This is a genomic window from Mesorhizobium sp. P160927 (genome assembly GCF_057766385.1).
On sequence record NZ_JBYMDW010000001.1, the window covers coordinates 5862330 to 5918346 of the forward strand.

Below are 56017 nucleotides of genomic sequence, written 5' to 3' on the forward strand. Positions count from 1 at the left end.
AGGGCAACGCCCTTGCCGGTGTCCTTGACGCCGGTCCAGACCAGCGCCGGATCAAGATAGTCGCAGCGGTTCATGAACACCGTGCCGGTCTCGACGCGGTCGCCGATCGCCACCGCATGCTCGGTGTCGCGCGTCCAGATCGAGGCCGTCAGCCCGTAGGGGCTGTCGTTCATCAAAGCGATCGCCTCTTCATCGTTGCGCACCTTCATGATGCCGACGATCGGGCCAAAGCTTTCCTCACGCATGACGCTCATCTGGTGGTCGACTTGCGTCAGCACCTCCGGCGCCAGATAGGGCGAGCCGGTCTTGTCGTTAGCCAGCTTCATGTCGATGTGCGCCTTGGCGCCCTTACGCAGCGCTTCGGCCTTCTGCTCGCGGATCAGATCGGCAAAGCGCGCCTGCGCCATCGGTCCCATCGTCGTCGCCTGCTCCAGCGGATTGCCGACGACATAATTCCTGGTCTCGGCGATGAAGCCTTCGACGAACTCGTCATAGACCTTCTCGTGCACATAGACGCGTTCGATGCCACAGCAGCACTGGCCGGAATTGAAGAAGGCGCCGTCGACCAGATTGGCCACGGCATGGTCCATCTTGGCGTCGGGCAGCACATAGGCCGGATCCTTGCCACCAAGTTCGAGCCCAAGCGTCATGAAGGTGCCTGCCGCCGCCTTTTCGATAGCACGGCCGCCAGCGACCGATCCGGTGAAATTGACATGGTCGATCTTGCCGGAACCCAGCAGTTTTTCGGTCTGTGCATGGTTGAGCACGACATTCTGGAACACGCCCTTTGGCAGGCCAGCCTTGTCGAACGCCTGTTGGAAGCGCTCGCCGACCAGCAACGTTTGCGCGGCATGTTTGAGGATGACGGCGTTGCCGGCCATCAGCGCCGGCACGATGGTGTTGACCGCTGTCAGATAGGGATAGTTCCATGGCGCGATCACCATGACCACCCCAAGTGGATCCTTCTTCACATAGCGCCGGAAGCCGTCCTTCGGGTTGGAGGCCGGCACGGACTTGAGCGCCGCTTCCGCGATCTCGACCATATGGTTGGTACGCTCCTTGACGCCGCCGAACTCGCCGCCATAACGAACGGGACGCCCCATCTGCCAGGCGATCTCCGGCACGATCTCGTCTGATATCGCGACCAGTGCTTCCAGCATCGCCAGCATGTACTTGCCGCGCTCGACGATCGGCGTCCGCGCCCACTTCTCCTGCGCCGCCCTGGCGAGCTCGACCGCGGCGTTGATCGCCTGGTCGGTAGCGACCGGCCGCTCGGCATAGATCGAGCCGTCGATAGGGGATTTTAGTTTGACCGTTTCGGTCATCGTTTAAGTCCTCGCACTTCTGTACAATCGAAATCACATGGCTTGACGCTGCTCCTCACACCTTTCTTCACGGGAGAGGGTAAGGGTGAGGGGCGGCGTCAGCCTAGTACCGCTCGAAACCCCTGTGCAGTTCCCAATCCGTGATACGCCGATCGTATTCGAACTGCTCCCACTTCGCGGTGTGCACATAATGTTCGAGCACATCCTCGCCGAGCGCCTGTTTCAGCATCTTCGACTTCGCCAGCGTCTCGGTCGCATCGCGCAGCGTCTTTGGAATCTCCGGCAAACGAGAAGCCTGGTAAGCGTCGCCGACGAAAGGCTTCTGCAATTCCAGCTTCTCGTCGATACCGGCGAGGCCGGCCGCGATCAGCGCCGCGAAGGCGAGATAAGGGTTGAGGTCGGCGCCGCCGATGCGGCATTCCATGCGGATGCCCTTGGTGCCCTCGCCGCACAGGCGGAAGCCGGCGGTGCGGTTGTCTTCGCTCCACATGATCTTGGTCGGCGCGAAAGTGCCGGCTTGGAAGCGCTTGTAGGAATTGACGTAGGGCGCCAGGAACCAGGTGAATTCCTTGGCGTATTTCAACTGCCCGGCCGCCCATTGCTGGCCAAGGGTCGACAAGGTCCAGTCGGCTTGTCTGTCGAAGAACAGGGGCGTCTTGCCGTCCGCGCTCCACAGCGAATTATGGATGTGGCTGGAATTGCCGGCGAGACCGTAATTATACTTGGACATGAAGGAAATCGCCTTGCCTTCGGACTCGGCAATCTCCTTTGCGCCGTTTTTCAGGATGACGTGGCGGTCGGCCATGTCGAGCGCTTCTGCGTAGCGCACATTGATCTCTTCCTGGCCCGGACCCCACTCCCCTTTGGAGTTCTCGATCGGAATGCCGGCGGCTTCCATTTCGTTGCGAAGCCGGCGCATGACGCCTTCTTCCTTGGTGGTGATGCCGATCTGGTAGTCGCCGATATAGGGCGAGGCTGTATCGAGCCCCTGCCAATGCTTCTTGCGGGCGGAATCGTAGGTCTCGTTGAACAGGTAGAATTCGAGCTCGGAAGCGAAATAGCCGATATAGCCCCGCTCGCTCAGCCGCTTGACCTGCTTCTTCAGGATGGCGCGCGGCGAATGCGGCAGGTCGTCGTGGGTGTGGTGGTCAAGCACGTCGCAAATGACGAGCGCCGTCTTTTCCAGCCAGGGAATGCGCCGCAGCGTCGCCAGGTCCGGCTTCATGACGAAGTCGCCATAGCCCTTCGACCAGCTTGCCGCCTTGTAGCCCGGCACCGGCTCCATATCGATGTCGGCCGCCAGCAGGTAGTTGCAGCCATGCGTCTCGTCATGCGCGGAATCGACGAAGTATTGCGCCAGGAACCGCTTTCCCGCCAATCGGCCCTGCATGTCGACAATGCATGCCAGCACCGTGTCGATCTCGCCGCTTGAGACCGCTTTCTTCAACTGATCGAACGAGAAATTTCCGGCCATTTCCTTTGGCACTCCAGTGCTTGGTCGTTGAAAGGGAGGAACAAAACCATGGCCGGCGCGATGCCGGCCATGGTTGGTGATGCTCGAAGTCAGTGGCCGGTTTCGCCGACCGCCTGTTCGGCTGCCTTGATCGCCGCCTGGCGCGCGGCGATGATGTCGCCGAGTGGCGGACCCTGGAAGCGGTTGCGCTCGAAGGCGAACCAGACGATCGCCGTCAGGATGAAGAAGCCGACGGTGATGTAGAGCGCCCAGTCGTTCGGCGGCTGGATGCCGATGATGAAGATCAGGATCATCGACACGATCGACAGGACGGCAAACAGCATGAACACGCCGCGCCCCATGTTCCATGGACCCATCTTGTCCCACTTCGGCGTGCCCCAGGCCAGCATGCCGAGCACGATCGGCACGGTGAAGGACAGGAACAGGAAGATGACGGTGCACGACACGACGATGGTGTAGGCCGAGGTGCCGGCGACCGAAACCAGCGTCGACCCCCAGACGAACAGCACCGACAGGACCGACGCCGTCCAGATCGCCGCCACCGGCGTGCGATAGGTCGGGCTGACCTTGGCGAGTGCCGCCGAGCCCGGCAGGCCGCCGTCACGCGAGAAGGCGAAGATCATGCGCGACGCCGACGTGACGGTGGCGAGACCGCACAGAAGCTGCGCGATGAACACGACGAGATAGACGAACTCCTTGAGGCCGGGACTGACGCGCTGGTCGAAGGCCCAGAAGAACACGTTCCAGCCCTGCTTGGCGGCGTCGTCCATGTTGGGGATCATCAGCACGAAAGCGGCCAGGAACAGATAGCCGAAGACGGCCGACCAGATCACCGACATGACCATGGCGCGCGGCACCGAGGAAGCCGCCTTGATGGTTTCCTCGGAAGTATGGGCCGAAGCGTCATAGCCGGTGATCGTGTAGATCGGCAGCAAGAGGCCTAGTGCGAACACCCACGCATTCGAGACCGACGGCCAGACGCCGGCGCCGGCGTCACCCGAATAGTTGTGGAAGGTGAACAGGCGGCTGAAATCCCACGTCTCGGCGGAGAACAGACAGACGACCGCGATCAGGATCGAGCCGAAGAAGATCAAATAGCCGGAGAAGTCCGTCAGCTTGGCCGTCAGCTTGATGCCGAGATGGTTGATCAACGCCTGGGCGCCGGTGATGACGACCAGGAAGATCATCTGGTTGGTCAGCGTGCCCTCGATGCCCAGCGCCGGTCCGAAGGCGCCGACGAAGAACGTCCAGGTGCCGACATTGATGGCGCCGAGCACGGTGATCAGGCCGAGCAGGTTGAGCCACGCCGTCACCCAGCCGGTGCCGCGATTGCCGAGGATCGAGCCCCAGTGATAGAGGCCGCCTGCGGTCGGATAGGCCGAGCTGATCTGCGACATGGCGACCGCGAAGGTCAACGAAATGAAGCAGCCGACCAGCCAACCGATACCGATGCCGATGCCGCCGGCGCCCGACGTCGCTTGGGCCAGCGAATTGATGCCGCCCGACAGGATGCAGATGATGGAGAAGGAAACGGCGAAGTTTGAAAAGCGGCTGAGACGCCGCTCCAGTTCCTGGGCGTAGCCCATGCTGTGGAGGGCCTTTACGTCCTCCGCCTTGTCAACGTCTGTATAACCCGGTGCTGCCATTGGAAGTCCCCTGTTTGTTTCTCAGCTGGCCGATTGGACTGACTTTCTGACTGAATGCGATCTGGGCCGCGTGGCCTCCTCTGGTTCCAGATCCGAAAAAATGCCGGTGAGCAGATCCGCCCATTTCCGCTGCCCGGTTTCGCCGGATATCTCATCGTTGCGGATTTCGATCATTGCACAGGGCAGCCCACGCGAGCGCGCATGCCGTTCCAGCGTGAAATAGACGCGATCGGCAGGCGAATAGGGTTCGTTGACGCCGACGGTGATGCCGGCAAGCCGCTGTAACGCCGCTATCAGCGGTGCCGCCAGCCGGCGATCTTCGTCATGGATGATGCCGATATGCCAGGGCCGGTTGCGGCCCTTGTAGACCGGCGTGAAGGAATGGACGGAAACCAGGCGGGTCTCCTGCCCGCGCGCCAGCCTGTCTTCGGCAATGCGCTCGATGGTGCTGTGAAATGGCTGCCATGACAGGGCGACCCGCGCCGCGCGCTGTTTTTCGGACAGGCCGGTATTACCCGGTATGGCAGTGGTTTCGCTGACCGGCGGCACCAGGTCAGGCGCGTCGAGCGGCCGGTTGCAATCGATCACCAATCGCGAAATGCGGGTTTCGATCAGCGTGGCATCGAGCGCCTGCGCCATCCGCAGCGCAACCGGCAACGCACCGGGATCCCAGGCGATGTGACGCGACAGGTCCTCGGTGGCGAGCCCGAGCGTGCCGAATTCAGCCGGCATGAAATTGGAAGCGTGGTCGCAGGTCAGTACGAAAGGGCTCGATCCGCCAGGGTTCGTCACCCCCACGGTATCAGACGATGCAAGGCTGGCGGGCCGCGCTGTCTCCATAGTCCTGCCGTCCCCTGGGAGCGCTGTATCGTATGTTACGTATTTTGTTTCATTGCGTCCCGGTGGATGATTTCATACAGTTTGTTTGGCTTTGTCAAATGCGATCTGGGGAAAAGACCGTCGGCCGGCCAAGGGTGGGGAAAAGATGATTTCCAACATTGCCGAATTGATTGCCGACCGTATCGGCGCGATGCCCGCCAGCGAACGGCGCGCAGCGCAGACGCTGATCGCGAGCTATCCGATGATCGGACTGAAGACGGTCGCCGAATTCTCATCCGCGGCCGGCGTATCCTCGCCGACGATCCTGCGTTTCGTCGCCCGGCTGGGTTTCCAGAATTATCCCGAGTTCCAGTCGAGCCTCCAGGATGAACTGGCGGCGCAATTGCAATCGCCGGCGATACGAACGCTCAACCCGCCCACGCCTAGTGGCGGCATGGTGTCGCCCATGCTGGAAGCGACGCTCGACAATATGCGCGAGACCTTCAGGCATCTGTCCGACAAGCAGCTTGCCGACATTGCCGCCAGGCTGGCCGAGCGGCGTGGCAAGACATTTCTGATCGGCGGCCGCTTCACCGACCCGCTGGCGCGCTACATGGCCGCCCACCTCGCCGTCATCCAGCCCGATGTCTTTCACCTCGCCGGCCAGGAGAGCATGTGGCGCGACCGGCTGATCGACATGGGCAAGCGCGACGTGCTGGTGATCTTCGACATCAGGCGCTACCAGGACAGCCTCGTCCGCTTCGCCGAAAAGGCGCATCAGCGCGGCGTTCAGATCGTACTGTTCACCGACCAGTGGCTGTCGCCGATCGCCCGCTTTGCTCGCCATGTCATCGCCGGACGAACCGCCGTGCCTTCCGCCTGGGATTCCTCGGCGGCACTTTTCGTCGTCGCCGAAACGCTGATCGGCGCCGTCACCAGGCAACTCGAGGCCGACGGGGCCCGGCGCATCCGCGAGATGGAAGGCCTGCGATAGGTCGAATCCACCGGATAATTGCATCGGCTTCGCGGCCGTCTCGGTCTCACGTTACCGAGATTTAATGTGCACGATTGCGTGATAATTGCCATAAACCGCTGATATTGGGGGGTGGCGTGGCCGAATTTTGCCTCCCGCCCGCATCGTCGCTGTGCCGTTCCTTCGGGAAGGGCTGACAATTCGTGAAACCGGAGTGTCGATGCGGACCTGGAAGCAAATTGCCGTTGCGCTTGTGATCGTGCTCGCCGCCGCGGCCGCCTGGGCACGCTTCTATCCAGGCGCGCCGGAACTGCTGGCGCGCTGGGGGATGGATTGGGCCTACGCGGCAACGCCTCCCGCCAGAAACGGTGCGGACGGCGCGAAACAGGCTGGCAATCGCAATGGAGTCCGGCAGGTCAACGTCGTCGCCTTGCCTGCCGGTACGGCCACCATAAACGACCGCCTGCAGGCGATCGGCACCGGCCGTGCCAACGCCTCGGTGACCGTCAATCCCTACAGTTCCGGCCGCCTTGCCGAGTTGCTGGCCGAATCCGGCACTCATGTCGACAAGGGACAGATCATCGCAACGCTCGATTCCGAGACGGAGATCATCGCACAGGACCGCGCCAAGCTCGCCTTGCAGGATGCTCAGTCCAAGCTCGACCGCGTCAAGTCGCTGCGCGCCTCAAACGCGGCGACACCGGTCGCGGTCGCCGATGCCGAAGTGGTTCTGGCCGGCGCCAAGCTGGCGCTTCAGGATGCCGAGCTTGCACTGCAGCGCCGCTCGATACTGGCGCCGATCACCGGCACGGTCGGCATCCTGCCGATCTCGGCCGGCAATTACGTCACCAACCAGTCGGCGATCGCCACGCTTGACGACCGGTCCTCTATCCTGGTCGATTTCCAGGTGCCCGAGCGCTTCGCCGCCGCCGTCAACGTCGGCGCGCAATTGACGGCGACGCCGATCGCCAATCCGAGCAACGCCTACACCGGCACGGTTTCAGCGATCGACAATCACATCGACGAAAAGAGCCGCACACTTCTGGTAAAGGCCACCATCGCCAATCCGGCCAATTCGCTGCGCGCCGGCATGTCGTTCTCCATCACCATGAAATTCCCCGGCGAGACCTATCCGGCCGTCAGCCCTCTGGCGATCCTGTGGGGTTCGGACGGCGCCTATGTCTGGCAGGTCGAGGACGGCAAGGCCAGGCGCGTGCCGGTGCGCATCATCCAGCGCAACACCGAGACCGTATTGATCGACGCTGAGATCGACAGCGGCGACATGGTGGTCACCGAAGGCACCCAAAGTGTCAGCGAAGGCGGCGAGGTTCGCATCGCGGACCAGGAGCAGCGCGCCACCAAGGCCGCGGAAGGCTCATGACCGGCTCCGTCAACGCCGCCAGCGATACCGGCTTCACCGCACTGTTCATCCGCAGGCCGGTCATGGCGTTCGTGCTGAACACCCTTATAGCCGTTGCCGGCCTCGCTGCCTTCTACGGTGTCGAGATCCGCGAACTGCCCGACGTCGACCGCGCTGTTGTCACGGTCTCCACGACCTTCGAAGGCGCGGCCGCCGAAACCGTTGACCGCGAACTGACCGACACGATCGAGGGCGCCGTCGCCCGCGTCTCTGGCGTCAAATCGATCTCGTCTTCCTCCTCATTCGGCTCGAGCCGCGTCACCATCGAGTTCAACGACGGTGTCGATCTGAACGTCGCCGCCTCGGATGTGCGTGATGCCGTCGGCCGGGTCGCCAACCAGATGCCCGATACCGCCGATCCGCCGCGCATCGTCAAGGCCGATGCCAATTCCGACGCTGTGATGCGGCTGGCGGTGACTTCGGACACCATGTCGATCCAGGACATGACGGTGGTGGTCCAGGACCAGATCGAGGACGAACTGGCAGCCGTACCCGGCGTCGCCGACGTCCAGGTCTATGGCGACCGCGACAAGATCTTTCGCATCGACGTCGACCAGAACAAGCTCGCCAGCCTCGGCTTCACCGTCGCCGACCTTCGGACGGCGCTTGCCTCCGTCGCCTTCGATTCCCCGGCCGGGTCGATCACAACGACCAACCAGGACCTGATCGTGCGCACCACGGCCGACGTGACGACGCCCGAGGAATTCGAAAACATCATCATCGGCGGCACAACGCGCATCCGCGATGTCGCGACCGTCACGCTCGGCCCCGATGTAGGCCAGACGACGCTGCGTTCGGACGGTAAGACCGGAATCGGCCTAGGCATTATCCGCCAGGCGGAATCGAACACGCTGGACATTTCGACGGGCGTGCAGGCCGCCGTCGCCAAGCTGCAGGAGAACTTGCCCAAGGGCATGTCGATCAAGATCACCAGCGACGACGCTGTCTTCGTCAAGGGTGCGGTGCACGAGGTCGAGATCGCGCTTGGTCTGTCGGTTACCATGGTGCTGATCGTCATCTACATCTTCCTGCTCGACTGGCGCGCCACGCTCATCCCCGGCCTGTCGATGCCGGTCGCCATGATCGGCACCATCGCCGCCATCTATCTGGCCGGCTTCTCCGTCAACATCCTGACGCTGCTCGCTTTGGTGCTGGCCACCGGCCTTGTCGTCGACGACGCCATCGTCGTCTTGGAAAACATCGTGCGACGGCGCAACGAAGGCATGGGGCCGCGTGCGGCGGCCGTGCTCGGCGCGCAGGAAGTGTTCTTCGCCGTCGTCGCCACGACACTGACGCTTGTCGCCGTCTTCGTACCGATCTCGTTCCTGCCCGGCCAGACCGGCGGCCTGTTCCGCGAATTCGGCTTCGTGCTTGCGATGTCGGTGCTTCTGTCCTGCGTGGTCGCGCTGACGCTTTGCCCGATGCTTGCCTCGCGCATGCTGACCAGCCCGCCGCTTCACCGAGAGGCCGGCCAGGGCATTGGCGCTCGCATCGGCGGCGTCCTGAATGCCGGCTACAAGCGCGCGCTGCACGCTTGCCTCGACGCGCCCTGGATCGTGATTCTGGTAGCGGTGCTGTTTGCCGGCGTCGCCTTCGCGCTGTTCGGCACCATCCGCCAGGAACTGACGCCGACCGAGGACCGCGCCGCGGTGCTGTTGCGCATCAACGCCCCGCAAGGCGTCAGCCTCGACTATACGACACAGCAGATGCAGAAGATCGAGCGGCTGATCCAGCCGATGCGCGATTCCGGCGAGATTCGCTCGACCTTCGAAAACGCCGGCCAGAACGGCTCCTACAATTCTGGCTTCATGGTGATGACGCTGGCGCCGTGGGACGAGCGCAGCCGCGGCCAGCAGGAGATCATGGCCGAGATCAGTCGATTGACCAGGCAGGTGCCCAGCGTGCGGATCTTCCCGGTCCAACCCAACAGTCTCGGCATCCGCGGCGCCGGCAACGGCCTGCAATTCGCTCTGGTTGGCAACGACCGCAAGGCGCTTGGCGATGCGGCGGTCAAGATCATCGCCGAAATGCAGAAGGATCAGCGCTTTCAGACGCCGCGCCTGTCGATCGACCCGACGCAGCCGCAACTGGCCGTAGCGATAGACCGTGAGCGCGCGTCCGATCTCGGCATCGACATCACCGGGCTCGCCAACACCATGCAAGCCATGCTCGACGGCAATGACGTCGTCGATGTCTACATCGCCGACCGCAGCTACGGCGTGAAGCTGGTCTCGACCACCAACCCGATCAACGACCCGACCGATCTGGAAAATGTCTTCCTCAAGACGGCGGATGGCCGCTTCGTGCCGATGTCGACCATCGCCACGCTGACCGAGCGCGCCGTACCACCGTCGCTGTCGCGCGAACAGCAGCAGCCTTCGGTGGCGATCACCTCGAACCTCTCGGGCAATTTCGCGCTTGGCGATGCGCTGACACGCGCCGAGCAGATCGCCACGCCGCTCCTGCCGCCTGGAAGCCGAATCCTGCCCCTGGCCGAGGCAGCGACTTTGGGTGAAACCAACAGCGCGATGGTCACCATCTTCGGCTTTGCCCTGGTCATCATCCTCCTGGTGCTGGCCGCCCAGTTCGAGAGTTTCGTCAGCGCCGTCATCATCATGGCGACGGTGCCGCTCGGCCTCGCCTGCGCCATTTTCGCGCTGCTGCTTTCGGGCACCAGCCTCAACGCCTACAGCCAGATCGGCCTGGTGCTTCTGGTCGGCGTCATGGCCAAGAACGGCATCCTGATCGTCGAATTCGCCAACCAGCTGCGAGATCGGGGCTGGGGGGTGCGCGAAGCGATCGAGCAGGCTTCCACCATCCGTCTGCGGCCGGTGATGATGACGATGATCTGCACCATACTTGGCGGTGTCCCGCTCGTGCTGGCCGCCGGTGCGGGCGCCGAGGCACGCGTGGCGCTCGGCTGGGTCATTGTCGGCGGGCTTGGCCTGGCCACCATCTCGACGTTGTTCCTGACCCCGGTCGCCTATCTCCTGCTTGGCCGCTTCGTCACGCCGAAGACCCATGAGGAAGCACGGCTGAAGCGCGAACTCGAGGAAGCCGCCTCCACCAATTTGGAACCGGCGGAATAGAGATACCTATTTCAGCAGCCGGCCCTCGATCGACCAACGCGCGGCAAGGAAGTTCAGCACGGCCGCCACGATGACCCCGCCGATCTTTGCCGGCCACACACCGCCGACGCCGGCGAAGAGTGCGATCGACAGGCTGGACACGCCGAGCGAAATCAACGCCCCAGCCGAGACGAAGCGCAGGAAGGCATCATGCAGCCGAATGGCGTGATTGCGTTCGAACGACCAGAAGCCATTCGCCACGAAAGAGAAGACGACGGCAATCGACCACGAGATGACATTGGCGGACAGCGGCGGGGCGTGCAGCTTGAGAAGCAGGAAAAAACCGGCAAGGTCGATGGCCGTATTTGCCAGTCCGACTAGCGCAAAACGGACGATCTTGCTGCCCGTCGAACGCCGGGGCTGAACGCCGCTCATTCCCTGCCGTCCATGATCTCGATACCGGCTCGGGCCAGGTTCGCGCCGAACGCATCCGAAGCCAGAACGCCGAATTCCACTTCGCGCACGCCTTGCATCGGGTCACGCGCGCACAGCGTTTGGTCGACATGGCCGGGGTGGCACATGAACAGCCCTCGGTCCGACAGCGCTTCGACGGCAGCCTCCAGCAAGGGGGCGAACTTTTCGGGTTGCCGCCAGTCATAGATGCCGGCGAGCGGCTTCAAAACGGCAAAGCCGGCGCGCTGCATCGATTGGTCGAAGCCGGCGGCCACGGCAGCGATTGCCGCGATTTTCGGCGCGGCGACGGCATCGCTCAGCGCTGGAGCGCCGCGCAGCACCGGCCTGCCGGCAGCGTCGGGAAAACGTGTCCGCAGCCAGCCGCGCGCGACAGGCAGGAAATGCACGTGCTGATGACCGTCGATGAAGTCGGGCTTGCGGCCCAGCGCCTCGACGAAACGGCTATATTGCGCGTCGAGTTCGGCATGGACGTCGCGCTCGTCGATCCGCCCGCGCAGGATCGGCAGGGCCAGCGAACGAAGCGGCGGCAACCGGCTCTCGGGCGCCAGGCTCGATTTGCCTGTGACCGCTGGCTGGTCCGTAAGGGTCAGGTGCAGCCCGATCGCCGCGCGGCCGCGCAGCGGCTTTATGCGCGCCGCCGCCTCGGCCCATTCCGGAAAACCGGTCATGCAGCTGGTGCCGGTCAGGCGCCCGCGATCGAGCAGGTCGAGAATGCCTGCGCAAACCCCTGGTGCCAGCCCGTAGTCGTCGGCGATCAGGCGAATGCGCCGCGTCATCCGCGGGACGCGCCCGGCGCATTGTCGGGGGCGGTCTCGCTGAGCACCACATCGCGCACCAGATAGACCGGCCGGTCCTTGCTCTCCGACAGCGTGACCCAGACATATTCGCCGATCAGGCCGAGCAAGGTGAGGTTGAGGCCGCCGAGCAGCACGACGGCGACCATCAGGCTGGGGTAACCAGGCACGGCAACGCCGTAGAACATCACCTCGAAGAACACTTTGGCGCCGTAAACGACGCCCGCCAGCGCCGCAAGCATCCCGCTCAAGCTGATGATGCGCAGCGGGATGACGGAAAACGATGTAAACCCTTCCAGTGAAAAGGCGATCAGGTTGAGCCGACTCCATTTCGACGTGCCGATGGCGCGGTTTTCCGGCGAATAGGGTATGGCTTTCTGACGGAAACCGGCCCAGGCGAACAGACCCTTGTTGAAGCGCCGTTTGTCGCGCAGGCTGGTCAGCGCACGCACCACGGGACCGCGCATGACGCGAAAATCACCGGCATTCTCCGGAATATCGAAACGCTGGCTGCTGTTGATCAGGCTGTAGAAAATCCGCGCCAGCTGGCTGCGCCGCCAGCTCGCCTCGCGGCGGTCGTTCTGCGCGTACACGACGTCGACGTCTTGGCTTTCCACCAGCTCGGCGATCATCTTCAAGCTGATATCCATGGAATGCTGCAGATCGGAATCCATGATCAGCACCATGTCGCCCCGCGACCGGTCGAGGCCGGCGAGCACCGCCACCTCCTTGCCGAAATTGCGGCTGAGGCGAACGATCTCCCACGATCCCGACAGGGCCTGTGAAAATCGCCTGGCACCATCGTCGAGGCTGCCGTCGTCGACCAGGATCTTGTGGACGCCCATACCAAAACGGCTTGATACCGCTTCCTCGAGCCTGTCGAGCAGTGCGGCAAAGGCCGGCGCCGATTGCGCCTCGTTGAAGAAGGGCGCCACGATGTCGAGTTTTTGACGCGGATCAGCCATGTGCAACGGGTCCGACACTCACGATCTTTTCGCGCCCCTTGGCCCAGAACCACCAGATCAGGGAACAGGCGATGAAGCTGACCGCGATCGGCCGGAACCAAGGGTAGAAGAAATCATGCATGTGGCGCTCGACGCTGGTCAAACCTGTGAGGAACAATACCGTCGACAGCACCGAGGCCAGGACGCCGCCACGCTCCTCCCGCCACAGTGTGGCGATAGCGAGGCCGGCGGGCACGGCGATCATGGCATAGGTATTTGGCTCGACACGCGGATTGAAAACGCACATGTAGAAGGCAGCCGCCAGGAAGATCGCCAGTCCGGCAATTCCAGGCTGGAGCTTGCGGTCGAACCAGAGGACGATCGACAGCGTAAGCAGTGCCACGACGATGCGCACGACCGTGGCGGCGAATTCAGGCATCGGCAGCCCGGCCGAGGTGAAGGGCGCCGTGAAGTCGGTAGGCACAAAGTGGCCGGACTTGTCAACGGCCATGGAGGTCAACATGCGGGCGAAATCGCCGTACTGTTCGTTCAGGTAGCCGGCAGGCGCGAACGCGTACGGTATGGCCAGTACCAACAGCACTGCCAGCACCAGCACGGGTATCAGCCGCAGACGCAGCGCCGACACCAGCAAAAGCATGATGATCGCGGTAGGTTTGGCAATGATGGCGACCGAAGCCCAGAAGAAGGTTTCGGCGGGCCGCCCTTCGAGCGCCGATAGGGTCAGAAGCCAGCAGGCCGCGGTCAGAAGGATCGTTGCCTGGCCGTTGCGGATCGCACCCAGCGCCATCGGCAGGGCAAGGAAGAGGCCGAAGGAAAGCAGCCATGGCAATTCCTCACCGCCGATTTTGCGCACTTGCCGCATCGCCGCGAAGGTGAGCGCCGCGAAGCCCAGCGCATGCCACACCACGCCGCCCAGATACGGTCCGAGCTTCAGCACTGGCAGGTAAAACGCGGCGAAGGCTGGCGCATACAGGTACCCCATCTCGGATTGAAGATTGTACAGCGGCCGCCCGGTCAGGAATGCTTCGCTGCCATATCCGTAGGCCTGCGTCACCGTGCGCGTGCCGGGCGACCATAGCACCAGGCCGAGAACGATCAGGAATGCCCCGATCCACATGGCCAGCCCCAAACGATCGAAAACCGGCTTGGAAATCGTCATCAATTCACCCCGCACGCCATCGGGGAAGACGCCTCAGCCCGGCGCCGTCCCGGCATTCGATGGCGGCGACATATCACGGACAAAGCGACGAGGCATAGGGGCCGAGAGACGCGGCGATGAATTTCGGGACCGCCAGGGATGGTCGACCGAACTGGGAAAAGCGTCCAGAAATCCTGCGACTAGGCCCTTCCGGCTCCGCATAAGGCGGCATCAGGGCCGGATGAACACTTTGCCGTTGGGCTTGGCCAGTTCCGCCGGCGTTCGCGCCATTGCCTCGGCCAGCGGAATGACCGCCGTCACGTCGGTCGACCAGCGTCCGTCGGAAAAACGCTTCTGTGCCTCGAGGACCGCCGGACCTCGCCGATCCCTAAATTGCCGCATCCACTCGCTCAGCCAGAAGCCTTCGATGTGCTTGTGCTGGAAGATCAGCTGGCCGGGCTCGCGGATGATCGTTGCCTCGGGATCGAGCCGGCCATAGATGATCCAGCGCGCCCGTTTCGGCATCGCGTTGAAGATGGCTGACGCCAGCGGCCCGGTGACCGCATCGAGGAAGATGCGCGGCTGTTCGGCCTTCATCACCTCGCGCAGCGTGGCCTCGAATTCCGGCGCCTTCTCATTGAGGACGTGCGCCGCGCCAAGCTCATTCAGCATCGCGATCTGTTCGTCACGGCGCACCGTGACAACAGGCCGAAACCCTTCCTCCCTCGCCAGCCCGATGATCAGCTTGCAGAGCTGGCTGGCACCAGCGGTCATGACGAAGGCCTTTTCGCCTTCCTGTTTGACGATGTCGAACATGGCGATCGCGGTCAGCGGATTGACGATCATCGCGGCGCCATCCTCGTCTCGAACCGTATCGAGAAGCGGAATGCAGGCCGCCGCCTCGGCGACGGCATATTCAGCCCACGAACCCCAATTGCTCAGACCGGTGGCGAAAGCGACGCGCTTGCCGACAAGGCTCTTGGGATGGGGCTCCTCACCGCCCGCGACGACCGTGCCGACACCCTCGAAGCCGGCCGGCCGGCCCTTGGCGCGCGGCTGGCCGTACTGGCCCTTGATGAAGGCGACATCCGATGGATTGATCGAAGCGAGGCTGACCTTGATCAGCACTTGGCCCGGTCCGGGCGCAGGCACGGCGATGCTGCCCGGCTCGAGATACGGCTCCATCGCCTGGAGCGCACTGCCGCTCGGCGTCCTTGTATAGCCGTCACCGACCAAGAGCAGCGCCTTCATTTCGGAGGGGATCGTCATTGACGGTATTCCTTGTTTGTCGGCGGCGACGCGGCCGGGCAGCGCTCAGACCTTTTCCTGCGTGTATTTCTTCAGCTCCATGCGCGCCACCTGCCGCCGATGCACTGCATCCGGCCCATCGGCGAGGCGGAGCGTTCTGAGATGCGTCCACGAGCGGGCGAGAGGCGTATCCTGGCTGATGCCTTGCGCGCCGAACATCTGCACCGCCTCGTCGGTGACCTTGAGCGCCACGCGCGGCGCGATAACCTTGATCTGGCTGATCCAGGGAGCCGCGGCCCGCGCGTCGCCCTGATCGATCATCCATGCCGCCTTGAGGCAGAGCAGCCGGGCCATCTCGATCTCCATGCGGCATTCGGCGATGATATCGAAATTGGCGCCGAGTTTCGCCAGCTTCTGGCCGAAGGCCTCGCGGCGCACGGAACGCTGGCACAGCATCTCCAGCGCCATCTCGGCCTGGCCGATGGCGCGCATGCAGTGATGGATGCGGCCGGGGCCGAGCCGGCCTTGCGCGATTTCGAAGCCCCTGCCCTCACCGAGGATCAGGTTCGACGTCGATATCCGCACATTGTCGAAGCGAAGATGCATGTGGCCATGCGGCGCGTCATCGTCGCCATAGACCTGCATTGCCCGGACCTTGGTCACGCCCTTCGCGCCCGAGGGGACCAGAATCATCGAATGGCGGCGGTGCTGTGGCTCTTCATCGCCGGCGGTCCGCACCATGACGATGTAAATGGCGCAGCGCGGGTCACCGGCACCCGACGCCCACCATTTCTCGCCGTTGAGCACATAGTCGCCGCCCTGCCGCTCGCAGCGCATGGAAATGTTGGTGGCGTCGGAAGAGGCGACATCCGGCTCCGTCATGAGATAGGCCGAGCGGATCTTTCCGTCCAGCAGCGGCTCGAGCCATTCCCGCTTGTGCTCTGCCGAGCCGTAGCGTTCCAGAACCTCCATATTGCCGGTGTCGGGTGCCGAGCAGTTGAAGGTTTCGGCGCCCAGATGCGCCTTGCCCATCTCCTCGGCCAAATAGGCGTATTCGACGGTGGACAGGCCGTAGCCGCGTTCCGAGCCGGTCAGCCAGAAGTTCCAAAGGCCGCGCTCCCGTGCGGTCTTCTTCAGCCCCTCAAGGATCTCCTTCTGGCGCTCGCTGTAGGCCCAACGGTCGCCGGCCTTGCCGACCTCGCTCAGGAATTCCTTGTCGAGCGGCATGATCTCGTCGCGCACCATGGCCGTGACGCGGGCGTGGATCGGCTTCAACCGCTCGGTCATGCCGAGATTCATCTCCGTCATCGGTCGCTAACCCTTCATGCAGGCCGGGCATTTGTCAGTGGCAAGGATGACCGTACTTCGGATAGCCTTGTCAACGCGAACTGTTTGCCCGCGGGCCGTGCGGAGGATTGTGATGAGCTATCTGGACGAGCTGTTTTCGGTGACCGGCAAGACCGCGCTGGTGACGGGAGCGGCGACCGGCATCGGCCGCATGGCGGCCACCGCATTGGTGAGGGCCGGCGCCAGCGTGATGATCGCCTCGCGCAAGGGCGACGACTGCATCGAGGTGGCCAGTGAATTGAACGGGCTTGGCGCTCCGGGCCAAGCGGAAGGCTTTGCCGGCGACGTCTCCAGCGAAGCCGGCATCGCCGCCTTGGTCGGCGAGGTCAAGGCGCGCACCGGCAAACTCGATATCCTCATCAACAATGCCGGCGTGTCCTGGGGCGCGCCGCTGGAGAGCTTCCCTTATTCGGCATGGGCCAAGGTGTTCGGCGTCAATGTCACCGCGGTCTTCCATCTGACGCGCGAATTGCTGCCGCTGCTCGACGCCGCCGCCAGCGACGAAGATCCTGCCCGCGTGATCAATCTGGGATCGGTGATGGGAACGCAGCCGCTGGCCGACGACGCCTATTCCTACACCGCCTCCAAGGCGGCCGTTCATCACCTGACACGCACGCTGGCGCTCGAATTCGCCGGCCGCCGCATCACCGTCAACGCCTTTGCCCCCGGTCCCTTCCAGAGCCGCATGACCGCTTTCGCCACCGGCACGGACGAACAGGCCAGGCATGTCGGCGGCCATGTCCCGATCGGCCGTATCGGCACAGCGGATGACATTGCCGGCGCAACGCTCTATTTGTGCAGCCGTGCAGGCAGCTATGTCACCGGCGCCATCCTTCCGATCGACGGCGGGCAGTCGGTGCAGCATGGGTTGACCTTGTTCAAGGAATGACATTTTCCGGCCGCAGAAGCCGGAGGTGAACTGGAGGACATGAGCGTGGAACCAATCAGTCTCGATGTGCTTCTGGCCAGTGTCGGCAAGGAGGTCGGCGTTTCGCCCTGGCGGGTGGTCACGCAACGCATGATCGACCAGTTCGCCGACGCCACCGACGACCACCAGTTCATCCACTGCGACCCAGAGCGGGCCAAGCGCGAAACGCCGTTCGGCGGCACCATCGCGCATGGCTTCCTGTCGCTGTCGCTGTTGTCGGCGATGACGTTCGAGACCATGCCGCCGCTGGAAAACGGCAAGATGGGCGTCAATCACGGTTTCGATTCGCTGCGCTTCCTCGCCCCGGTGAAGACCGGCGCGCGCATCCGGACCCGTTTCGTGCTGGCCGACGTCAAGGTCAGGCCGTCGGGCTGGGTGCAGACGGCGCACGACGTGACCATCGAGATCGAAGGCTCCAAAAAACCGGCGCTCACCGCCCGCTGGCTGACGCTGACCTTGCTTGAACGCCAGCCCGAGACAGCATGAGCGACGCCAACGCGCTCGACCGGGCGACGCTCGCGCCTTACCTCGACGCGCATATCCCGGGTTTTTCCCGACTCGCGGCCATCGAAAAATTCAAATCCGGCCAATCCAACCCGACCTATCTCCTGACGGCGGCAAGCGGCCGTTACGTGCTGCGCGCCAAGCCGCCAGGCCAACTCCTGAAATCGGCTCACCAGGTAGACCGCGAATTCCGTGTGATGAAGGCGCTTTCCGGCACCGCCGTACCAGTGCCCGAAATGCTGCACCTGTCGACCGAGGATTCGCCCATCGGCCGCATGTTCTACGTCATGGATTTCCTCGACGGCCGCATCTTCTGGGATCCGGCACTGCCGGAGGCACACGGCAACGAGGAACGCGCCGCGATCTACGACGCCATGAACGCCACGCTCGCCGCCCTGCACGATGTCGATGTCGAGGGCATAGGTCTTGGCGACTTCGGCCGCCCCGGCAATTACTTCGAGCGGCAGCTGGCGCGCTGGACCAGCCAGTACCGTGCCTCCGAAACCGCTACCATTGCCGACATGGACCGGCTGATCGCCTGGCTGGAAACCCGCCTGCCGGTCGATGACGGCCTGATATCGCTCGTGCATGGCGACTATCGGCTGGACAATCTGATCTTTGCGCCGGACCAGCCGAGGGTACTGGCGGTGCTCGACTGGGAATTGTCGACCTCGGGCCACCCCTTCGCCGATATCGCCTATCAATGCATGCAATGGCGCCTGCCGCATGCCTCCGGCTTTCGCGGCCTTGGCGGCATCGATCGCTCGGCATTCGGCCTGCCCTTGGAAGAAGACTATGTCGCTGCCTATTGCCGGCGGCGCGGTCTCGCCGGCATCGGCAACTGGACGTTCTTCCTCGCCTTCTCCTTCTTCCGCCTGGCTGCAATCTGCCAGGGTGTCTACAAGCGGGCGCTGGACGGCAATGCTTCCAATCCGGAAAAAGCCAGGACCTATGGCGAGGCGGTGAAGCTGCTGTCGCACCTTGCCGCCGAGCTGATCGACAAGGAGGACTAAGCAATGGGCCGCTTTTGATGGGGCCACCGTGCTGATCACGGGCGCGACCGGCGGCCTCGGCCGCGGCGCCGCCAAGGGCTTTGCCGCAGAAGGCGCCCGGCTGGTTCTCTCGGACCTGGATGAAACGGCCCTGATGAGTTTCGCCGAGACGCTCGATACCGAGACGGCGATTCTGGCCGGCAGCAGTGCCGACGAAGCGCTGTCGGAAGCACTGGTGGCGCTGGCGGTGGAAAAACTTGGCCGCCTGGACGTCGCCGTCAACATTGCCGGTGTCATTCAGAGTTTCGTGCGCCTGCCGCAGGTTCCATCGGACGAAGCCCGCCGGGTGCTCGAGGTCGACCTGCTCGGCGTCTTCTCCGCCATGAAGCACCAGATCCCGCAAATGGAGCGGCAGTTCAAGGCCACCGGCAAGGGCGGCGCCATCGTCAACATTGCCTCGGCCGCCGGCCTTTCGGGTGCGCCGAAGCTTTCGGTCTATGCAGCCGCCGAGCATGGCGTGGTCCGCCTGACCCGCTCGGCGGCGGTCGAATGTGCAAGCAAGGGTCTGCGCATCGATGCCATCTGCCCCGCCCACACCAGAACGGGGATGGTAGACAGTTTCGTGCGCGTCTCCGGGGCGCCGGGGACGGAGGCATTGGCCGAGCTGACCCGTGGCATACCGATGAAGCGCGTGGCGGAAGTCGACGAAAACACCATGGCCATCTTGTTTGCCTCCGACCCGGCCAATTCCTTCATGACCGGCCATGCGTTGGCCATCGATGGCGCTGTCGGCGCGATCTGACCCCCACGATCCTGACTCCCGTGCCGCGTGGGAACTTCCCGTGCTCTTGTCCGTTTCCGTACAGCGTATATAATTTACCCGCGCACCACCGACCCAGACACCACCGAAAGGCATCAGACTTGCCGCCGAGCGTCCAGAAACGCCGCGAAAAACAAAAGGCCGAACTGCGCTCCGAGCTGGTCGAGGCCGCACACAAGCTCGTCCAGGAAGAAGGCTATGATGGGCTGACCATCCGCAAACTGGCCAAGCGGGTCGGCTACGCGCCGATGTCGGTCTATTCCTATTTCGCCGACAAGCAGGATATCCTTTTTGCACTGGCCGAAGATGCGTTCGAGACGCTGGCACGCCGCATCGAGGAGCACTCGTCAGATGATCCGATCGAAGCCTTGCGGGCGGTGATGACCGAATATGCCGCTTTCGGGCTCGGCAACCCCAATGAATATCGCACTGTCTTCATGACCGAGAAGACTAGGGCCCCGGAAGGCCGGAGTTTTCAAGAGATGCACGAGGCCAACCCGGCGATGAAGGCGCTGATCACCCGGGTCGAAGCCTGTGTCGCCGCCGGCAAACTGCAGGGCGACCCGCGTGCCATCGCCACCATGCTGTGGGCGGTGGGCCACGGCACGATCTCGCTGCTGATCACCTTCCCTTTCTATCCCTTCGGTGACCCGTATGCCTTCGTGAAGCGGATGTGCGATTTCCAAATGGCCGCACTTAGCACGCAGAACGTGCCGCCACTGACCGAGGCACCGGTCAACGGCTGAACGACATCTCCTTCGTTTCTATATTTTCTCGCAACCTTGCCCAGCCAGACCGGGGCCCAGCCAGACCGGGGCCCAGCCAGACCGGGGGTAAATTCTTGGTTAGCAAAAAGTTATCGTACGCGTACGATTGCGACTTGAACTTCGCGATCGGCGGTCGTATTTGTACGGCATATCGTACACGTACGACAGAATTCAGCCGTCGAAACGGAGACCTGACAGTGGAAAAGACCCTCCTCACCCTCGCCGCCGTTCTGGCCTTTTCGGGCTCGGCCGTTGCCGCCAGCACCACCCACCCTGTCAAGCATGTGCCCGCCGCGACTTGCGTCGACACCAAGACCAATGTGAAGCTCGATTGCGCCTCGACCGGCTCGGTCGAGAAAAAGGGCGCCACCGAAAACACCGCTGAAGGCAAGGGCCCGCGGCTTGGCATCAGCATCAATCCGTGGATCGTGCCGAGCACGTTCTGATTTTCTTCGGCAAGTCGGTTCTGGCCGGCTGAGCCGGCCGGATGGTGATTTCAGCCGATCGGGACCGGCAGCTTGGTCGCTGAACTTTCGAACGCCGCGTCGATCAGCTTTTGCATGTCGGCGGCCCGCCGGAACGACGGATCGCCGTTCTGTCCCGTGTCCAGCGCATCGACAAAGCGCCGGGCGTTGTGCTTGACGGCAGGGGGCGTCAGCGTCCGCCAACGGTGCTGGTCGACGTCGTCACCCAGGCAAGCGGACAGTTTCGACACCTTGCCGTCGGTCTCGACCTTGATCGCGCCCTTGGTACCATGCAGGGCCAGCGACAAATCATTGCCGTGGCCTGTCGTGTAGCGGCTGGCCATGATCGTGGCCAGCGCGCCTGACCTGAGCCGCGCCGTTATCGCCAAGCTGTCATTAACGTCGAGCACATAGTCGCCGATGCGGTCGCCCTCCGCCTTCGGAAACGTCACCAGATCGGCACGCAGGCTGACGATATCCTCGGCCGCCCCATAGGTCGCGAAGTCGAGGATATGGATGCCGACATCGCCCAAAACACCTGTCGAACCGTGCCGGCCCGACAGACGCCACAGCCATTTGTCGTCGACCCGCCAATCGCCCCAAAACTTGCTGACCAGCCAGCTTTGCCGGTAGCTCGCCTCGACATGGCGCAACTCGCCGATCTCGCCGGCCTCCACCATGCGCCGCGCCTCCTGGATGACCGGAGTGTTGCGATAGGTCAGGTTCACCATGTTGACGAGCCCAGCCGCCTCGGCTGCATCGCTCATCGCAAGCGCATCGGCGTGGTTCGGCGCCAGCGGCTTTTCGCAGAACACATGTTTCCCGGCGGCCAGCAGGGCCAGCGTCGTCGCCTTGTGAACCTGGTCAGGCGTGGCGTTGATGGCGGCATCGAACTCGCCCCAAGCGATCGCCGCATCGAGGCTTTGAAAGAAAGTGCCTATTTTGTTGGCGGCTGCGAACGCCGCCGCGCGGCCCGGCAGGTGGTCGACGCAAGCGACGATGGCGCAGCCCGGGACCTGACCGAACTCCTCGATATGATGCGCCGCGATCCAACCGGTGCCGAGCAAAAGCAGGCGGTGCATCAGCTCAGCCCCTTATCACCGTCCGCATGCAGACGCAGGCCTTTCTGCACGATCTTCTCCTTGGCCTTGTCCGTCGGCACGTTTGGCGCATTGGTGATGCCGGACCAGGCCGGGGCCGGGTTCTGCGCCCAATGCACAGCGTTGCGCAGCACCTGCTGAACGCCTTTATTGTGATAGATCGGATAGGTCTCATGGCCCGGCGAGAAGTAGAAGATTTTTCCCGCCCCGCGCTGATAGGTCAGCCCCGATCGGAACACCTCGCCCCCTTCGTACCAGGAGATAAATACCGTCTCCAGCGGCTCCGGCACGGCGAACGGCTCACCATACATTTCCGTCTCGCCGATCTCCAGGCATTCGCCGATGCCTTGCGCGATCGGGTGGCCGCGGTTAATCGCCCAGACACGCTCGCGCTCGCCCGCCTCGCGCCATTTCAGCGAACAGGGCGTGCCCATCAGCCGCTTGAAGATCTTCGAGTAGTGGCCTGAATGGAGCACGATCAACCCCATCCCTTCCCAGACCCGCTTCTGCACGCGCTCGACGATCTCGTCCTTGACCTCGCCATGGGCGGCATGGCCCCACCATAAAAGCACGTCGGTGGCGGCCAGGCGCGTCTCGCTCAGGCCATGCTCGGGTTCCTGCAAGGTGGCGGTGGTCGCTTTGACACCCTTGTCCTGATTGAGTGCGGCGGCAATGGTGCCATGCATACCCAGCGGATAGAGGTCGCGTACGGCGGCATTGGTCTGTTCATGGACGTTTTCACCCCAGACAACGGCTCTAACAGGCATTGTTCCTCTCCAAAGCGCTTTGAATATCGCGTCCACGGACGTCTTGGGAAGAGGCCTTCAACCAAAAATTCTGAAATCAGGGCTTGCGGGCCTTGCGGCCGGGGACGATCTTGGCCTTGCCGGGTTTCGCCGGTGCACCCGGAATGGCGGAACTGGTAATCGATACAGGATCGCTGGCCGGGAACGTGTCCTCGAGGCCTTCCTCAAGTTCCTCCTCGGCGTCGGTCTCGTGATGCCGCTCGTGTTCGAGCGAACGGACCGCCGCGGTTTTCGGCGATTTCGGCGCGGACTTCGACGGCATCGGCATCTCTCCCTCGACTGTCGCCGCTCAACGGACGCGGGCGGCAAACGTTCCTGGGTCAGCCGGCGGCGTCGCGGGCTCCCTCGGACAGGAAAGTAAAGACATAATCGGAGAAGGAACGCCAGCACTCGACCCGGAAGGCCTCGTCGGCTGTGCGCAGCAGCACGATCTCGGCCTTGCCGAGAATGGTGCGCGAAGCGGCGCCCACCGGGAATGCGTCGAGCGACAGGTCCTGCGGGCAGCCCGAATTGATCGCGGCTTCCGCCGCCGGACCGGAGACTGAAATCGCGATGTTGCGATGCGAGATACCGACCGACGAATGCAAGGCGGAAACTCCTGCGCAATCGGCGAGCGGATCCTTGCCGGCTTCGTCGATGACCAGCCATTCATCCGGGCCAAGCCACAGCGACGTACGCCCCGCTTTGGACGCCGAGGTTTTCGGCTTCTTCGGCAAGGTCACACCGAGCGCCTTCGACAGAGCACCGACTGAAGCCTCCGGCGCGCGCAGCGAGATACGCTCGGCCGGCGGCAGCACCTCGACCTTGACACCCGTTGCGGAGACTGTGCGCCCGGCCAATGCCGGACGCCGCTCTGCCGATGGCGAAGCCGTCGTGGCCGTCTTTGCGGCAGCCTTAGCCATTGAGGCGCCCTCCCGTCTCGTCGAAGAACACCATGCCGGTAACCTCCACTTCGATGATCCCGTCCGGCATCGGCACATAGAGCGTGTCGCCCATCCGGTCACGCCCGCCGGCGACAAGCCCCAGCGCGATGGAACGGCCGCAATTTTGCGACCAATAGCTCGAGGTGACATGGCCGATCATCTTCATCGGGACCGCCTGCTTGGGATCCTCGACGATCTGCGCGCCCTCTTCCAGCACCACCTTTGGGTCCTTGGTCTTCAGGCCGACCAGTTGTTTGCGGCCCTTGGCGACGAGATCAGGCCGCGTCAGGCCGCGAATGCCGACGAAATCGGCCTTCTTCTTGCCAACCGCCCAGTCGAGACCGGCGTCGTTTGGCGTCACCGTACCGTCGGTATCCTGGCCTACGATGATGTAGCCCTTCTCGGCGCGAAGCACGTGCATCGCCTCGGTGCCGTAGGCCGTAGCGCCATGCTTCTGGCCCTCGGCCCACAACGCTTCCCAGACCGCCTGGCCATGGTCGGCCGGCACATTGACTTCGAAACCGCGCTCGCCGGTGAACGACATGCGGAACAGCCTCGTCGGCACGCCGCGGATCTTGCCCTCGCGCACCGACATGTGCGGCAGCGCCTCGTCGGACATATCGATGCCTTCGACCAGCGGCGCGATGATGTCGCGCGACTTCGGCCCCTGAACGGCAATGACCGCCCACTGCTCGGTGATCGAGGTCAGCCAGACATTAAGGTGCGGGAACTCGGTCTGGAGATAATCTTCCATGTGGTTCATGACGCGCGGCGCGCCGCCTGTCGTCGTCGTCACATGGAAGCGGTCCGGCGCCAGCCTGCCGACGACGCCGTCGTCATAGATGAAGCCGTCCTCGCGCAGCATGATGCCATAGCGGCAGCGACCGGGCTCCAGCTTCTCCCACGGATTGGTGTAGAGCAGTTCCATGAACTTCGCCGCGTCGGGGCCGACCACTTCGATCTTGCCCAGCGTCGAGGCATCGAACAGGCCGGCCTGGTTGCGGACGACGACGCATTCGCGGTCGACCGCCGCATGCATGTCCTCGCCTGCCTTGGGGAAGTACCAGGCGCGCTTCCACTGGCCGACGTCCTCGAACACCGCGCCTTGCGCCTCGGCCCAGGGATGGATCGCGGTTCTGCGTGTCGGGTCGAACAGGGGTCCACGCGCGTGGCTGACGATCGCGCCGAAGGTGACAGGCGTGTAGGGCGCGCGGAACGTGGTCAGGCCGACTTCCGGGATCGGCTTGCCCAGCGTTTCGGCGGCAATCGCCAGTCCGTGCATGTTAGAGGTCTTGCCCTGGTCGGTCGCCATGCCGTTGGTGGTGAAGCGCTTGACATGCTCGATCGAGCGCATGCCTTCATGCACCGCCTGGCGGATGTCCTTGGCGGTCACGTCATTCTGGAAATCGACGAAGGCTTTCACCGTCGTGTCCGGCCCGGCGCCAGGGCCAGCACCCAGCATGCCGCGCGACCAGCTTTCCGAGGCTTCGACCTTCGGCTTGGTGCCCTTGGACACCTTGCCGCCTGTTTCTTTCGCCGCCTTGGCGCCCGCCGCATAGGCCTCGTCCACGGTCGCCGTCAGGCCGTCGCTGCCGTTGCAGGCGCCGACCGACACGCAGTCCTGCGCGTAGGTGCCGGGCACGAATTGCTTGGTCTCGTCGTTGAAGGCGACCTTGCCGCGCGATTGCGAGAACAGATGCACCGACGGCGTCCAGCCGGCGGACATCAGGATCGCATCGACGGGAATAGTGCGTTCGCCGCCGCCATTCTTCGGCTGCACCGTCATCGACGACACGCGTAGCTTGCCGCCCGCGCGGATCACGGCACGGCCGAAATTGATCTCGATGCCGAGGGCCCTGGCCTCATCGATCACCGTGCCGGTCGGGTTGTCACGCAAATCGACGATCGCCGCCACGTTGATGCCGGCCTTCTTCAGGTCGATCGCGGCGCCGTAAGCCGAATCATTGGCGGTGTAGACGCCGACATTCCGGCCGACCGCGACACCATAGTGGTTGAGGAAGGTGCGTGCCGCTCCCGCCAGCATGATGCCGGGCCGGTCATTGTTGGCAAACACCATGTGGCGTTCGATGGCGCCGGAGGCCAGCACCACGCGCTTGGCGCGGACCTGCCAGAGCCGTTCGCGCGGCAGATCATGGCCGGGGGCCTTCAGGTGATCGCTGACGCGCTCGACCAGACCCACGAAATTCTGCGCGTAATAGCCGAACGCCGTGGTACGCGGCAGCACCCGGACATTGTCCATCGCGCTCAGTCTGGCGATCGCCGCTTGTGCCCAGGCAAAGCCGTCCTGGCCGTCGATCTTCGCACCAGATTCGAAGCGCAGGCTGCCGCCGAACTCGGCCTGCTCGTCGGCCAGGATGACGCGCACGCCGGTCTCCGCCGCGGCAAGGGCCGCCGCGATGCCGGCCGCACCGCCGCCCAGCACCAGCACGTCGCAATGCGCGTAGCGCGAGGAATAATGGTCGGGATCCGGTCGGTCCGGCGAAACGCCGAGGCCGGCGGCTTCGCGGATCTTAGGCTCGTAAAGGCTCTTCCAAGCCGCCTTCGGCCACATGAAGGTCTTATAATAGAAGCCGGCCGAAAATAGCGGCGACGCCAGGTCGTTGACGGCGCTGACATCGAAGGACAGCGACGGCCAGCGGTTCTGCGAATTGGCGGCGAGCCCGTCATAGAGTTCCTGCACGGTGGCGCGCACGTTCGGCGTCTTGCGCGCGTCATCGCGCACGATCTGCACCAGCGCGTTGGGCTCTTCCGCGCCGGCCGACAGGATGCCGCGCGGGCGGTGGTACTTGAACGAGCGACCGACCAGATGCACGCCATTGGCGAGCAGCGCCGAGGCCAGCGTGTCGCCCTCTATACCGGCATAGGACCGTCCGTCGAAGCTGAACCGCGCGGTCTTGGCCTGGCTGAGGCGTCCGGCGCCGGGAATGCGCAACGCGCCGCTCATTTCGCTACTCCGGGCAGCTTGGAGGGTTTCGGTTCGCCGGCCTTGTAGGTCATGACGAACTTGTCGGTGACGGTGTCGCGCACCGCGTTGAAGAAGCGCGCGCAGCCATGCATGTGGCGCCAGCGCTCATAGATGATGCCCTTGGGGTTCGAGCGGATGAAGAAGAACTTCTCGAAGTCGTCGTCGCTCTCGCCTGACATGTTGGCCGAGCGGGCGATGTGCGCCTCGCCGGCGTTGCGGAATTCGAGTTCCGGGCGCTCTTCCTCGCAATAGGGGCAGCGGATGAGAAGCATCGTGTTTGTTCCTACAATTCGCCGTGGCCGACGCGCGCGCCGGCCGGTTGATCGCAAAGCTTCTGGCCCATGGTCATGAAGGGAGCGACGAGCCGCAGCCGCTCCTCGACGCTGGTCGCCGCGCTGAAGAGATCGCGGTTGGCAATGTTGCCGAGCGTCAGCTGCATCGGATCTGTCGTAACGATGACGCCACGCGGCTGGAAATCCTCGTCTTCATCCAGCCCATGCGGCCTGCCTTCGAAGAACATCACCAGTTTCTGGCCGACACTCCAGACGCAGGCGAGCATTCCCTCGTCGACCGAAAACGGCCAGCCGGTCTCGTTTCCCGCACGGCTGATCGGCTGCAGCCGCACTTCCTGCGCCGTCGGAACATGGAACATGCCCTGTTCCCCCGCCAGTATCAGCGGCACCGCGACTGCCACCTCGGCCATCATCATCAGTGCGCCACCGCCGCCGCCGCCGCCTCGTCGATGAGGCGGCCGGTGCGGAAGCGCTCGATGGTGAAGGGCGCGTTGATCGGGTGCGGATCGTCCTTGGCGATGGTGTGGGCAAAGACATGCCCGGACCCCGGCGTCGCCTTGAAGCCGCCCGTGCCCCAGCCGCAATTGACGTAGAGGCCGGGCACCGGCGTCTTGGCCAGGATCGGCGAGCGGTCGGGCGTGACGTCGACGATGCCGCCCCACGAGCGCAGCATCTTCATGCGCGTGAAGATCGGGAACATTTCGCAGATGGCGTCGAGTGTGTGCTGAAGAATGTGCAGCCCACCGGTCTGCGAATAGGAGACATACTGGTCGGTGCCGGCGCCGATCACCAGTTCGCCCTTGTCGGACTGCGAGATGTAGGCGTGCACCGTGTTCGACATCACAACGCAAGGCACGACCGGCTTGATCGGCTCCGACACCAGCGCCTGCAGCGGATAGCTTTCCAGCGGCATGCGCACGCCGGCCATATTCATGATGACGGAGGAGTGGCCGGCGGCGACGACGCCAACCTTCTTGGCGCCGATGAAGCCACGCGTCGTGTCGACGCCCGTCACCGTGCCATTGGCAGCCCGCTTGACGCCCGTCACCTCGCAATTCTGGATGATGTGCACGCCGCGCGCCGAGGCGCCGCGCGCATAGCCCCAGGCGACCGCGTCATGGCGCGCCGTGCCGCCGCGACGCTGCAAGGCAGCCCCGACGACCGGATAGCGTGCGTCCTTGGAGGTGTTGAGCGGCGGGCAGAATTCTTTCGCCTGCTCGGGTGTCAGCCATTCATTGTCGATGCCGTTGAGGCGGTTGGCGTGCACGTGGCGCTTCAGCACCTGGATGTCGTGCACATTGTGGGCCAGCATCATGACGCCGCGCGCCGAATACATGACGTTGTAATTGAGCTCCTGAGAGAGCCCGTCCCACAGCTTCAGCGCATGGTCGTAAATCCCGGCGCTCTCGTCATAGAGATAGTTGGAACGGATGATGGTGGTGTTGCGGCCGGTGTTGCCGCCGCCCAGCCAGCCCTTTTCCAGCACCGCGACATTGGTGATGCCGTGCACGGTCGCGAGATAGTAAGCGGTGGCCAGCCCATGGCCGCCGGCGCCGACGATGATGACGTCGTATTCCTTCTTCGGCTCCGGCGAGGACCATTGTTCCTCCCAGCCCTTGTGGCCGCGCATGGCCTCGCGGGCGATGGCGAATACCGAATATTTCTTCACGTTCCAGCCTCGCAAATGGCAGCCGGGCGTTCATCATCAAGCCCCGGCGCGCGAGGTGTATCACTAGCGAAACAGCGCTGCCACCCTTGCGCTGTTTGCGACGGCGCTTGCCGTTTTGCGCCGCGCTGAAAAAGAGCTATCCGGCCTGGCCCCCATGATTGCCTTCAGTCACACTTCTCGGCGCTGGGATTCGGAGGATGATGATGGGCAACGCCTGGTGGAACCTCACATTGCGCTTCCTGCTGGAGCTTGCCGCCTTGCTTGGCCTTGCCATGGCAGGCTGGAGTCTTTCGGACGGAGCGTGGCGTTGGGTCCTCGCCGTTGCCTTGCCGCTCGCCGCAGCCGGGGCATGGGGTACCTTCGCGGTCCTCAACGATCCAAGCCGGTCTGGCCGGGCACCGGTGCCTGTGCCGGGCGCTGTCAGGCTGGCGCTGGAATTCGTCGTCCTGTCCGGCGGCGCGGCGGGTTTCCATCTGGCAGGCCATACCATTCCGGCCATCATCATGGCCCTGCTGATCGTCATCAGCTACGCGTTCTCGCTGGATCGTCTGGCATGGCTGCTGCGGCAGTAGTGGCGCGAATCTCCGCGGCTTTCGGGTGGCTGCTGTCCTGCCGATTTGCGACCAAGCATCCGATCGCCGGCGAAGCTGGCGCGAAGGACAAGGATGCCAAACATGCTCGCACTCGCCAACAAGATCGCCATCGTTACCGGCGCCAGTTCCGGCATCGGCCGCGCCGCCGCCAAACTGTTCGCCGAGGAAGGCGCCAGGCTCGTCATTTCCGCTCGCCGCCAAACGGAGCTTGATGCACTGGCAGTCGAAATCGAGGACGCCGGCGGCACGGCCGTCGCTCTCGCGGGAGATGTCACGGACGAGACCTATGCGAAAGCCCTCGTCGAGTTGGCGGTGGGCAGCTTCGGTGGTCTCGACATCGCGTTGAACAATGCCGGCTCCGTCGGACTGATGGGGCCAGTCCCCGACATGCCGGCACAGACATGGCACGGGACGATGGACACCAACCTGACCAGTGCCTTTCTCGGCGCGAAGTATCAGATACCGGCCATGCTGGAGCGCGGCGGCGGCTCGCTGATCTTCACATCGAGCTTTGTCGGTTACACCGCGGGCATGCCGGGCATGGCCGCCTACGCCGCCGCCAAGGCAGGCCTGATCGGTTTGACGCAGGTGTTGGCCACCGAATACGGACCGAAGGGACTGCGCGTCAACGCGCTGCTGCCGGGTGGCACCGACACACCCGGCGCGACGACGACAACACCCGAGGCCCGCGCCTTCGTCGAGAGCCTCCATGCCCTGAAACGCATGGCGCAGCCGCAAGAGATCGCCCGCTCGGCGCTTTACCTTGCCTCTGACGCCTCGAGCTTCACCACGGGTACCGCGCTGTTTGCCGATGGCGGCGTGTCGATCAACCGGACGTGAGGGATTTTTGCGGTGAACGGGCCTGTTCGTCGTTGTGACGCAGGCGGCCGCTCTTGCTTTTTCGGCCTGATTTGGCGATTCCGTTTGCTGTCGAACGGGTCTTCTTGCCAAGACGGGTTGTGAAACCATGATGCTGGTCCGAACCTATGTTGCCCAGAGCGCGATCGAAGGCGTGGGCATGTTCGCCGCCGAACCGATCCGGAAAGGCGCCTCGATCTGGCGCCTGGATCCGGATTTCGACCGGCTGATCCCGGTGGACACGTACGAGACGGCACCCCAGCCCCTGAAGGAATTACTCGACCGCTACGCCTATCCGAGCCCGGATAAGCCCGGTTTCATGGTCTACGAGGTCGACAATGGCCGTTTCATGAACCATTCGGCGACCCCGAACACCGACTTTTCGCAATATGGAGGGGCGACCGCGACCCGCGATATCGCCGTCGGCGAGGAGATCACCTGCGACTACGGTGAGTTCTTCGAGGATTTCGAGCGGCTGCACCTGGCGACGGCGTAACGGGCACACTATCTCCAGCCGACGTGGCAATTTGGCCGTCGTCTCTCATTTCGACTGTGGACAGCGAGGCTTGATTCTGCTATCAGCCGCCACAATTCGTGGTGTCGAGCGCCGCGGAGGCTTGCGGCTATGGCTGCTTGCCTGTTGATATCAAACCCGAAAGACAGGATTGCCCGTGCAGGTACTCGTCCGCGACAATAACGTTGATCAGGCGCTTCGCGCGCTCAAGAAGAAGATGCAGCGCGAAGGCATTTTCCGCGAAATGAAGATGCGCGGCCACTACGAGAAGCCTTCCGAGAAGCGCGCCCGTGAAAAGGCCGAAGCCGTTCGCCGCGCCCGCAAGCTGGCCCGCAAGCGCGCACAGCGCGAAGGCCTGCTGCCGATGACCCCGCGTCCGGTTGCTGCTGGCGGTGCCGCCGGTGCAGCGCGTCCGCCGCGCTGATTATCGCCAATATTTCGTCCTTTTCGAAGGATACCTGGGTGGCGCGATGCGGAATCGCCGCCACCCTTTTATTTTGAATGTGACCCGGCCCGGAGGGGGGAACCGGACCTGAACGACGGCGCAAGTGAGGACAGGGCAGACATGAACGCAACGAGCGTGGAGCGCGGGACCGCATTGCGTGGTTTCGCCCTGACAGCGGCCCTGCTTTCCGGACTGGTGCTTGCCGGCTGCCAGACATCGGGCCCGGCCGGTGAATTCAACAACATCGACAAGGCGCAAGGGTCGACCGAGAACATCTCCTCGCTGTCGGCGGTCATCCAGCGCAATCCCCAGGATCCGGAAGGCTATAATGTCCGCGGCTCGGCCTATGGCCGCGGCGGCCAGTACCAGGCGGCGCTCAAGGATTTCAACCAGGCCATCCAGCTCAATCCGAATTTCTACCAGGCCTATTCGAACCGGGCCCTTATCCAGCGCTTCCTCGGCAACCAGGAAGCCGCCCTTGCCGACTACAACCGCTCGATCCAGATTAACGGCAATTATGATGCCGCCTATATCGGCCGCGGCAATCTCTATCGCAAGGCGGGTCGCACCCAGGATGCCTTCACCGACTTCCAGAAGGCGATCCAACTCGATACGACGGATGCCCGCGCCTACCACAATCGCGGCCTGATCTATCAGAGCCAGGGCCAGCACAAATTCGCCATCGAGGATTTCTCGACCGCCATCTCGCTGGCTCCCGACGCCGCCGAACCCTACAACGGCCGTGGCCTCTCGTATCTGGCGACCGGTGACGAGGACAACGCCTTCTCCGATTTCAACATGGCCATCAAGCTCGACGGCCAGAACGCCGAGGCCTGGGCCAACCAGGCGCTGATCTATGAACGGCGCGGTGACAAGGCAAAGGCGGCGAAGGCCTATCACGAAGCCGTGCGCCTCAACCCCAGCTACCAGCCTGCCAAGGACGGCCTCGCTCGCGTCAGCTGACGTCGGCTTCATCAGGCCCGCGCCAGGCGCCCACTGCATCCTGCGTGTCCGAAAGGGCACGCGGCGTTGAAGATCGCCGCAATCCGGCAACCCTGTGTTAACCCCCGCGACAAGCCGTTAACCCTCGCCTTGTTCGCGCCAAGTTTTCGGCGGAACGGTCGCGGCGCTCGAGACGTTACTGAAGACTGATTGCGAAAGGACCCCCCATGATCAAGAAACTCGTCTGCGCCGCCGCCCTTGCAACGACCATGTTCGCTGCCGCTCCGGCCAGCGCCGGCAGGTTGCAACTCGGCACGCTCGACTGCACCATCGATGGCGGCACCGGCTATCTCGTGACGTCCAACAAGGGCGTGTCCTGTGTGTTCCGGCCCTATCATCACGGGCCGTCTGAAATTTACACCGGCGTCATCTCGAAGCTCGGCGTCGATCTCGGCAAGACGCACCAGGGCCAGTTGGTCTGGGCGGTGTTTGCCGCGACCCGCGACCGTGACGCGGGCGACCTTGCCGGCAGCTACTACGGCGTCAACGCCGAGGCGAGCGTCGTCACCGGTGGCGGCGCCAACCTGCTGGTCGGCGGCTTCGACAGCGCCTTCATGCTGGAGCCGCTCAGCGTCCAGGCCCAGACCGGCGTCAACCTGGCGGTCGCCGTCACCTCGCTGGAGCTGATCCACTCGCTCAAGTGATTGCATGGAGCCACGCGCTCGACGCCCCTCACCCTACGGCGCGGAACCAGATAGTATGGTTCCGCGCCGTTTGATTTCGAGGGGACCCTCATGCTCAGGACAGCCATCGCCGCTGCCGCGACCACGATCGTGCTTGCGGGAGCCGCACGAGCGCAGGACCAGGGCATCGAACTCGGCGCCCTTGAATGCGCTATATCGGGCGGCACCGGCTTCATCTTCGGCTCGAGCAAGGATTTGAGCTGCACCTTCACCCCGGCCGACAGGACCTTCGCGCCGGAAGCCTATTTCGGCGCCGTCAACAAGTACGGTCTCGACATCGGCACGACCAAGCAGACGGTGATGCGCTGGCTGGTGCTGACGCCGCTGAAGAACATCTATGCGCCGGGTGCATTGGCGGGTGACTATATCGGCGCCAGCGCCGAGTTACCGCCGCCGTTGGCGCCGGCGCCAATCTCCTGGTCGGCGGCTCCTCGCGGGCCTTCGCCCTGCAGCCGCTCAGCCTGCAGACGCAGACCGGCATCAATCTCGCCATCGGCGTCAGCCAATTCCAGTTGCGCAGCACCGAGAATTGATCGCAAGCGGTCCGGCCAGGACGACGCTGGCCCAAACATATTTCGAGAAAATCGCTTGAGCTCAACCGAGGTTGAGGTTCTACAAACCCGCCCCGAGCAAGGCCGCGTCTCGAGGCAGCGGGCATGGTCCTGCCGGAAGCCTCGTGCTGGCTTCTGGTGCCATGCGGCTGCATCGAGATATGCAAGGCAGGGATGGACATGACTGAAATCACCAGCAACAAGGTCGACTGGCGCGCATTGTGGGCAAGCGGCGACCTCGCCCGCTTCTGCTTCATCAGCCTCGGCATCCTGCTGCACGCCACCAATGAGACGATGGTGGCGACGGTCATGCCGGCCATGGTCGGCGAACTGGCCGGCGTACAGCTCGTCGGCTGGTCCCTGGCGATCTACGAACTCGGCGCCATCGTCGCCGGGGCCGCAGCCGGACGCCTGGTGAGTTATATCCCGTTGCGCACCAACATGGTGGTCGCGGCATTGCTTTATGCCGCCGGGGCGCTGATCTGCGCCACCTCGCCCTCGATGCAATTGTTCCTTGCCGGCCGTTTGATCGAGGGCCTCGGCGGCGGCGCGCTGGTGTCGCTGGCCTTCGTCTCGGTCGAGCGGCTGTTTTCGCGTGCCATCTGGCCACAGCTTTTCGGTATCATGTCGGCTATCTGGGGCGTCGCTGCCTTCAGTGGCCCGTTGCTCGGCGCTGTTATGACCGAACTGCTGTCTTGGCGCTGGGCCTTCGGCGTCTTCACACTCGGCGGCGCCGCCATGGCGCTGGCAAGCTTCCTCGTACTCAACACCCCGGAGGCGAAGAGACCCAGCATGAGTGCCGGCAAGGCGCCGCCCTTCCCTTACATGGCGCTTGGCTGTCTTGCCGTCGCCGTGGTGCTGATCGCCTCCGCCGGCGTCGACATCGCCCTGTTGCGGTCCTCGCTGCTGATCGTGCTGGGCCTGACAAGCCTCGCGCTGTTTTTCTACGTCGACGGGCTGAAGCCGCGCTCCAGGCTGTTCCCGGCGCGGCTGTTCTCCTGGCGCACGCCGGTCGGCGCCGGCATGACCATGGTCGCTGCCTTTTCCATCGCGACCTGCTCCTTCGGCGTCTACGGGCCGCTGCTGCTGACCAGCCTGCACGACATTCCGCTGCTGACCACCGGCTACATCATCGCCGCCGAATTGATCGCCTGGTCGATCCTGTCGATCCTCGTCGCCAACGCTCCGCCGCGGCGCGAACGGCTGATCATCGTCTGCGGCGCACTGATGATCGCGGCGGGCATCGCCGGCTTCGCCTACACCATACCGCTGGGCTCGATCCCGCTGATCCTGGTCTGCGCCCTGCTGCAGGGCGGCGGCTTCGGTATTGCCTGGCCATTCCTGACCCGCGTCATCGTCGCCTCCGCACCCGACGAGGAGCAGACCATCGCCTCGGCGGCGGTGCCGACCATGCAGCGCATCGGCTATGCCGTGGGCGCCGCCCTTGCCGGCATCGTCGCCAATGCCAGCGGCTTTTCGCAAGGCCTGAATCATGACGCGGCGGCCAATGTCGCGAGCTGGCTGTTCCTAGCCTTCGTGCCGCTCGGCATTCTGGGTTGTCTCGCCGCCTTGCGGACATCGGCGGCGGCAGATCGGCCTCTGGAGGCCATCGGCTGACGCAGGTTATCGGAAGGGCTAATTCACTCGACACGCAGGCGGTAGCCGACACCGGTCTCGGTGGTGATGTAGCGCGGCTGGTCGGGAATTTTTTCGATCTTCTGCCTGAGCTGGCGGACATAGACCCTGAGGTACTGCACGTCGGTCGAATCGTCCCAGATCTGCTTCAGGATGAAGTGGTGGGTCAGCACCTTGCCGGCATGCTGCACCAGGATGCGCAATATGTCGTACTCTTTCGGCGAGAGCTTCACCTCCCTGTCCTCGACCTTGACGACGCGCTTGACCAGATCGACGCTGAGGTCACCGCTCTGGAATACCGGCTTCTCACCCTGTTGCTGGAACTTGTGGCGCAGCGCCACCCGGATGCGCGCCACCAGTTCGTTCATGCCGAACGGCTTGGTGACATAGTCGTCGGCGCCGAGTTCGAGCGCGCTGACGATGCCGGCCTCGTCGGTACGGCTGGAGAGGATGACGACGGGAACGTCGACGCCCTCCTCACGCCATTTGCGCAGGAGTTCATGGCCCCCCATGCCGGGCAGGCCGAGATCGAGCAGCACCAGGTCCGGCTTCTCCTGTTCCATCAGCTCGATCGCCACCTTGGCGTTCGGCGCCTCGCTGACCGCGTAACCCTGGCTGGCGAGGCCGACCCGCAGCAGCTTGCGGATCGGCGGCTCGTCGTCGACGACCAGTATCCTGACATTCGAATTGGTCATCAAGGCTGATCCGTGCTGGGCTCGTGGCCACGGTTGCCGATATCGCGCGCTTGCGCCGGCACCGGCATCCTGATGGTGAAGGCGCCACCGGGGCGGTCGGTCCGGTTGGTGGCCGCGATCGTGCCGCCCATCGCCTCGACGAAGCCACGGCAGATCGACAGGCCAAGTCCGGTGCCGGCGCGCACCTGATCGCCCTTGCGCACCCGGTAGAAGGTGTCAAAGACGCGTTCCAGGTCCTGCGCCGGAATGCCCGGTCCTTCGTCCATGATCCGCACGATGACGGAGCCATTGTCCGCCCAGGCCTGGACGCGGATCGTCGAACCGGGCGGCGAATATTTCGAGCCATTGTCGAGAAGGTTGAACAGGACCTGTTCGAACAGCACGGGATCGAGCCGCAGCATCGGCAGGTCGGGCGGAATATCGACCTCGATCTTGTGCGCGCTGGTGATCTTGCGGGCACGATCGAGCGCCGTGCCGACGATATCGCCGACATAGTGGAGGGCGTAGTTCGGCTCTATTGCCCCGGATTCGATCTTGGTCATGTCGAGCAGGTTGGCAATGAAGCGGTTCAGCCGCTCCGATTCGTCGATCACGGTCGACAGGAGCTCCGCCCTGTCCTGCTCGGGAAGGTTGGGCGCGAATTCCTTGAGCGTGCCGGCCGCGCCCATGATGGCCGCGAGCGGCGTTTTCAGGTCATGCGAAATCGAGGTCAGCAGCGCCGAGCGCAGCCGGTCGGCTTCGGCCGCGAGCTTGGCGCGGTCGACATCGGCGACGAGCTGGATGCGTTCGATCGCCACCGCCGCCTGATCGGCCAGCGCATCGAGCAGCCGCTGCTGCTCGGGCGTCAAAAGCGGGCCCTGCTTGTCATTGTCGAGGCCGACGACGCCGATCGCGGTGCGTCCCGTGCGCAAGGGAAGATATAGGCGCTTGGCGCCAGGAAGCGTGTCGGCGCCGCGTCCGGCGGCACGGTTGTGCTCCCAGGCCCAGCGTGCGGCGGCGATGTCGGCCTCGGCCAGCGTGTCGTCGGGCGGATAGCCTGCCTTGACGGTGATCGTGCCGTCTTCCGGCAGCAGCAGCACCACGCGCAGCTTCAGCATCGAGGCGATCTGGAAGGCGGTGGCCCAGAGCACGTCGTCGAGTGTGCCGGCGCCTGCGAGCTTCTTGGAAAACAGATAGATGTCCTCGGTTGCCCGCGCCCGCGAGCGGGCGGCGGCGGCCTGACGCTGCACGCGCGCCGTCAGGTTGCTGGCGATGACGGCAACGGCGACAAAGACGGCAATCGCGACGATGCTCTCGGGATCGCGGATGGTCAGCGTGTAGCGTGGCTCGAGGAAAAAATAGTTGAAGGCAAGGACACTGAGGAAACAGGCGTAAAGCGCCGGCCAGAGACCACCGGCCACCGCCGATGTCAGCACCGAGAGCAGGAAGACGATCGCCAGATTGCGAACGTCGAGGAACTGATCGAGAGCAGTGCTGACGGCCAATGATCCGGCAACGTAAGCCGTGGCGAGCAAATACGGCTTGGCCTGAAAATGCCTATCCTCGGCTGCCGCGTTCACTCTCCTGGAAGACGTTTCGGTGTCCCGCTCCGTTCCGGAGATGACATGGACACTGATGTCTCCGGCATTGCGGATCAGATCGTAGGTGAGCGACCCCTCGATCAGTTCGCGCCAGCGCGACCGGGTCGGCCTGCCGACCACGATGTGGGTGAAATTGTTGGCCGTGGCATGGCGAACGATGTCCTGGGCGACGCTCTGGCCAGGGATGGTCGTCACCTCGGCACCGAGCTGCTCGGCGAGGCGCAGCAGTGTGGCGAGCCTGTCCTTGTCGTCCTCGGACATGCCGGCGGAGCGAGGCGTGTCGACATGAAGCGCCGTCCATGGCGCACGAAGCCTGTCGGCCAGCCTGCGTGCGTAGCGAATGCGGGCTGCCCCGCCCGGACGGGCATCGACGCAGACAAGCACCCTTTCGCCTGCCGCCCACGGACCCTGGATAGCATGGGATTGCATGTGGTTGAGCAACTGCTCGTCGACGCGCTGGGCGGTACGGCGCAGCGCCAGTTCCCGCAACGCCGTCAGATTGCCGGGCGAAAAATAGTTCTCGACGGCGCGCTGCGCGGTGTTGGGGAAATAGACCTTGCCCTCCTCCAGCCGCTTGATCAGGTCGTCGGGCGTCAGATCGACGATCTCGACATCATCCGCCTGGTCGATGATCGAGTCTGGAACCGTCTCGCGCACCCTGACCCGGGTAATCTGGGCGACGACGTCGTTCAGGCTTTCGACATGTTGGATGTTCAGCGTCGTATAGACGTCTATGCCCCGTGCCAGGATTTCCTGGACATCGAGATAGCGCTTGGGGTGGCGGCTGCCGGGCGCGTTGGTGTGGGCGAGTTCGTCGACCAGGACCAGCGCCGGACGCCGGGCAAGGATGGCATCGATATCCATCTCGTCGAGGACGCGCCCCTTGTAGTCGACCCTGCGGCGGGCAATGACTTCATACCCCTCGACCAGGGCCCGTGTTTCCTTGCGGCCATGCGTCTCGACCACGCCGATCACCACGTCGGCACCGTCGGCCACCCTGGCACGACCCGACATCAGCATCTCGTACGTCTTGCCGACACCGGGTGCCGCACCCAGGAATATGCGCAGACGGCCGCGCCCTTCCCGCTCGGCATGCTCCAGCAGCGCGTCGGGAGATGGTCTGTTTTCGACGTAGCTTCTGTCGTCCGGCATCGGGTCTGATCATGAATGGCGCCGGGGACCGTGTCGATCCCCGGCGCCGGACATCACCTATTTCGCGGCATCCAGCGCCAGGTTGAGGGCCAGCACATTAACCGCCGGCTCGCCGAGCACGCCCAATTCCCTGTCCTCGACCTGGCTGTCGACGAGCGCCTTGACCTTGGCCTCGTCGATGCGCCTTGCCTTGGCCACGCGCGGAACCTGGAAATAAGCGGCCTCGGGACTGATCTGCGGATCAAGGCCGCTGCCGGACGTCGTCACCAGATCCATCGGCACCGGCTGGTCCGGGTTCTCAGCCTTCAGCTTTTCCGCATCGCCCTTGATGCGTTCGAGCAGCTTCGGGTTGGTCGGGCCGAGGTTGGAGCCGCTGGAGGCGCTGGCATCGTAGCCGTTGCCGGCGGCCGACGGCCGTCCGTGGAAATACGTGTCGCTGGCGAAGGCCTGGCCGATCAGTTCGGAGCCGATCACCCTGCCGTCCCTCTCGATCAGGCTGCCATTGGCCTGGCGCGGGAACAGCGCCTGGGCGATGCCGGTCATGCCGGTGGGATAGACGAGCCCCGTCAGCACGGTAAAGAAAACGATCATGATGATCGCGGGTCTGATCTGCTTGAGCATCGGAATGATCCTTATGCAAGGCCGAGGGCCGTGACGGCCATGTCGATTATCTTGATGCCGACGAACGGCACGACGATGCCGCCGAGGCCGTAGACGAGAAGGTTGCGGCTGAGCAGCGCACCCGCGCCGATCGCCCGGTACTTCACGCCGCGCAGCGACAACGGGATCAGCGCGATGATGATCAGCGCGTTGAAGATGATGGCCGACAGGATGGCGCTCCGCGGTGTCGCCAGATGCATGATGTTAAGCGCTTGAAGCGGACCTGTGGTCTGGCCGGGCGCGACGTAGAAGACGGCGAACATGGCCGGGATGATGGCGAAATACTTGGCCACGTCATTGGCGATGGAGAAGGTGGTCAGCGAGCCGCGCGTCATCAACAGCGCCTTGCCGATCTCGACGATCTCGATAAGTTTGGTCGGATCACTGTCGAGGTCGACCATATTGCCGGCCTCGCGAGCAGCGACCGTGCCGGTGTTCATGGCGACGCCGACATCGGCCTGGGCGAGGGCTGGCGCATCATTGGTGCCGTCGCCGCACATCGCGACCAGCTTGCCCTTGGCCTGCTCGTCGCGGATCAGCTTCAGCTTGTCCTCCGGTGTCGCCTGGGCAAGGAAATCGTCGACGCCGGCTTCGGCCGCGATGGCCGCTGCCGTCATCGGGTTGTCGCCGGTGATCATGACCGTGCGGATGCCCATCTTGCGCAGCTCGGCGAAACGCTCGCGGATTCCGCCCTTGACGATGTCCTTGAGGTGCACGATGCCGAGCAGGCGCCCGTCCCGCTCGACCGCCAGCGGCGTGCCGCCGGATTTCGCAACCTCATCGGCGATCGCCTGCAAATCCCTGATCGTGTCGCTGTTCGGGCGCGTCGCGCTGCTGGCCGATGTCGCCTGGCTGACATGGGCGAGCACGGAATCGACCGCGCCCTTGCGTACCGAGGAACCGTCGATGTCTACGCCGCTCATGCGGGTCTGCGCGGTGAAGGGCACGAAGGTAGCACGCAATGTCGCCATGTCGCGGGCACGGATGGCATACTTTTCCTTGGCCAGCACCACGATCGAGCGGCCTTCCGGCGTCTCGTCGGCGAGCGAGGCAAGCTGTGCCGCGTCCGCCAGTTCCTGCTCGCTGACGCCCTTGACCGGGCGAAATTCCGTCGCCTGGCGGTTCCCGAGCGTGATGGTGCCGGTCTTGTCGAGGAGCAGCGTGTCGACGTCGCCGGCGGCTTCGACGGCGCGACCCGACATGGCCAGCACATTGAAGCGCACCAGCCGGTCCATGCCGGCAATGCCGATGGCCGACAGCAGCGCGCCGATCGTGGTCGGGATGAGCGTCACGAACAGGGCGACGAGCACGGTCACCGAAATATAGCCGCCCGAGTAGTGGGCAAAGCTCGGGATGGTCGCTGTAGCCAGCACGAAGATCAGCGTCATGCCGACGAGCAGGATGTTGAGCGCGATCTCGTTGGGTGTCTTCTGGCGCTCGGCGCCTTCGACCAGCGAGATCATGCGGTCGAGGAACGTGTGACCGGCGGCGGCGGTGATGCGCACGCGGATCCAGTCCGACAGCACCTGCGTGCCGCCGGTGACGGCCGAGCGGTCGCCGCCGGATTCGCGGATCACCGGTGCGGACTCCCCCGTGATCGCCGCCTCGTTGACCGAGGCGACGCCCTCCACCACCTCGCCATCGGACGGGATGATGTCGCCGGCCTCGACGAGAACGACATCGCCGACCTTCAGGCTGGTGCCGGGCACCAGCTTGAACCTGGTGCGGTCCTCGCCCGTCAAAAGCTTGGCCTGGGTTTCGGTGCGGGCCTTGCGCAGCGATTCCGCCTGCGCCTTGCCGCGCCCTTCGGCGACGGCTTCGGCGAAATTGGCGAACAGCACGGTGAACCACAGCCACATGATGATCTGCAGCGTGAACAGCAAATCACCGCCGCTGGTGACGAGGTCCTTGACGAACAGCACCGATGTCAGCGCCGAGACGACGGCGACGACGAACATCACCGGGTTGCGGGCCAGCGTGCGCGGATCGAGTTTGCGGAAGGCGCCGCCGATGGCGGGCCACAGGATGCCGGCATCCATGATGCTGGCTGACTTTGACTGACTCATTTCGAAGCTCCGGCTTCAGTGTTGGTGTGCGGCGGCGATCGGTCGGATGCCGAGAAAAGATGAGGAAGCCCGTAGGCCAGCAGCCAAAGCGCGATCATGGCGGCGGCAAGCCCAAGAAACGTCGACATGGTCGGGAAGGGAGGCGGCAGCCCCTCCTTGCCCGGATCGGCCCGACGCCTGACATTGCGGCGCTTGTTGCTGAACCAGGACATGTCTGCCTCAGAATGTCTGTCCATGGATCATCGCCAGGTGCTCGACGACAGGTCCGACGGCGAGCGCCGGGAAGAAGGTCAGGCCGCCGACGATGACGATGACGCCGACCAGCAACCCGACGAACAGCGGACCGTCGGTCGGGAAGGTGCCGGCCGAGGCGGGGACGGTCTTCTTCGCCGCCAGCGCGCCGGCGATGGCGAGCGCCGGGATGATGACCAGGAAACGGCCCATCAGCATGCCGATGCCGAGCGTGATGTTGTACCAGGGCGTGTTGCCGCTGAGGCCGCCGAAGGCCGAACCGTTGTTGGCCGCCGCCGAGGTGTAGGCGTAGAGGATCTCGGAGAAGCCGTGCGGCCCGCCATTGGCGATCGATGCCACCGCGCTCGGCAGCACCACCGCGATCGCGGTGAAGATCAGCATCGCCAGCGGTAGGCACAGGATGGCCAGCATCGCCATCTTGACCTCCTTGGCCTCGATCTTCTTGCCGAGATATTCCGGCGTGCGGCCGACCATCAGGCCGGCGACGAAGACGGCGATCAGGATGAACATCAGCATGCCGTAGAAGCCGGCGCCGACGCCGCCGACGACGACCTCGCCGAGTTGCATGTTGATGAGCGGGATCATGCCACCGAGCGCGGTGAAGCTGTCATGCATCGCGTTGACCGCGCCGCAGGAAGCGGCCGTCGTGATGACGGCGAACAAAGCCGAGAGCACGATGCCGAAGCGGGTCTCCTTGCCTTCCATGTTGCCGCCGTCGATGCCCAGCGCATGCACCAGCGGATTGCCCGCGGCTTCCGCCCAATAGCAGACGGCGACGCCGGCGATGAATAGCACGCCCATGGAGGCGAGGATCGCCCAGCCCTGGCGCTGGTTGCCGACCATGCGGCCGAAGACGTTGGTCAATGCGGCGCCGACGACGAAGATCGACAGCATCTGGATCAGATTGGAGACGGCGTCGGGATTTTCGAATGGATGCGCCGCGTTGGCATTGAAGAAACCGCCGCCATTGGTGCCGAGCATCTTGATGGCGACCTGCGAGGCCACCGGCCCAAGCGCGATGGTCTGCTTGGCGCCCTCAAGCGTCGTGGCGTCCACGTAAGGCCCCAGCGTCTGTGGCATGCCGAGCCAGACATAGAACAGGGTGAGCACGATGCAGAGCGGCAAGAGCACATAGAGCGTGGCGCGCGTCATATCGACCCAGAAATTGCCGATCGATCTTCCGGAAGCGCGGGCAAAGCCGCGGATCAGCGCGATTGCAATGGCGATGCCGGTGGCGGCCGAAACGAAATTCTGGACCGTCAGCCCGGCCATCTGCACGAGGTAGGACATGGTGCTTTCACCACCGTAGTTCTGCCAGTTGGTGTTGGTCATGAAGCTGGCGGCGGTGTTGAAGGCGAGCGCCGGGTCGACCGCGCTCATGCCGGCGGGATTGTAGGGCAGACTGCCTTGCAGGCGTTGCAGGATATAGAGCACCAGGAAGCCCGCCAGGTTGAACAGCAGGAGAGCCACCGCATAGGTGGTCCAGTGTTGCTCCTCGCGCTCGCTGGTTCCGCAAATGCGGTAAAGCCCGCGCTCAAGCGGGCCGAGGATCGGTGAAAGCGGCGTGCGATCGCCATTGAAGACGCGGTGCATGTAGAAGCCAAGCGGCTTCACCAGCAAAACGAGGATCCCGCAAAAGACCAGGATCTGTATCCATCCGTTCAGTGTCATGGTTGTGGCTTTCCGTGCCTTCAGAAGCGTTCTGGACGAATGAGCGCGTAGGTGAGGTAGGCGAGCAGGAACATGGTCACGCCACCGCCGAGGATGTAATCGACAAGCATGGTCCGATCCTTCAGCCTAAATTCTATCGCAAGCTTTGACGTAGACGATGGACAGGCCGAAGAACAAAGCCCCGACCCCGAGAACAATAAAGTCCATTGTGCTTTTCCTTGCTTCCATTTTCTACCGTTCGCCTGCCAAAAACAGGTCGGCAATACCGTGAGACAGCGCGCAGCACTGCGGCGGCGCCCGACGGCTTTTGCTCGACGTGAATATGGACCCGATCACCATAAAGGTTCGAGACGGGGCGGATGGGAAAGAAATAGGAATTCTATAAAGGTTTCCGGCGCGGCTCGCCGTCGAAGAGCAGCTCGTCGACGCGGATTGCCGCGAAGGATATGCCGCAGCGCTTTGCGGCCTTGCTGGGACGCTACCGCGGCTCCCGCGTCAGGCTGAGATAGGTCGGATCGAACTCGGCGATTTCCTGGAGCCTGTGCCAATCCAGGATTGTCACCGTGTGATTTGCCCAGTTGACGACGCCGACTTTGCGCAAGGCGCCGATGACGCGGTTCATGTGTACGACGGAAAGACCGAGCACATCGGCCAGTTCGGCCTGTGAGAGCGGCAGATGAAAGCTCATGCCGTTGGTGCGCTGCACCACCTGCAGTCGTACGAAAAGCTCACAGAGGAGATGGGCTAGGTGTGAGGTCTTGGAGCGACGGCCCATGGCCACGATCCACTCGCGATGGATGGCGCCATCGACCAGCGTATCCAGCCACAGCAGCCGCGTCAGATGAGGCGCTTCCTCGGTGATGGCACGAAGCCGGCTGTGATCGGCGAACATGACATGGCAGGGCGACATGGCAACGATGCCGTGATCCATCGTCTTCAGGAGGAAGGCGTGGAGATCGACGAAATCGCCGGGCACCTGCAGCGAGGTGAACTGCCGGCCGCCGCTCTCGAGTACCTTATAGCGCGCCGCCAAACCGTCGAGGATGAGGGTCGAATAGGCGGGCCGCGCGCCCGATGCGACGATATCCTGACCTACCGCGAAATGCCGCTCGAAAGTCATGGCTTCAGCCAGCAGCGCCTTTTCAGCATCGGAAAGCGCGTCGTGCTGGGCGAGATTCAGATACAGGGATTCCAGCACCGCTATCTCCAGCGAAAGGGCTCAGAGCCGATCGCCAACTGTCGAAAGCAAGGGGCGGCTACCGAAGCACTAGGTCGTCGGGCGCCGGCGGGCATTAACATTTGTTAGAAGGCGCTTATTCGCCAACGAAGATCATCTCTTATGGAACAACGGCTTAGCCCGCGAATTGTCGATCAGTCTCTCTTGGCAATTTCATCAGCTCGGGATTCGGCCCCATCATGCCCAGATACTTTCTTGACCTTTACAATGGCGATGGCCTGACGGTGGATGACCATGGTCAGGTGTTCGACTCGCGCGAGCGTCTGCGGCGCGAGGCAATTCTCATCCTGCCCGACATCATTCGCGACGAGATGATCGAAAACGACCGAACGGCCATTACCGTGAAGGTGCGCGACGAGAGCGGGCGCCAGGTCTTCGAAGCATCGCTCGTCATCTCATCGAGTTGGTGTGATTGACCGCGGCCTGATCTGCGGACCCTCCGCAAGTTGGAATGGAAAAGCCCGGCTCGAAGCGCCACGCCGGGCTTTCGGGGCGGCCGTACGACCTGGCCACCGCGATGGCAAGTCGAACGATCAGGCGGCGTAGCCGCCATGGCCGCGTGCGACGGCCCGCGCCACGATGACAGGTTCGATCTCGGGCCAGAGAATACCGGTGGCTTCCGCGAATTCAACAAGCGCATGCCGCGCCTCGTCCCTCGTGATGCAGCCTTCCAGGGCTAGGCCGCACGCCTCGACGGCATTGTGATAAAGCGGACCACGGCGGGAGGTCGTCCAGTTGGTCAGGAAATCGTGCATTTCGGCCAGCGAGGCGATTTCGCGCTTGAAGCCCAGACCGACGGTCAGTGCGACGGGCGAATGAAACAGCTTGTCATGCATGAAGAGGGCTCCTGATTGGTCGCAGTGCTCGGAGAAATCCTGGCGGGATCTATGATGAGACGCCGGGAAACGCATCGCGAGCCAGGAGGTTCCGGAGCAAACAGGACACTTTGCGGACCGCACGCCTGAGTGCGCCGGAAATCTTACGTCCTGATCCACCGGCCCGGCGAGAAGACGATTAAGGCTCGATATAGCTAGGCTGTCCCAGAAGCGCCTGCGGAAAAGGGAAGCTGGCGGAGAGAGCGGGAAACGAAGAGCGAAAGATAACGTCAATGATTTCAATGGTTTATGGGTAATGGCAGTCATTTTGTAGCAGATTGCGGGGCTGGTTTTGTCACCGCTTCCCGTTGACGTTCCCGCTTCGGCTAGCGCTATCTTGGTCGAAATGGTTGGGGGCCGTTTCAGCGTTCGGTTTGAGATTCACAGCTAAGCAAGGTGATGGGTCGGATTTCGGTTTTAGACGATCACATTGTATATGGACCGGCTCGATCACTCACCATCGGTGGTGCAAAAGACGATATGCTGAGGATGGAAGGCGCGAATGCGCAGGCTGGACGGGTTGCGGTAACAGCAGGGGCGCTGTCAAAGTGCCCGATCCACGATGATGTCTTCATCGATCAAATGGATAGCGCTTCGTTGGAGGACGCCTATCGCATAGGTGCAGCAAAGGTTCGTGATTGCGAGATCGACTCTGACCACAAGGAGTTCATGGCCGCGATCAAGAGGATTGTTGAAGAAAGCGCCATGGATTGCGGCTACTGCGCAAAGAACGACGACTGACAACCAGGGCATGCCTCTGACGCGCGGTTTAAGACTTTGTGGATTATCCACATGACGCTTTCGCTCGAAGTTTGATCAAGGCTTGGCAGCGGTCGTAAAAAGCTTCGCAAGGACGCCGAACCAACCCAGAACCGCTGCGCCAACGAGCCCTGCAATAGAGGTAAATTCGACGGTCTTCCTCCAAAATAACTTGCTCGCGGTGATCCGCTTGACCGTGCGCGACTCAATTATGTCCACCAGTTGTTCGACCGGTATGGACAAAACACCGATGCGGCGCGTCGCTTTTCCCCACGGGAACTACTCTTACCATCTTGGTCTGCCACGGTTGCGGTTTGATTCGGATTCCGCAATTCTAGGCTAATGTGCAACCTCTACAACATCACCACAACCCAAGAGGCGGTCCGCCAATGGACGCGCGCCTTGCGCGATATCGTCGGCAATCTTGAACCGTCCGTTGATATCTATCCAAACCAGTCTGGCCCGGTGGTTCGCAATGCGGCGGACGGGCAGCGGGAGTTAGTCAAGCTGCTGTGGGGTCTACCCACGCCAGCGGAGCGCGTGAAAGGCAAGGCTGACTACGGCACGACGAACGTGCGCAATCCACAGTATGGCCACTGGCAGCAGTATGTCGGGGTCGAGCATCGGTGCGTCGTGCCAGTTACGAGTTTCGCGGAACCTTCGCCTACACCAGGCGACAAAGACCCTGAAACCGGCGTCCAACGAAACTATTGGTTCGCGCGCAATGAAAGCCAACCGCTGTTCTTCTTCGCCGGCCTGTGGACGCCCTGGCAGGGCGTGCGCAAGGTCAAGGACGGTCCCGGCGACTTCGAGCTCTACGCTTTCATGACGACCAAGCCGAACGCCCTCATCACGCCAATCCATGAGAAGGCAATGCCGGTGATCCTGACCACGCCAGAAGAGACCGAGACCTGGCTGACAGCGCCTTGGTCGGAAGCACGCCACTTGCAGCGGACCGCGCCCGACGACGCGCTGGTGATCGTTGAGAAGCCCGCCACGCAGATCAAATTTCCGCAACAGGCGCCCTCGACGCCTGCCCAGGGGTCGCTGTTCTAGACTGCCTCAACCCCATTTAATCCACATGATCAAAAGGATTCCCGCAAGGACGGATGTCCCCATGGACAGAGGCATCCAGTTCAGGATCTTCCACGGACCTATCCAATCGTCAGGGTGATCTAGCCAGGGCGCTATGACGCCGACAGCGTGAAGGAAGTCGAAAACTGTAACCGAAGTCCATTCGCCGCTTTGTAGAAACCACAAAGCCTGTATTCCGAGAACAACGGCGGGGCCGATCATGAGTATCACCATGATGACCAGCAACAGGACCGCTATATCACGCGGGCTTGTCTGCATCATGTCCCCTCCCGGCACCGGCACCCCAATGGGCACGGGCGAGAATTGCGACCAGAAAGACACCGACACGCTCTGGCTAGCCATCGTCGCGCCAGATTACTTGGCGCACCATGCGGACGCCGGCAAGCCGCCGAACGCGTATCTTCAAGCCGTCGGATGCGCTCGGCAACAGGATGTCGATATCGAACTCACGGCGCTTACAGCGCTCGCACCGCATGTGACGTTCAACATCCCAAAATGGAATATCCCCAAGCAGCTTGGCGAGGTCGCCAGCCGCGTAGTGGCGCGTGATGTTGCAGGGGATACACCGGACGCGGATTAGCTGGCCGATCTCATGCGCACGGCACAAGGTCTGCACAAGGCGGCGTGATCGTCGGCTGGGTTCCGGCATTGCCGAAAATAGGAACTTATTCCGCATATTATACTTGACGTACCCAAGCAATCGGAATAGGTTGATTCCATAAGGAGTTAGACCGATGTCCGTGCTTTCAGACCGCCACTTCCACGACGAAGCCGCCGCCTACAAGTTTGTAGAGGCCAGGATTTGGCCGAACGGCCCCGTTTGCCCGCATTGCGGCGGCTTTGAGCGCATTTCGAAGATGGAAGGCAAGAGCACCCGCATTGGCACCTACAAGTGCTACCAGTGCCGCAAGCCCTTTACCGTGAAGATCGGCACCATCTTTGAAGCCAGCCACGTCAAGCTCAACCATTGGCTACAGGCGATCTTCCTTATCGCTTCGTCCAAGAAAGGCATTTCGAGCAACCAGCTTCACCGCACCCTTGGCGTGACCCTTAAAACCGCATGGTTTATCTCGCACCGCATCCGCGAAGCTATTCGCGACGGCAAGCTTGGCCCGCTTGGCGGCAACGGCATGATCGTTGAGGCGGATGAAACCTATTTCGGTTCCCGCGAAGAGAAGCGCACCACCCGCACCAGCGGCGAACCCTTCATCAAGAAAGGCAAGAGCGGCCCGTCGAACAAGCGCGCCGTGCTTGGCCTTATCGAGCGCGGCGGCAACGTGCGACTTCCACGTTGCGCAGGCGACCAAGGTCAACGTTGCCGAACTGGTGACTGATAACGTTGCCCGCGAAAGCACCCTCTACACCGACGAAAGCCGCCTCTATACCGGAATGGGTGATCACTTCGCCACTCACGATAGCGTCAAGCATTCGGCTGGCGAGTACGTTCGTGGCGTCGTCCATTCGAACACCATCGAAAGCTATTTCAGCATCTTCAAGCGCGGTATGCGCGGCACCTACCAGCATTGCGCCGAGAAGCACCTTCACCGCTACCTTGCGGAATTTGACTTCCGCCATAATTCGCGCGTAGCCCTTGGCGTGAACGACGAAGCGCGGGCCGCTCGCATCCTTGATGGTGTCGTCGGCAAGCGCCTGACATATGAAACGACTAGTGCAAGGTGAGGCACCCTATGGCGTCTGGCGACCCTCCAAATACCGCCCCAAAGCCAAGTGGAAAAAAGGCAAAGCCGCTTAGTCAGAAAGAGCAATCCGAGCGGTTTAAGGAGGCCGCTCGGGAGCTAGAGGCTGACGAATCTCGGGAGAACTTCAATCAGGTGTTTGAACGCATCGTTCGGAAAACTCCGAAAAACTAGCGCTTATCGAACCATCTGGTGTAGCGCCTGTATAGCGCGCCTAAGTTGGCAGCCTCACGCGGCTTGACCGCAACCACTTGGGGCTTTGCCATGCTGTATTCGACGGGCTTTCTGCCGTCGCAAATTTCCCTGAGATTGCTGACAAACAGTGACACGTCTCCGAAATAATTCGGGTACATCTGAACGAGCTTGCTGATTTTCCCAACCTCGACCAACACAACCTTATCGTCATCCTGACCAGATACGATTCTGAATTCGGCTTCGCCAAGCTCTTGAGTGGCGACGATGATGCTATCGTAGCCTTCAACGACGACAGTGTGGTCTTTGCGGTATCTAATCAGGAAATATTTTCCGGCATCAAGCCTATTGGTTTCCGCGAAATGAGTGGCGTTCTTGATGTTCTCAAGGACGCTGGTGGCGCGAAGCTTCTGGTTCAGATCCCTAAGCTCTTTAATGCGCGCGCCGTGGTCTGGCATGCCCTCGACGATTGGACATTCCTCGACATAAGAAAACTCGGCACCCGCCAATTCAAACAGGCGTCGCCAGTCTTGGTCACCTTGGCCGTGCTTGTAATCTTCGCCACGGTAGAGGCCAGCCGCCTCGACAGCGGTAGCCCAAGAATGCTGCAACCTGGTACGTATCTGTAGCTCAACTCGCCTACCTGCAAACACTTCCTGATCTTCGCTGCCGGGCTGGAAGGTGAAAACCATGTGATGACTGCGGTAGCCGTCTGGCTTGGGCCTATCGATGTACGGGTATCGTTGCCTAATTGCGTGAGGAAACTTCTCTTCAATTTCCGCAATCAAAGTCCTGACGCCTCGAATGTCGTGCATGATGGCGCGGCACCCGCCAAGATCGTTCATCTGGTCAAACTTGACGGTAGTGCTGCCAAGCTTCCTCCGTATCGACGGCATGCGCTTAGGGCGAGCTGCCATGTCGCCGCGAATGTCGAACTGCCGGAGCTTATGGCGCACCGAATAGAAGACCGACCGCATAGGCATGATGTGCGAATCGCGGAAGCTATTCGCCACAGCGAAAGTCTCAACGACGGAAGCAAATTCGTCGCTGGTTATATCTCGGCTGAAGGCAATGTCCTGCGCCAAGCGGTCCCCTGCCTTGCGGACCGCCTTCATGCTGAACCCCAAGTGCGGGTAATCAGTCATCGAGCCTATGAACCGGCAGAAGTCTTCCGACCGCCTATTTTGTTGAGCGGCAAAATCGCCGCAAGGGAATCATTCAACATTGTTCATACCTCATTGGGTACGCGAAGTACAATATGCTGAACTTATTCCTGATTGAGTCAATTCCGTCTTGACTCTTTTGTTCTGTTTTTGTTCACTATCACAAACTAGCGTTTGGAGTAATCGCCATCGACCACATTGTCACACTCGACGGTCGCCAGGAAGCCGCCCTTCAGGTCGTCGCCGACAACTTCGTTGCCTCGCACAAGGGCGACGTGATGAAGGCGCTAAAAGAGATGATCGTTTTAAACGGACATCTGCAAGAGCTGCTTGATGCGATCGCCGGCGAACTCAAATACCCGCCTCGTCGATAAAACGCCGATAGGCGGGCGTTCGGGCCAAAAGTGTTACCCATGTCCCCGGTATAAACCGTAACCCATGTGTCCAGAATGGACCGGGGATGTCTGGCGGAGAGAGCGGGATTCGAACCCGCGTTACGGTCTCCCGTAAACACACTTTCCAGGCGTGCGCCTTCAACCACTCGGCCACCTCTCCGTCCTTGCATTTTTCGCGACGGCCGGTTTCGCCGCGCGGGTTGGGGACAATGCGGTCCCTTCAGGGAGCGGTAGCGATTTCCGCTATGGGTGCCGCCAACCAGCGGACACCTCTCCCGGCACCTGAGCCGTCAAAGCAACAGGCGCGGGGCTCATCTAGTCGATCCCGCGCTGAATGCCAAGCCATAACGACAGTCTATTCGCTTTGCCGGCCACACAACGCCTCGTGAGGCCGCCGCGGCATCCGGTTCAAGGTGCCGACGCCCCGAATAATGTGCACAGACGAGCCCGCAAGGCCGGCCGCGCTTGACTTCGTCGCGGGCCACCTGTCGAGTGGAACAGAGGCTTTGCGGGGGGCATCGTCTGGGCATGACATCAGGCAGTGAACAACCGGGCGGTGGCATGCCGGTTAGTGGGCAGGCGCCAACCGGGCGGCCGGACAGCGGGCTGTCCTACGTGCCGGCGGGCTGGCTCATCTTCGTCATGGCATGGTCGGTCTACGGCCTGGCCTCCGCCTGGTGGCTGACCGGCAATTCCGGCCTGCCGGACAGGATCTTCTATTTCCTCCTTGGCGGGCTTGCCGTCGACATCATCACCATCCTGTGGGGGCTTTATTTGCTCGGCCTTGCCTTTGGCCGCTCGGCGCGCTTCCCGCGTCAGTTCATCATCTGGCAGGTGGCGACCATCGCCTGGGTGCTGGCCAGGCAGGCCTATGTGCTCGCCGTGCCCGATTTCGTCTTTTCCGCCAGGAGCCTGCTTATCGGCGGCGCCGAAATCGCCATCGGCCTGCTCTGCATCTATCTGCTGCGCCGTGGCTCCGGCGCCGAGGGCGTCTATGCTAGGCCGCGCGCCGAAGCGCCGTCGGTCTTCGTTTCCATCGTGGCTGCCTTGCTCGGCATCGTCCTGGGCGCGGTCATCGGCGCCGTTGGCGGATTCCTGGCTGGCTCGGTGATCGCCGATGTCGCCGAGGTCAGCTGCTTCGAGGGCGGCTGCGGCTACTTTGCCGCCTTCATCGGACTGGCCGGGCTGGTGGTCGGCGCCATTGCCGGAGGCATTCTTGCCGTCTGGCTCGTTCACCGCCCCAGGCGCCAGCCGGTCGCATAGGAGCTCAGAAAGCGCTGGCCTTCAAATTCGCGTATCGCGATTGCAGCCGAACCGCACGCATTCTATGTCTGTTTCGGATATGTGCCGGTGGTCTTCTGGTCAGCGTCCAGGGTGAACCGGGGGAGAGCCTTGATGTTTCGCTTCGTCTTTCGTCTTGCGGCCATGGTCGCGCTGTCGGTTTCCGTCATCATGGCGGTGCTCGACACGACGCGCACGGTGGCGGCTTCGGCCCTTGTGCTGACCCCGCTCAACGCCAGTTGGCTGGCCGTCTCGCCGGACACGCGGGCCGCCTTCGAAACCTTCGTCCGCGCCAAGGCCGGTCCGCTGCTGTGGGACACAGTCATCGCCTGGGGGCTCAACCAGCCGGGCTTTGCCGTCTTCGCGGTGCTGGCCTTCCTGCTGTACGCCATCGGTTATCGGCGGCAGCGGCGCACGGGACAGTTCGCCACCAACTGAACCCATCTCCCGCACCATTCCGGCCGGCTGTTGAAAGCTTGCACGCAAGATCGGATCGCGGCGGGGCTTGCCCATGGTACGCTTTTCCAAAAGGTCAAAATTCCGCGTGAATTTTGTTTCGGGCCGTGCCAGATTGCCCGGGAGCGGGAGGGGAATGCACTCCTGGCTAACGTCGTTTGCTTGCCGGAGAACCGGGCAGGCAGGCGGTGTGTAACGGAAAAAATAACCGACAGGGTGTGGATCACATGAAACGTATCGTTCTCGGCCTCCTGGCCGCAACCGCAATGGTTCTTCCGGCATTCGCCGCGGATGTCCAGCCGGCCATCCTCTATGATCTGGGTGGCAAGTTCGACAAATCCTTCAATGAGGCTGCCTACCATGGCGCCGAAAAATTCAAGACCGAGACCGGCGTCGCCTATGTCGAGTTCGAAGTATCCAACGCCTCGCAGCGCGAGCAGGCGCTGCGCCGCTTCGCCGAGGACGGCCACAACCCGATCGTCATGGCCGGCTTTGCCTGGGAGGATGCGCTGAAGAAGATCGCGGCCGAATACCCGGACCTCAACTTCGCCATCATCGACGATGCGGTCGACCTGCCCAATGTGCGCTCGCTGGTGTTCAAGGAGAATGAAGGCTCCTATCTCGTCGGCATCATGGCCGCGATGGCGTCGAAGTCGAAGAAGGTTGCCTTCGTCGGCGGCATGGACATCCCGCTGATCCGCAAGTTCGAATGCGGCTATGTCGGCGGCGCCAAGTCCGCTGGCGCGACCGACGTCATCCAGAACATGACTGGCGATACGCCGGCGGCGTGGAACGATCCAGCCAAGGGTGGCGAGATCGCCAAGACGCAGATCGACCAGGGAGCCGACGTGGTTTACGCGGCCGCCGGCGGCACCGGCGTCGGTGTGCTGCAGGCGGCGGCGGATGCCGGCAAGCTCGGCATCGGCGTCGATTCCAACCAGAACGGACTGCAGCCCGGCAAGGTGCTGACCTCGATGCTGAAGCGCGTGGACGTTGCCGTCTACACCGCCTTCATGGATGGCAAGAACGGCACCTTCAAGGGTGGCGTCGAGAATCTGGGCCTCAAGGAAGGCGGCGTCGACTACGCCATGGACGACAACAACAAGGCACTGGTGACCGACGAAATGAAGGCGGCCGTCGAAAAAGCCAAGGCCGACATCATCGCCGGCACGGTCAAGGTGCACGACTACACAGCCGACAACGCCTGCCCCTATTGATCCGCGGCGCCATACGGCCATGATCCGCAACCGCTGGGCGAAAGCCCGGCGGTTTTGCTTTTGCCGATCGAACGAAGCTCGCGGATGGCATGGAGCGAGAAATGCAGCCGACGATCGAACCCATGAACGGGCATGACATCGAAGTCGTGGCGCGACTGCGGATTGCCGCCTTCTTCGAGGGGACGGGAAGGACGCTGGAAGAGGATGCCGCAGGGCTCCGCAACCTGCTGACCAGCGACGGTCTTGAAAAGGCTCTGGTTGCCCGTGTGAACGAAGTGCCGGTAGGCACCTGCCTGCTGGTCCGCCATGAACTGGAACCGGCGCATGATCTGACACCGTGGCTGGCCGGGCTTGTCGTCGATGCCGACCATCGGGGCAAGGGAACCGGCACCGCGCTCGTCAAGGCGATCGAAGCGCATGCGGCATCAGCCGGGGTCGAGACGCTCTACCTCTACGCCTGGCAGGCGCGCGATTTCTACGTGGCGCTCGGCTGGGACGCGATCGAGGTGTGCGAGCAGGATGGCGAAACGATGATGCTGATGTCGCGCCGGCTCGATCACAATGTGCCCAGGAGATAGCCGAGCGCGAAGGCCGCAATCAGCCCGGCCATGACGACAAGTCCATGCCTACCGCCGAGCGAATGCACGCCGACGCCGTACGGCTGTCGGGACGGGTTTCGGATTACTGTCGGCGACTTGGCATCGTTGCCGCCCAGGCCAACGCCTCGCATCTGCGGCATTTCGGCGAGGCGCTGCGTAACCAGTTCCCAATGATTGACGCCGGCTGGCTGTTCGGCCCGATCGAAGACATGCATGCGTTCGGCCAGTTGCACCACCGCGTCGCGGAACGCAGGGTCGATCTCGAGATCGCGCTCGGCCCGCTCGCGGTCGGCATCGTTCATCAGGCCCAGCACATAGTCGCCGGCCCTTGCGATACGATCGCTCTCACCGGCCATGATCCGTGCCCTCCCCCTCTCCTCACCAGTGTGGCGGCTTGGTCACCGGCACATCCTGTGCCGACTGCTCTTCAAGCGCCAGGAAGCGGTCGGTCAGCGCATCGAGCTTGCGCTGCATGCGTTCGATCACCTTCCACTGCTCGGCGATCTGGCCCGACAGTTCCTCGATGGTCTTCTCCTGCTCGGCGGCGCGGATTTCCAGCGTCGTCAGCCGGTCGGCGGGCATGATCATGCAAAGTCCCCAGTTTGTACCGCGACACCTTCCGCCGCAACGTCAAATCGACCTCGTCATAGTAGCGAATGTGAGAGCTTCGGCCACGTTCGAAATTGACAAGCGTGCGGGGATTTGTCGAGAGTGGATGCTGCTCCGGACAATTGGCATAAGCGGAGCGCCATGCTAGGCGTTTTGACCAAGCGATAAAAAAATAAGAGTGGGACAGGCTGCATGGCGCAAGCCGCAATCGAACTGATCGGCATCAACAAGAGTTTCGGCGCGGTGCGCGCCAACCGCGACATCAATCTGGAGATCGCGCGCGGCACCATCCATGGCATCGTCGGCGAAAACGGCGCCGGCAAGTCGACGCTGATGTCGATCCTCTATGGCTTCTACCAGGCCGACAGCGGCGAGATCCGCGTCGGCGCCAAGCCGGCATCGATCAAGACACCCAACGACGCGATCGCGCTCGGCATCGGCATGGTGCACCAGCATTTCATGCTGGTCGACAATTTCTCGGTGCTGGAGAACATCATCCTCGGCGCCGAAACCGATGCGCTGCTGAAGAGCAGCATCGCCAAAGCGCGCTCCGAGTTGGACCGGCTTGAGCGAGAATACGGGCTGGAAGTCGATCCCGATGCGATCATCGAAGAACTGCCGGTCGGCCTGCAGCAGCGCGTGGAAATCCTGAAGGCGCTTTATCGCGGTGCCGAAATCCTGATCCTCGACGAGCCGACGGGCGTTTTGACGCCGGCCGAGGCCGACCACCTGTTCCGCATCCTCAGGCAGTTGAAGGAACAGGGAAAGACGGTGGTGCTGATCACCCACAAGCTGCGCGAGATCATGGCCATCACCGACACCGTGTCGGTGATGCGTCAGGGCACGATGGTGGCGACCCGGGAGACCAGGAAAACCACGGTCGAGGAACTGGCCGAACTGATGGTCGGGCGGCGTGTCCTCTTGAGGGTCGAAAAGGGCGAGGCCGAGGCCGGTGCCGTCAAGCTCGCGGTCAAGAACCTGACGGTCAGGGATTCGCGCGGCGTCACCATGGTCGACGACGTCTCCTTCGATATCAGAGCCGGCGAGATCGTCGGCATCGCCGGCGTCGCCGGCAACGGGCAATCCGAGTTGCTTGAGGCGATTTCCGGCATCAGGCACGCCGTTTCCGGTTCCGTGACGCT

At 63.0% G+C, this 56017-nt stretch carries 55 protein-coding genes, 1 tRNA gene and 2 pseudogenes (2 of these 58 only partly in view); 27 read left to right on the forward strand and 31 right to left on the reverse strand.

Annotated elements, in window-relative coordinates:
• The 4 genes from AC3CB8_RS28655 to AC3CB8_RS28670 form a co-directional block, all read right to left on the reverse strand.
• Window positions 1-1325: the 5' portion of an aldehyde dehydrogenase family protein gene (locus AC3CB8_RS28655; protein ID WP_352563693.1), read on the reverse strand. Its footprint begins 64 nt before the window's first position; the window shows 1325 of its 1389 coding nt (coding positions 1-1325); its start codon is at window positions 1323-1325; its stop codon lies off the left edge, out of view.
• Between the two features lie 103 nt (window positions 1326-1428).
• On the reverse strand, window positions 1429-2799 hold the full coding sequence (locus tag AC3CB8_RS28660; protein WP_023770538.1) for a glutamine synthetase family protein: 1371 nt from the start codon (window positions 2797-2799) through the stop codon (window positions 1429-1431).
• Between the two features lie 89 nt (window positions 2800-2888).
• Complete coding sequence (locus AC3CB8_RS28665) at window positions 2889-4445, reverse strand: amino acid permease (RefSeq protein ID WP_023781252.1); 1557 nt, start codon at window positions 4443-4445, stop codon at window positions 2889-2891.
• Window positions 4446-4466: 21 nt separating this feature from the next.
• Complete coding sequence (locus tag AC3CB8_RS28670; RefSeq protein ID WP_352563692.1) at window positions 4467-5285, reverse strand: N-formylglutamate amidohydrolase; 819 nt, start codon at window positions 5283-5285, stop codon at window positions 4467-4469.
• A 145-nt stretch (window positions 5286-5430) separates the two neighbouring features.
• Between AC3CB8_RS28670 and AC3CB8_RS28675 the strand changes: the two genes are divergently transcribed.
• The 3 genes from AC3CB8_RS28675 (at window position 5431) to AC3CB8_RS28685 (ending at window position 10746) form a co-directional block, all read left to right on the forward strand.
• Complete coding sequence (locus tag AC3CB8_RS28675; RefSeq protein WP_352563691.1) at window positions 5431-6258, forward strand: MurR/RpiR family transcriptional regulator; 828 nt, start codon at window positions 5431-5433, stop codon at window positions 6256-6258.
• A gap of 199 nt (window positions 6259-6457) precedes the next feature.
• Window positions 6458-7618 carry an efflux RND transporter periplasmic adaptor subunit gene (locus tag AC3CB8_RS28680; RefSeq protein ID WP_488377359.1) on the forward strand — a complete coding sequence of 387 codons (1161 nt, stop codon included), beginning with the start codon at window positions 6458-6460 and terminating at the stop codon, window positions 7616-7618.
• Complete coding sequence (locus AC3CB8_RS28685) at window positions 7615-10746, forward strand: efflux RND transporter permease subunit (protein WP_352563689.1); 3132 nt, start codon at window positions 7615-7617, stop codon at window positions 10744-10746. The genes AC3CB8_RS28680 and AC3CB8_RS28685 overlap by 4 nt, the downstream gene beginning before the upstream one ends.
• A gap of 6 nt (window positions 10747-10752) precedes the next feature.
• On the opposite strand, the gene AC3CB8_RS28690 is transcribed toward AC3CB8_RS28685, so the two are convergent.
• From AC3CB8_RS28690 to AC3CB8_RS28715, 6 genes are all read right to left on the reverse strand, one after another.
• The gene (locus AC3CB8_RS28690) at window positions 10753-11160 is read right to left on the reverse strand and encodes a GtrA family protein (protein WP_023781247.1); all 408 of its coding nucleotides are present in this window, start codon (window positions 11158-11160) and stop codon (window positions 10753-10755) included.
• On the reverse strand, window positions 11157-11975 hold the full coding sequence (locus AC3CB8_RS28695) for a ChbG/HpnK family deacetylase (protein WP_352563688.1): 819 nt from the start codon (window positions 11973-11975) through the stop codon (window positions 11157-11159). Before AC3CB8_RS28695 ends, AC3CB8_RS28690 begins: the two co-directional genes overlap by 4 nt.
• Entirely contained in the window at window positions 11972-12958 is a 987-nt protein-coding gene (locus AC3CB8_RS28700) for a glycosyltransferase family 2 protein (RefSeq protein ID WP_352563687.1), read from the reverse strand. Before AC3CB8_RS28700 ends, AC3CB8_RS28695 begins: the two co-directional genes overlap by 4 nt.
• Window positions 12951-14117: a glycosyltransferase family 87 protein gene (locus tag AC3CB8_RS28705; protein WP_352563686.1), complete on the reverse strand. Its 1167-nt coding sequence runs from the start codon at window positions 14115-14117 to the stop codon at window positions 12951-12953. The genes AC3CB8_RS28700 and AC3CB8_RS28705 overlap by 8 nt, the downstream gene beginning before the upstream one ends.
• A gap of 210 nt (window positions 14118-14327) precedes the next feature.
• Window positions 14328-15365 (reverse strand): zinc-binding dehydrogenase, encoded by a 1038-nt coding sequence (locus AC3CB8_RS28710; protein WP_352563685.1) that lies wholly within the window; start codon window positions 15363-15365, stop codon window positions 14328-14330.
• Window positions 15366-15410: 45 nt separating this feature from the next.
• The gene (locus AC3CB8_RS28715) at window positions 15411-16652 is read right to left on the reverse strand and encodes an acyl-CoA dehydrogenase family protein (RefSeq protein ID WP_023781242.1); all 1242 of its coding nucleotides are present in this window, start codon (window positions 16650-16652) and stop codon (window positions 15411-15413) included.
• Window positions 16653-16764: 112 nt separating this feature from the next.
• Between AC3CB8_RS28715 and AC3CB8_RS28720 the strand changes: the two genes are divergently transcribed.
• The 6 genes from AC3CB8_RS28720 (at window position 16765) to AC3CB8_RS28745 (ending at window position 21148) form a co-directional block, all read left to right on the forward strand.
• Complete coding sequence (locus AC3CB8_RS28720) at window positions 16765-17580, forward strand: SDR family oxidoreductase (RefSeq protein WP_352563684.1); 816 nt, start codon at window positions 16765-16767, stop codon at window positions 17578-17580.
• Between the two features lie 39 nt (window positions 17581-17619).
• Window positions 17620-18105, forward strand: coding sequence for a MaoC family dehydratase (locus AC3CB8_RS28725; RefSeq protein WP_023770549.1), 486 nt, complete (start codon window positions 17620-17622; stop codon window positions 18103-18105).
• Entirely contained in the window at window positions 18102-19136 is a 1035-nt protein-coding gene (locus tag AC3CB8_RS28730; protein ID WP_352563683.1) for a phosphotransferase, read from the forward strand. The genes AC3CB8_RS28725 and AC3CB8_RS28730 overlap by 4 nt, the downstream gene beginning before the upstream one ends.
• Window positions 19137-19164: 28 nt before the next feature.
• Window positions 19165-19917 (forward strand): SDR family NAD(P)-dependent oxidoreductase, encoded by a 753-nt coding sequence (locus tag AC3CB8_RS28735; RefSeq protein WP_023770550.1) that lies wholly within the window; start codon window positions 19165-19167, stop codon window positions 19915-19917.
• Window positions 19918-20036: 119 nt separating this feature from the next.
• A complete protein-coding gene (locus tag AC3CB8_RS28740; protein ID WP_023770551.1) occupies window positions 20037-20681 on the forward strand; it encodes a TetR/AcrR family transcriptional regulator in 645 nt (214 codons plus the stop codon).
• A 218-nt stretch (window positions 20682-20899) separates the two neighbouring features.
• Entirely contained in the window at window positions 20900-21148 is a 249-nt protein-coding gene (locus AC3CB8_RS28745) for a DUF680 domain-containing protein (protein ID WP_352563682.1), read from the forward strand.
• A gap of 50 nt (window positions 21149-21198) precedes the next feature.
• Here the strand turns inward: AC3CB8_RS28745 and AC3CB8_RS28750 are convergent, their stop codons facing one another.
• From AC3CB8_RS28750 to AC3CB8_RS28785, 8 genes are all read right to left on the reverse strand, one after another.
• Entirely contained in the window at window positions 21199-22248 is a 1050-nt protein-coding gene (locus AC3CB8_RS28750; protein ID WP_023770553.1) for a Gfo/Idh/MocA family protein, read from the reverse strand.
• On the reverse strand, window positions 22248-23033 hold the full coding sequence (locus tag AC3CB8_RS28755; RefSeq protein WP_023781238.1) for a ThuA domain-containing protein: 786 nt from the start codon (window positions 23031-23033) through the stop codon (window positions 22248-22250). Before AC3CB8_RS28755 ends, AC3CB8_RS28750 begins: the two co-directional genes overlap by 1 nt.
• 76 nt (window positions 23034-23109) lie before the next feature.
• The gene (locus AC3CB8_RS28760; RefSeq protein WP_023770555.1) at window positions 23110-23334 is read right to left on the reverse strand and encodes a hypothetical protein; all 225 of its coding nucleotides are present in this window, start codon (window positions 23332-23334) and stop codon (window positions 23110-23112) included.
• 58 nt (window positions 23335-23392) lie between these two features.
• Window positions 23393-23974: a sarcosine oxidase subunit gamma gene (locus tag AC3CB8_RS28765; RefSeq protein ID WP_023781237.1), complete on the reverse strand. Its 582-nt coding sequence runs from the start codon at window positions 23972-23974 to the stop codon at window positions 23393-23395.
• Window positions 23967-26960, reverse strand: a complete 2994-nt coding sequence (locus AC3CB8_RS28770; protein WP_488377360.1) for a sarcosine oxidase subunit alpha — start codon at window positions 26958-26960, stop codon at window positions 23967-23969. The genes AC3CB8_RS28765 and AC3CB8_RS28770 overlap by 8 nt, the downstream gene beginning before the upstream one ends.
• Window positions 26957-27253 (reverse strand): sarcosine oxidase subunit delta, encoded by a 297-nt coding sequence (locus tag AC3CB8_RS28775; protein ID WP_023781235.1) that lies wholly within the window; start codon window positions 27251-27253, stop codon window positions 26957-26959. Before AC3CB8_RS28775 ends, AC3CB8_RS28770 begins: the two co-directional genes overlap by 4 nt.
• A gap of 11 nt (window positions 27254-27264) precedes the next feature.
• Window positions 27265-27687: a hypothetical protein gene (locus AC3CB8_RS28780; protein ID WP_023781234.1), complete on the reverse strand. Its 423-nt coding sequence runs from the start codon at window positions 27685-27687 to the stop codon at window positions 27265-27267.
• A gap of 2 nt (window positions 27688-27689) precedes the next feature.
• Window positions 27690-28943, reverse strand: coding sequence for a sarcosine oxidase subunit beta (locus tag AC3CB8_RS28785; RefSeq protein WP_023770560.1), 1254 nt, complete (start codon window positions 28941-28943; stop codon window positions 27690-27692).
• 197 nt (window positions 28944-29140) lie between these two features.
• Here AC3CB8_RS28785 and AC3CB8_RS28790 point away from each other — a divergent pair, with 197 nt between their 5' ends.
• The 8 genes and pseudogenes from AC3CB8_RS28790 to AC3CB8_RS28825 all read left to right on the forward strand — a co-directional run bounded on the left by AC3CB8_RS28790 (window position 29141) and on the right by AC3CB8_RS28825 (window position 35206).
• The gene (locus AC3CB8_RS28790) at window positions 29141-29515 is read left to right on the forward strand and encodes a DUF2568 domain-containing protein (protein WP_245273800.1); all 375 of its coding nucleotides are present in this window, start codon (window positions 29141-29143) and stop codon (window positions 29513-29515) included.
• A gap of 102 nt (window positions 29516-29617) precedes the next feature.
• Window positions 29618-30376, forward strand: coding sequence for an SDR family oxidoreductase (locus AC3CB8_RS28795; RefSeq protein ID WP_023770561.1), 759 nt, complete (start codon window positions 29618-29620; stop codon window positions 30374-30376).
• 127 nt (window positions 30377-30503) lie between these two features.
• Window positions 30504-30890 carry an SET domain-containing protein gene (locus AC3CB8_RS28800; protein ID WP_023770562.1) on the forward strand — a complete coding sequence of 129 codons (387 nt, stop codon included), beginning with the start codon at window positions 30504-30506 and terminating at the stop codon, window positions 30888-30890.
• 175 nt (window positions 30891-31065) lie between these two features.
• Window positions 31066-31332 carry a 30S ribosomal protein S21 gene (gene rpsU / locus AC3CB8_RS28805; RefSeq protein ID WP_010911429.1) on the forward strand — a complete coding sequence of 89 codons (267 nt, stop codon included), beginning with the start codon at window positions 31066-31068 and terminating at the stop codon, window positions 31330-31332.
• Window positions 31333-31473: 141 nt separating this feature from the next.
• The gene (locus tag AC3CB8_RS28810; RefSeq protein WP_023770563.1) at window positions 31474-32316 is read left to right on the forward strand and encodes a tetratricopeptide repeat protein; all 843 of its coding nucleotides are present in this window, start codon (window positions 31474-31476) and stop codon (window positions 32314-32316) included.
• A gap of 206 nt (window positions 32317-32522) precedes the next feature.
• Window positions 32523-32999 carry a DUF992 domain-containing protein gene (locus AC3CB8_RS28815; protein WP_023770564.1) on the forward strand — a complete coding sequence of 159 codons (477 nt, stop codon included), beginning with the start codon at window positions 32523-32525 and terminating at the stop codon, window positions 32997-32999.
• Between the two features lie 90 nt (window positions 33000-33089).
• A pseudogene (locus tag AC3CB8_RS28820) lies at window positions 33090-33571 on the forward strand (DUF992 domain-containing protein).
• Between the two features lie 198 nt (window positions 33572-33769).
• Window positions 33770-35206 (forward strand): MFS transporter, encoded by a 1437-nt coding sequence (locus tag AC3CB8_RS28825; protein ID WP_488377361.1) that lies wholly within the window; start codon window positions 33770-33772, stop codon window positions 35204-35206.
• Window positions 35207-35229: 23 nt separating this feature from the next.
• On the opposite strand, the gene AC3CB8_RS28830 is transcribed toward AC3CB8_RS28825, so the two are convergent.
• The 8 genes from AC3CB8_RS28830 to AC3CB8_RS28865 all read right to left on the reverse strand — a co-directional run bounded on the left by AC3CB8_RS28830 (window position 35230) and on the right by AC3CB8_RS28865 (window position 44498).
• Window positions 35230-35919: a response regulator transcription factor gene (locus AC3CB8_RS28830; RefSeq protein WP_023770567.1), complete on the reverse strand. Its 690-nt coding sequence runs from the start codon at window positions 35917-35919 to the stop codon at window positions 35230-35232.
• Window positions 35919-38651 carry a sensor histidine kinase gene (locus tag AC3CB8_RS28835; RefSeq protein ID WP_023770568.1) on the reverse strand — a complete coding sequence of 911 codons (2733 nt, stop codon included), beginning with the start codon at window positions 38649-38651 and terminating at the stop codon, window positions 35919-35921. Before AC3CB8_RS28835 ends, AC3CB8_RS28830 begins: the two co-directional genes overlap by 1 nt.
• 57 nt (window positions 38652-38708) lie before the next feature.
• Window positions 38709-39272 carry a potassium-transporting ATPase subunit KdpC gene (kdpC, locus tag AC3CB8_RS28840; protein ID WP_352546725.1) on the reverse strand — a complete coding sequence of 188 codons (564 nt, stop codon included), beginning with the start codon at window positions 39270-39272 and terminating at the stop codon, window positions 38709-38711.
• Window positions 39273-39283: 11 nt separating this feature from the next.
• Complete coding sequence (gene kdpB / locus AC3CB8_RS28845; RefSeq protein ID WP_352563680.1) at window positions 39284-41377, reverse strand: potassium-transporting ATPase subunit KdpB; 2094 nt, start codon at window positions 41375-41377, stop codon at window positions 39284-39286.
• Window positions 41374-41613 carry a hypothetical protein gene (locus tag AC3CB8_RS28850; RefSeq protein ID WP_245273799.1) on the reverse strand — a complete coding sequence of 80 codons (240 nt, stop codon included), beginning with the start codon at window positions 41611-41613 and terminating at the stop codon, window positions 41374-41376. The genes kdpB and AC3CB8_RS28850 overlap by 4 nt, the downstream gene beginning before the upstream one ends.
• Entirely contained in the window at window positions 41597-43300 is a 1704-nt protein-coding gene (gene kdpA, locus AC3CB8_RS28855; RefSeq protein WP_352563679.1) for a potassium-transporting ATPase subunit KdpA, read from the reverse strand. Before kdpA ends, AC3CB8_RS28850 begins: the two co-directional genes overlap by 17 nt.
• 20 nt (window positions 43301-43320) lie before the next feature.
• Window positions 43321-43410: a K(+)-transporting ATPase subunit F gene (kdpF, locus tag AC3CB8_RS28860; protein ID WP_352563678.1), complete on the reverse strand. Its 90-nt coding sequence runs from the start codon at window positions 43408-43410 to the stop codon at window positions 43321-43323.
• Window positions 43411-43778: 368 nt separating this feature from the next.
• Window positions 43779-44498 (reverse strand): Crp/Fnr family transcriptional regulator, encoded by a 720-nt coding sequence (locus tag AC3CB8_RS28865; RefSeq protein WP_023770574.1) that lies wholly within the window; start codon window positions 44496-44498, stop codon window positions 43779-43781.
• Window positions 44499-44716: 218 nt separating this feature from the next.
• On the opposite strand from AC3CB8_RS28865, the gene AC3CB8_RS28870 reads away from it, so the two are divergent.
• Window positions 44717-44953, forward strand: a complete 237-nt coding sequence (locus AC3CB8_RS28870) for a DUF6894 family protein (protein WP_023770575.1) — start codon at window positions 44717-44719, stop codon at window positions 44951-44953.
• A 117-nt stretch (window positions 44954-45070) separates the two neighbouring features.
• On the opposite strand, the gene AC3CB8_RS28875 is transcribed toward AC3CB8_RS28870, so the two are convergent.
• Window positions 45071-45373: a DUF982 domain-containing protein gene (locus AC3CB8_RS28875; RefSeq protein WP_023770576.1), complete on the reverse strand. Its 303-nt coding sequence runs from the start codon at window positions 45371-45373 to the stop codon at window positions 45071-45073.
• Window positions 45374-45901: 528 nt separating this feature from the next.
• Between AC3CB8_RS28875 and AC3CB8_RS28880 the strand changes: the two genes are divergently transcribed.
• The 4 genes and pseudogenes from AC3CB8_RS28880 (at window position 45902) to AC3CB8_RS28895 (ending at window position 48946) form a co-directional block, all read left to right on the forward strand.
• A complete protein-coding gene (locus tag AC3CB8_RS28880; RefSeq protein WP_352563677.1) occupies window positions 45902-46153 on the forward strand; it encodes a hypothetical protein in 252 nt (83 codons plus the stop codon).
• A 360-nt stretch (window positions 46154-46513) separates the two neighbouring features.
• Window positions 46514-47227, forward strand: coding sequence for an SOS response-associated peptidase (locus tag AC3CB8_RS28885; RefSeq protein ID WP_023793806.1), 714 nt, complete (start codon window positions 46514-46516; stop codon window positions 47225-47227).
• A gap of 250 nt (window positions 47228-47477) precedes the next feature.
• Complete coding sequence (locus AC3CB8_RS28890; RefSeq protein ID WP_352563676.1) at window positions 47478-47846, forward strand: hypothetical protein; 369 nt, start codon at window positions 47478-47480, stop codon at window positions 47844-47846.
• Window positions 47847-48000: 154 nt separating this feature from the next.
• A pseudogene (locus AC3CB8_RS28895) lies at window positions 48001-48946 on the forward strand (IS1595 family transposase).
• 187 nt (window positions 48947-49133) lie between these two features.
• On the opposite strand, the gene AC3CB8_RS28900 reads toward AC3CB8_RS28895, so the two are convergent.
• Both AC3CB8_RS28900 and AC3CB8_RS28905 read right to left on the reverse strand, forming a co-directional pair.
• Window positions 49134-50270: a RelA/SpoT domain-containing protein gene (locus AC3CB8_RS28900; RefSeq protein WP_352563675.1), complete on the reverse strand. Its 1137-nt coding sequence runs from the start codon at window positions 50268-50270 to the stop codon at window positions 49134-49136.
• 513 nt (window positions 50271-50783) lie between these two features.
• Window positions 50784-50873, reverse strand: a tRNA-Ser gene (locus AC3CB8_RS28905).
• A 368-nt stretch (window positions 50874-51241) separates the two neighbouring features.
• Between AC3CB8_RS28905 and AC3CB8_RS28910 the strand changes: the two genes are divergently transcribed.
• From AC3CB8_RS28910 to AC3CB8_RS28925, 4 genes are all read left to right on the forward strand, one after another.
• Entirely contained in the window at window positions 51242-51976 is a 735-nt protein-coding gene (locus tag AC3CB8_RS28910; RefSeq protein WP_352563674.1) for a hypothetical protein, read from the forward strand.
• A 132-nt stretch (window positions 51977-52108) separates the two neighbouring features.
• On the forward strand, window positions 52109-52432 hold the full coding sequence (locus AC3CB8_RS28915; RefSeq protein ID WP_023770578.1) for a hypothetical protein: 324 nt from the start codon (window positions 52109-52111) through the stop codon (window positions 52430-52432).
• 245 nt (window positions 52433-52677) lie between these two features.
• Window positions 52678-53667, forward strand: coding sequence for a BMP family lipoprotein (locus tag AC3CB8_RS28920; protein ID WP_023770579.1), 990 nt, complete (start codon window positions 52678-52680; stop codon window positions 53665-53667).
• A gap of 101 nt (window positions 53668-53768) precedes the next feature.
• Window positions 53769-54245, forward strand: a complete 477-nt coding sequence (locus tag AC3CB8_RS28925; RefSeq protein WP_352563673.1) for a GNAT family N-acetyltransferase — start codon at window positions 53769-53771, stop codon at window positions 54243-54245.
• Here AC3CB8_RS28925 and AC3CB8_RS28930 read toward each other — a convergent pair.
• Both AC3CB8_RS28930 and AC3CB8_RS28935 read right to left on the reverse strand, forming a co-directional pair.
• Entirely contained in the window at window positions 54224-54622 is a 399-nt protein-coding gene (locus AC3CB8_RS28930; protein ID WP_023770580.1) for a hypothetical protein, read from the reverse strand. The genes AC3CB8_RS28925 and AC3CB8_RS28930 overlap by 22 nt on opposite strands.
• Window positions 54623-54644: 22 nt before the next feature.
• On the reverse strand, window positions 54645-54851 hold the full coding sequence (locus tag AC3CB8_RS28935; protein WP_198026135.1) for a SlyX family protein: 207 nt from the start codon (window positions 54849-54851) through the stop codon (window positions 54645-54647).
• A 216-nt stretch (window positions 54852-55067) separates the two neighbouring features.
• Between AC3CB8_RS28935 and AC3CB8_RS28940 the strand changes: the two genes are divergently transcribed.
• On the forward strand, window positions 55068-56017 hold the 5' portion of the coding sequence (locus AC3CB8_RS28940; RefSeq protein ID WP_352563672.1) for an ABC transporter ATP-binding protein. The gene runs 583 nt beyond the window's last position; 950 of the gene's 1533 nt are visible here — the first part of the coding sequence; the start codon lies at window positions 55068-55070; its stop codon lies off the right edge, out of view.

Excerpts from the sequence above, each read along its gene's own strand:
- AC3CB8_RS28770 (WP_488377360.1), bottom strand. The coding sequence starts at position 26,960 with ATGAGCGGCGCGTTGCGCATTCCCGGCGCCGGACGCCTCAGCCAGGCC.
- AC3CB8_RS28755 (WP_023781238.1), bottom strand. The coding sequence starts at position 23,033 with ATGCCTGTTAGAGCCGTTGTCTGGGGTGAAAACGTCCATGAACAGACC.
- AC3CB8_RS28680 (WP_488377359.1), top strand. The coding sequence starts at position 6,458 with ATGCGGACCTGGAAGCAAATTGCCGTTGCGCTTGTGATCGTGCTCGCC.
- AC3CB8_RS28795 (WP_023770561.1), top strand. The coding sequence starts at position 29,618 with ATGCTCGCACTCGCCAACAAGATCGCCATCGTTACCGGCGCCAGTTCC.
- AC3CB8_RS28790 (WP_245273800.1), top strand. The coding sequence starts at position 29,141 with ATGATGATGGGCAACGCCTGGTGGAACCTCACATTGCGCTTCCTGCTG.
- AC3CB8_RS28695 (WP_352563688.1), bottom strand. The coding sequence starts at position 11,975 with ATGACGCGGCGCATTCGCCTGATCGCCGACGACTACGGGCTGGCACCA.
- AC3CB8_RS28705 (WP_352563686.1), bottom strand. The coding sequence starts at position 14,117 with ATGACGATTTCCAAGCCGGTTTTCGATCGTTTGGGGCTGGCCATGTGG.
- AC3CB8_RS28925 (WP_352563673.1), top strand. The coding sequence starts at position 53,769 with ATGCAGCCGACGATCGAACCCATGAACGGGCATGACATCGAAGTCGTG.
- AC3CB8_RS28720 (WP_352563684.1), top strand. The coding sequence starts at position 16,765 with ATGAGCTATCTGGACGAGCTGTTTTCGGTGACCGGCAAGACCGCGCTG.
- AC3CB8_RS28780 (WP_023781234.1), bottom strand. The coding sequence starts at position 27,687 with ATGATGGCCGAGGTGGCAGTCGCGGTGCCGCTGATACTGGCGGGGGAA.
- AC3CB8_RS28900 (WP_352563675.1), bottom strand. The coding sequence starts at position 50,270 with ATGAAGGCGGTCCGCAAGGCAGGGGACCGCTTGGCGCAGGACATTGCC.
- AC3CB8_RS28850 (WP_245273799.1), bottom strand. The coding sequence starts at position 41,613 with ATGGACAGACATTCTGAGGCAGACATGTCCTGGTTCAGCAACAAGCGC.
- AC3CB8_RS28815 (WP_023770564.1), top strand. The coding sequence starts at position 32,523 with ATGATCAAGAAACTCGTCTGCGCCGCCGCCCTTGCAACGACCATGTTC.
- AC3CB8_RS28830 (WP_023770567.1), bottom strand. The coding sequence starts at position 35,919 with ATGACCAATTCGAATGTCAGGATACTGGTCGTCGACGACGAGCCGCCG.
- AC3CB8_RS28930 (WP_023770580.1), bottom strand. The coding sequence starts at position 54,622 with ATGGCCGGTGAGAGCGATCGTATCGCAAGGGCCGGCGACTATGTGCTG.
- AC3CB8_RS28665 (WP_023781252.1), bottom strand. The coding sequence starts at position 4,445 with ATGGCAGCACCGGGTTATACAGACGTTGACAAGGCGGAGGACGTAAAG.
- AC3CB8_RS28675 (WP_352563691.1), top strand. The coding sequence starts at position 5,431 with ATGATTTCCAACATTGCCGAATTGATTGCCGACCGTATCGGCGCGATG.
- AC3CB8_RS28810 (WP_023770563.1), top strand. The coding sequence starts at position 31,474 with ATGAACGCAACGAGCGTGGAGCGCGGGACCGCATTGCGTGGTTTCGCC.
- AC3CB8_RS28915 (WP_023770578.1), top strand. The coding sequence starts at position 52,109 with ATGTTTCGCTTCGTCTTTCGTCTTGCGGCCATGGTCGCGCTGTCGGTT.
- AC3CB8_RS28890 (WP_352563676.1), top strand. The coding sequence starts at position 47,478 with ATGATGACCAGCAACAGGACCGCTATATCACGCGGGCTTGTCTGCATC.
- AC3CB8_RS28825 (WP_488377361.1), top strand. The coding sequence starts at position 33,770 with ATGACTGAAATCACCAGCAACAAGGTCGACTGGCGCGCATTGTGGGCA.
- kdpC (WP_352546725.1), bottom strand. The coding sequence starts at position 39,272 with ATGCTCAAGCAGATCAGACCCGCGATCATCATGATCGTTTTCTTTACC.
- AC3CB8_RS28910 (WP_352563674.1), top strand. The coding sequence starts at position 51,242 with ATGACATCAGGCAGTGAACAACCGGGCGGTGGCATGCCGGTTAGTGGG.
- AC3CB8_RS28685 (WP_352563689.1), top strand. The coding sequence starts at position 7,615 with ATGACCGGCTCCGTCAACGCCGCCAGCGATACCGGCTTCACCGCACTG.
- AC3CB8_RS28835 (WP_023770568.1), bottom strand. The coding sequence starts at position 38,651 with ATGCCGGACGACAGAAGCTACGTCGAAAACAGACCATCTCCCGACGCG.
- AC3CB8_RS28690 (WP_023781247.1), bottom strand. The coding sequence starts at position 11,160 with ATGAGCGGCGTTCAGCCCCGGCGTTCGACGGGCAGCAAGATCGTCCGT.
- AC3CB8_RS28800 (WP_023770562.1), top strand. The coding sequence starts at position 30,504 with ATGATGCTGGTCCGAACCTATGTTGCCCAGAGCGCGATCGAAGGCGTG.
- AC3CB8_RS28875 (WP_023770576.1), bottom strand. The coding sequence starts at position 45,373 with ATGCATGACAAGCTGTTTCATTCGCCCGTCGCACTGACCGTCGGTCTG.
- kdpB (WP_352563680.1), bottom strand. The coding sequence starts at position 41,377 with ATGAGTCAGTCAAAGTCAGCCAGCATCATGGATGCCGGCATCCTGTGG.
- AC3CB8_RS28765 (WP_023781237.1), bottom strand. The coding sequence starts at position 23,974 with ATGGCTAAGGCTGCCGCAAAGACGGCCACGACGGCTTCGCCATCGGCA.
- AC3CB8_RS28710 (WP_352563685.1), bottom strand. The coding sequence starts at position 15,365 with ATGACGATCCCCTCCGAAATGAAGGCGCTGCTCTTGGTCGGTGACGGC.
- AC3CB8_RS28760 (WP_023770555.1), bottom strand. The coding sequence starts at position 23,334 with ATGCCGTCGAAGTCCGCGCCGAAATCGCCGAAAACCGCGGCGGTCCGT.
- AC3CB8_RS28750 (WP_023770553.1), bottom strand. The coding sequence starts at position 22,248 with ATGCACCGCCTGCTTTTGCTCGGCACCGGTTGGATCGCGGCGCATCAT.
- kdpA (WP_352563679.1), bottom strand. The coding sequence starts at position 43,300 with ATGACACTGAACGGATGGATACAGATCCTGGTCTTTTGCGGGATCCTC.
- AC3CB8_RS28660 (WP_023770538.1), bottom strand. The coding sequence starts at position 2,799 with ATGGCCGGAAATTTCTCGTTCGATCAGTTGAAGAAAGCGGTCTCAAGC.
- AC3CB8_RS28700 (WP_352563687.1), bottom strand. The coding sequence starts at position 12,958 with ATGGCTGATCCGCGTCAAAAACTCGACATCGTGGCGCCCTTCTTCAAC.
- AC3CB8_RS28885 (WP_023793806.1), top strand. The coding sequence starts at position 46,514 with ATGTGCAACCTCTACAACATCACCACAACCCAAGAGGCGGTCCGCCAA.
- AC3CB8_RS28775 (WP_023781235.1), bottom strand. The coding sequence starts at position 27,253 with ATGCTTCTCATCCGCTGCCCCTATTGCGAGGAAGAGCGCCCGGAACTC.
- AC3CB8_RS28880 (WP_352563677.1), top strand. The coding sequence starts at position 45,902 with ATGGAAGGCGCGAATGCGCAGGCTGGACGGGTTGCGGTAACAGCAGGG.
- AC3CB8_RS28870 (WP_023770575.1), top strand. The coding sequence starts at position 44,717 with ATGCCCAGATACTTTCTTGACCTTTACAATGGCGATGGCCTGACGGTG.
- AC3CB8_RS28920 (WP_023770579.1), top strand. The coding sequence starts at position 52,678 with ATGAAACGTATCGTTCTCGGCCTCCTGGCCGCAACCGCAATGGTTCTT.
- AC3CB8_RS28715 (WP_023781242.1), bottom strand. The coding sequence starts at position 16,652 with ATGACGGAGATGAATCTCGGCATGACCGAGCGGTTGAAGCCGATCCAC.
- AC3CB8_RS28670 (WP_352563692.1), bottom strand. The coding sequence starts at position 5,285 with ATGGAGACAGCGCGGCCCGCCAGCCTTGCATCGTCTGATACCGTGGGG.
- AC3CB8_RS28725 (WP_023770549.1), top strand. The coding sequence starts at position 17,620 with ATGAGCGTGGAACCAATCAGTCTCGATGTGCTTCTGGCCAGTGTCGGC.
- kdpF (WP_352563678.1), bottom strand. The coding sequence starts at position 43,410 with ATGCTTGTCGATTACATCCTCGGCGGTGGCGTGACCATGTTCCTGCTC.
- AC3CB8_RS28730 (WP_352563683.1), top strand. The coding sequence starts at position 18,102 with ATGAGCGACGCCAACGCGCTCGACCGGGCGACGCTCGCGCCTTACCTC.